General features: G+C 71.5%; 53 protein-coding genes (1 of these 53 cut by a window edge). 32 read left to right on the forward strand and 21 right to left on the reverse strand.

Annotated features, from left to right (window positions below):
• The first annotated feature begins 245 nt into the window (after window positions 1–245).
• From J5Y09_RS24465 to J5Y09_RS20180, 3 genes are read left to right on the forward strand one after another with little or no spacing between them, the layout of a single operon-like run.
• A complete protein-coding gene (locus tag J5Y09_RS24465; RefSeq protein ID WP_245217276.1) occupies window positions 246–425 on the forward strand; it encodes a hypothetical protein in 180 nt (59 codons plus the stop codon).
• The gene (gene cobB / locus J5Y09_RS20175) at window positions 425–1,129 is read left to right on the forward strand and encodes a Sir2 family NAD+-dependent deacetylase (RefSeq protein WP_245217277.1); all 705 of its coding nucleotides are present in this window, start codon (window positions 425–427) and stop codon (window positions 1,127–1,129) included. The genes J5Y09_RS24465 and cobB overlap by 1 nt, the downstream gene beginning before the upstream one ends.
• Window positions 1,130–1,143: 14 nt before the next feature.
• Window positions 1,144–1,893, forward strand: coding sequence for a trypsin-like serine peptidase (locus tag J5Y09_RS20180; protein WP_209353661.1), 750 nt, complete (start codon window positions 1,144–1,146; stop codon window positions 1,891–1,893).
• Here the strand turns inward: J5Y09_RS20180 and xdhB are convergent.
• From xdhB to mutM, 8 genes are all read right to left on the reverse strand, one after another.
• On the reverse strand, window positions 1,808–4,069 hold the full coding sequence (gene xdhB, locus J5Y09_RS20185; protein ID WP_209353662.1) for a xanthine dehydrogenase molybdopterin binding subunit: 2,262 nt from the start codon (window positions 4,067–4,069) through the stop codon (window positions 1,808–1,810). The genes J5Y09_RS20180 and xdhB overlap by 86 nt on opposite strands.
• Window positions 4,066–6,492: a DNA topoisomerase (ATP-hydrolyzing) subunit B gene (gene gyrB / locus J5Y09_RS20190; RefSeq protein WP_209353663.1), complete on the reverse strand. Its 2,427-nt coding sequence runs from the start codon at window positions 6,490–6,492 to the stop codon at window positions 4,066–4,068. Before gyrB ends, xdhB begins: the two co-directional genes overlap by 4 nt.
• A gap of 66 nt (window positions 6,493–6,558) precedes the next feature.
• Window positions 6,559–7,704, reverse strand: coding sequence for a DNA replication/repair protein RecF (gene recF / locus J5Y09_RS20195; protein ID WP_209353664.1), 1,146 nt, complete (start codon window positions 7,702–7,704; stop codon window positions 6,559–6,561).
• A gap of 541 nt (window positions 7,705–8,245) precedes the next feature.
• Window positions 8,246–9,376 (reverse strand): DNA polymerase III subunit beta, encoded by a 1,131-nt coding sequence (gene dnaN, locus J5Y09_RS20200; protein WP_209353665.1) that lies wholly within the window; start codon window positions 9,374–9,376, stop codon window positions 8,246–8,248.
• 576 nt (window positions 9,377–9,952) lie between these two features.
• Window positions 9,953–11,377: a chromosomal replication initiator protein DnaA gene (gene dnaA, locus J5Y09_RS20205; RefSeq protein WP_209353666.1), complete on the reverse strand. Its 1,425-nt coding sequence runs from the start codon at window positions 11,375–11,377 to the stop codon at window positions 9,953–9,955.
• Between the two features lie 262 nt (window positions 11,378–11,639).
• The gene (rpsT, locus tag J5Y09_RS20210; RefSeq protein ID WP_209353667.1) at window positions 11,640–11,915 is read right to left on the reverse strand and encodes a 30S ribosomal protein S20; all 276 of its coding nucleotides are present in this window, start codon (window positions 11,913–11,915) and stop codon (window positions 11,640–11,642) included.
• 150 nt (window positions 11,916–12,065) lie between these two features.
• On the reverse strand, window positions 12,066–12,842 hold the full coding sequence (locus tag J5Y09_RS20215; protein ID WP_209353668.1) for an enoyl-CoA hydratase: 777 nt from the start codon (window positions 12,840–12,842) through the stop codon (window positions 12,066–12,068).
• Between the two features lie 55 nt (window positions 12,843–12,897).
• Window positions 12,898–13,794 (reverse strand): bifunctional DNA-formamidopyrimidine glycosylase/DNA-(apurinic or apyrimidinic site) lyase, encoded by an 897-nt coding sequence (mutM, locus tag J5Y09_RS20220; RefSeq protein WP_209353669.1) that lies wholly within the window; start codon window positions 13,792–13,794, stop codon window positions 12,898–12,900.
• Window positions 13,795–13,837: 43 nt separating this feature from the next.
• On the opposite strand from mutM, the gene J5Y09_RS20225 reads away from it, so the two are divergent.
• On the forward strand, window positions 13,838–14,587 hold the full coding sequence (locus J5Y09_RS20225; protein WP_209353670.1) for a class I SAM-dependent methyltransferase: 750 nt from the start codon (window positions 13,838–13,840) through the stop codon (window positions 14,585–14,587).
• A 6-nt stretch (window positions 14,588–14,593) separates the two neighbouring features.
• Here J5Y09_RS20225 and J5Y09_RS20230 read toward each other — a convergent pair whose 3' ends face one another.
• On the reverse strand, window positions 14,594–16,459 hold the full coding sequence (locus J5Y09_RS20230) for an endo alpha-1,4 polygalactosaminidase (RefSeq protein ID WP_209353671.1): 1,866 nt from the start codon (window positions 16,457–16,459) through the stop codon (window positions 14,594–14,596).
• A gap of 336 nt (window positions 16,460–16,795) precedes the next feature.
• Here J5Y09_RS20230 and coaBC point away from each other — a divergent pair, with 336 nt between their 5' ends.
• The 4 genes from coaBC to J5Y09_RS20250 all read left to right on the forward strand — a co-directional run bounded on the left by coaBC (window position 16,796) and on the right by J5Y09_RS20250 (window position 21,490).
• Window positions 16,796–17,980 carry a bifunctional phosphopantothenoylcysteine decarboxylase/phosphopantothenate--cysteine ligase CoaBC gene (gene coaBC, locus J5Y09_RS20235; protein ID WP_209353672.1) on the forward strand — a complete coding sequence of 395 codons (1,185 nt, stop codon included), beginning with the start codon at window positions 16,796–16,798 and terminating at the stop codon, window positions 17,978–17,980.
• The gene (gene dut, locus J5Y09_RS20240) at window positions 17,977–18,426 is read left to right on the forward strand and encodes a dUTP diphosphatase (protein WP_209353673.1); all 450 of its coding nucleotides are present in this window, start codon (window positions 17,977–17,979) and stop codon (window positions 18,424–18,426) included. Before coaBC ends, dut begins: the two co-directional genes overlap by 4 nt.
• Before the next feature lie 40 nt (window positions 18,427–18,466).
• Entirely contained in the window at window positions 18,467–19,810 is a 1,344-nt protein-coding gene (locus tag J5Y09_RS20245; protein ID WP_209353674.1) for a tetratricopeptide repeat protein, read from the forward strand.
• A 432-nt stretch (window positions 19,811–20,242) separates the two neighbouring features.
• Window positions 20,243–21,490, forward strand: coding sequence for a DUF2254 domain-containing protein (locus tag J5Y09_RS20250; RefSeq protein ID WP_209353675.1), 1,248 nt, complete (start codon window positions 20,243–20,245; stop codon window positions 21,488–21,490).
• A 175-nt stretch (window positions 21,491–21,665) separates the two neighbouring features.
• On the opposite strand, the gene J5Y09_RS20255 is transcribed toward J5Y09_RS20250, so the two are convergent.
• Window positions 21,666–21,893 carry a hypothetical protein gene (locus tag J5Y09_RS20255; protein ID WP_209353676.1) on the reverse strand — a complete coding sequence of 76 codons (228 nt, stop codon included), beginning with the start codon at window positions 21,891–21,893 and terminating at the stop codon, window positions 21,666–21,668.
• A 145-nt stretch (window positions 21,894–22,038) separates the two neighbouring features.
• Here J5Y09_RS20255 and J5Y09_RS20260 point away from each other — a divergent pair, with 145 nt between their 5' ends.
• From J5Y09_RS20260 to J5Y09_RS20300, 9 genes are all read left to right on the forward strand, one after another.
• On the forward strand, window positions 22,039–22,338 hold the full coding sequence (locus J5Y09_RS20260; protein ID WP_209353677.1) for a hypothetical protein: 300 nt from the start codon (window positions 22,039–22,041) through the stop codon (window positions 22,336–22,338).
• A gap of 76 nt (window positions 22,339–22,414) precedes the next feature.
• Window positions 22,415–24,085 carry a DUF3300 domain-containing protein gene (locus tag J5Y09_RS20265; protein ID WP_209353678.1) on the forward strand — a complete coding sequence of 557 codons (1,671 nt, stop codon included), beginning with the start codon at window positions 22,415–22,417 and terminating at the stop codon, window positions 24,083–24,085.
• Between the two features lie 5 nt (window positions 24,086–24,090).
• Window positions 24,091–25,068 (forward strand): DUF2950 domain-containing protein, encoded by a 978-nt coding sequence (locus tag J5Y09_RS20270; protein WP_245217278.1) that lies wholly within the window; start codon window positions 24,091–24,093, stop codon window positions 25,066–25,068.
• A gap of 394 nt (window positions 25,069–25,462) precedes the next feature.
• A complete protein-coding gene (purH, locus tag J5Y09_RS20275; protein WP_209353679.1) occupies window positions 25,463–27,040 on the forward strand; it encodes a bifunctional phosphoribosylaminoimidazolecarboxamide formyltransferase/IMP cyclohydrolase in 1,578 nt (525 codons plus the stop codon).
• A gap of 99 nt (window positions 27,041–27,139) precedes the next feature.
• Entirely contained in the window at window positions 27,140–27,748 is a 609-nt protein-coding gene (locus tag J5Y09_RS20280) for a carbonic anhydrase (protein ID WP_209353680.1), read from the forward strand.
• Between the two features lie 51 nt (window positions 27,749–27,799).
• Window positions 27,800–29,251, forward strand: a complete 1,452-nt coding sequence (locus J5Y09_RS20285) for a DNA recombination protein RmuC (protein WP_245217279.1) — start codon at window positions 27,800–27,802, stop codon at window positions 29,249–29,251.
• Window positions 29,248–30,498, forward strand: coding sequence for a NupC/NupG family nucleoside CNT transporter (locus J5Y09_RS20290; RefSeq protein ID WP_209353681.1), 1,251 nt, complete (start codon window positions 29,248–29,250; stop codon window positions 30,496–30,498). The genes J5Y09_RS20285 and J5Y09_RS20290 overlap by 4 nt, the downstream gene beginning before the upstream one ends.
• Window positions 30,499–30,534: 36 nt before the next feature.
• The gene (locus J5Y09_RS20295; RefSeq protein WP_209353682.1) at window positions 30,535–31,866 is read left to right on the forward strand and encodes an aspartate aminotransferase family protein; all 1,332 of its coding nucleotides are present in this window, start codon (window positions 30,535–30,537) and stop codon (window positions 31,864–31,866) included.
• Window positions 31,867–31,969: 103 nt separating this feature from the next.
• Entirely contained in the window at window positions 31,970–33,142 is a 1,173-nt protein-coding gene (locus J5Y09_RS20300; RefSeq protein ID WP_209353683.1) for a M20 aminoacylase family protein, read from the forward strand.
• Window positions 33,143–33,277: 135 nt separating this feature from the next.
• Here the strand turns inward: J5Y09_RS20300 and J5Y09_RS20305 are convergent, their stop codons facing one another.
• Both J5Y09_RS20305 and J5Y09_RS20310 read right to left on the reverse strand, forming a co-directional pair.
• Window positions 33,278–34,447 (reverse strand): Hint domain-containing protein, encoded by a 1,170-nt coding sequence (locus tag J5Y09_RS20305; protein ID WP_209353684.1) that lies wholly within the window; start codon window positions 34,445–34,447, stop codon window positions 33,278–33,280.
• Window positions 34,448–34,941: 494 nt separating this feature from the next.
• Complete coding sequence (locus J5Y09_RS20310; protein ID WP_209353685.1) at window positions 34,942–36,183, reverse strand: MFS transporter; 1,242 nt, start codon at window positions 36,181–36,183, stop codon at window positions 34,942–34,944.
• A gap of 92 nt (window positions 36,184–36,275) precedes the next feature.
• Between J5Y09_RS20310 and J5Y09_RS20315 the strand changes: the two genes are divergently transcribed.
• From J5Y09_RS20315 to J5Y09_RS20325, 3 genes are all read left to right on the forward strand, one after another.
• Window positions 36,276–36,971, forward strand: a complete 696-nt coding sequence (locus J5Y09_RS20315) for an AzlC family ABC transporter permease (RefSeq protein WP_209353686.1) — start codon at window positions 36,276–36,278, stop codon at window positions 36,969–36,971.
• The gene (locus J5Y09_RS20320) at window positions 36,958–37,284 is read left to right on the forward strand and encodes an AzlD domain-containing protein (protein WP_209353687.1); all 327 of its coding nucleotides are present in this window, start codon (window positions 36,958–36,960) and stop codon (window positions 37,282–37,284) included. The genes J5Y09_RS20315 and J5Y09_RS20320 overlap by 14 nt, the downstream gene beginning before the upstream one ends.
• Before the next feature lie 91 nt (window positions 37,285–37,375).
• Entirely contained in the window at window positions 37,376–39,694 is a 2,319-nt protein-coding gene (locus J5Y09_RS20325; RefSeq protein WP_209353688.1) for a S8 family serine peptidase, read from the forward strand.
• An 8-nt stretch (window positions 39,695–39,702) separates the two neighbouring features.
• On the opposite strand, the gene J5Y09_RS20330 is transcribed toward J5Y09_RS20325, so the two are convergent.
• A complete protein-coding gene (locus J5Y09_RS20330; RefSeq protein WP_209353689.1) occupies window positions 39,703–40,314 on the reverse strand; it encodes a Maf family protein in 612 nt (203 codons plus the stop codon).
• Entirely contained in the window at window positions 40,311–41,213 is a 903-nt protein-coding gene (locus tag J5Y09_RS20335) for a pyruvate, water dikinase regulatory protein (protein WP_209353690.1), read from the reverse strand. Before J5Y09_RS20335 ends, J5Y09_RS20330 begins: the two co-directional genes overlap by 4 nt.
• A 297-nt stretch (window positions 41,214–41,510) precedes the next feature.
• Between J5Y09_RS20335 and hemE the strand changes: the two genes are divergently transcribed.
• From hemE to J5Y09_RS20350, 3 genes are read left to right on the forward strand one after another with little or no spacing between them, the layout of a single operon-like run.
• On the forward strand, window positions 41,511–42,569 hold the full coding sequence (gene hemE, locus J5Y09_RS20340) for a uroporphyrinogen decarboxylase (RefSeq protein ID WP_209353691.1): 1,059 nt from the start codon (window positions 41,511–41,513) through the stop codon (window positions 42,567–42,569).
• Window positions 42,569–43,267, forward strand: coding sequence for a DNA polymerase III subunit epsilon (dnaQ, locus tag J5Y09_RS20345; protein WP_408904074.1), 699 nt, complete (start codon window positions 42,569–42,571; stop codon window positions 43,265–43,267). Before hemE ends, dnaQ begins: the two co-directional genes overlap by 1 nt.
• Window positions 43,268–43,462: a hypothetical protein gene (locus tag J5Y09_RS20350; protein ID WP_209353692.1), complete on the forward strand. Its 195-nt coding sequence runs from the start codon at window positions 43,268–43,270 to the stop codon at window positions 43,460–43,462. It abuts the gene before it with no gap.
• A gap of 4 nt (window positions 43,463–43,466) precedes the next feature.
• Here the strand turns inward: J5Y09_RS20350 and coaE are convergent, their stop codons facing one another.
• From coaE to J5Y09_RS20370, 4 genes are read right to left on the reverse strand one after another with little or no spacing between them, the layout of a single operon-like run.
• Window positions 43,467–44,063 carry a dephospho-CoA kinase gene (gene coaE, locus J5Y09_RS20355; RefSeq protein WP_209353693.1) on the reverse strand — a complete coding sequence of 199 codons (597 nt, stop codon included), beginning with the start codon at window positions 44,061–44,063 and terminating at the stop codon, window positions 43,467–43,469.
• Window positions 44,060–44,914 (reverse strand): shikimate dehydrogenase, encoded by an 855-nt coding sequence (locus J5Y09_RS20360; protein ID WP_432761242.1) that lies wholly within the window; start codon window positions 44,912–44,914, stop codon window positions 44,060–44,062. Before J5Y09_RS20360 ends, coaE begins: the two co-directional genes overlap by 4 nt.
• A gap of 34 nt (window positions 44,915–44,948) precedes the next feature.
• A complete protein-coding gene (locus tag J5Y09_RS20365; RefSeq protein ID WP_209353694.1) occupies window positions 44,949–45,722 on the reverse strand; it encodes a GNAT family N-acetyltransferase in 774 nt (257 codons plus the stop codon).
• On the reverse strand, window positions 45,719–46,681 hold the full coding sequence (locus J5Y09_RS20370) for a Bug family tripartite tricarboxylate transporter substrate binding protein (protein WP_209353695.1): 963 nt from the start codon (window positions 46,679–46,681) through the stop codon (window positions 45,719–45,721). The genes J5Y09_RS20365 and J5Y09_RS20370 overlap by 4 nt, the downstream gene beginning before the upstream one ends.
• A gap of 118 nt (window positions 46,682–46,799) precedes the next feature.
• Here J5Y09_RS20370 and murJ point away from each other — a divergent pair, with 118 nt between their 5' ends.
• The gene (murJ, locus tag J5Y09_RS20375) at window positions 46,800–48,356 is read left to right on the forward strand and encodes a murein biosynthesis integral membrane protein MurJ (RefSeq protein ID WP_209353696.1); all 1,557 of its coding nucleotides are present in this window, start codon (window positions 46,800–46,802) and stop codon (window positions 48,354–48,356) included.
• A gap of 78 nt (window positions 48,357–48,434) precedes the next feature.
• Here the strand turns inward: murJ and trpS are convergent, their stop codons facing one another.
• Together trpS and J5Y09_RS20385 are read right to left on the reverse strand one after the other, a co-directional pair.
• A complete protein-coding gene (gene trpS / locus J5Y09_RS20380) occupies window positions 48,435–49,436 on the reverse strand; it encodes a tryptophan--tRNA ligase (RefSeq protein WP_209353697.1) in 1,002 nt (333 codons plus the stop codon).
• Between the two features lie 136 nt (window positions 49,437–49,572).
• Window positions 49,573–50,247 (reverse strand): YggS family pyridoxal phosphate-dependent enzyme, encoded by a 675-nt coding sequence (locus tag J5Y09_RS20385; RefSeq protein ID WP_209353698.1) that lies wholly within the window; start codon window positions 50,245–50,247, stop codon window positions 49,573–49,575.
• A gap of 88 nt (window positions 50,248–50,335) precedes the next feature.
• Here J5Y09_RS20385 and hisB point away from each other — a divergent pair, with 88 nt between their 5' ends.
• From hisB to hisA, 5 genes are all read left to right on the forward strand, one after another.
• Window positions 50,336–50,950 (forward strand): imidazoleglycerol-phosphate dehydratase HisB, encoded by a 615-nt coding sequence (gene hisB, locus J5Y09_RS20390; protein ID WP_209353699.1) that lies wholly within the window; start codon window positions 50,336–50,338, stop codon window positions 50,948–50,950.
• Window positions 50,951–50,952: 2 nt separating this feature from the next.
• On the forward strand, window positions 50,953–51,327 hold the full coding sequence (locus J5Y09_RS20395) for a DUF2628 domain-containing protein (RefSeq protein ID WP_209353700.1): 375 nt from the start codon (window positions 50,953–50,955) through the stop codon (window positions 51,325–51,327).
• A gap of 13 nt (window positions 51,328–51,340) precedes the next feature.
• Window positions 51,341–52,000, forward strand: coding sequence for an imidazole glycerol phosphate synthase subunit HisH (gene hisH / locus J5Y09_RS20400; RefSeq protein WP_209353701.1), 660 nt, complete (start codon window positions 51,341–51,343; stop codon window positions 51,998–52,000).
• The gene (locus J5Y09_RS20405) at window positions 51,997–52,584 is read left to right on the forward strand and encodes a GNAT family N-acetyltransferase (RefSeq protein ID WP_209353702.1); all 588 of its coding nucleotides are present in this window, start codon (window positions 51,997–51,999) and stop codon (window positions 52,582–52,584) included. The genes hisH and J5Y09_RS20405 overlap by 4 nt, the downstream gene beginning before the upstream one ends.
• Before the next feature lie 81 nt (window positions 52,585–52,665).
• Window positions 52,666–53,394, forward strand: a complete 729-nt coding sequence (hisA, locus tag J5Y09_RS20410) for a 1-(5-phosphoribosyl)-5-[(5-phosphoribosylamino)methylideneamino]imidazole-4-carboxamide isomerase (protein ID WP_209353703.1) — start codon at window positions 52,666–52,668, stop codon at window positions 53,392–53,394.
• A 36-nt stretch (window positions 53,395–53,430) separates the two neighbouring features.
• On the opposite strand, the gene J5Y09_RS20415 is transcribed toward hisA, so the two are convergent.
• Complete coding sequence (locus tag J5Y09_RS20415) at window positions 53,431–53,808, reverse strand: hypothetical protein (protein WP_209353704.1); 378 nt, start codon at window positions 53,806–53,808, stop codon at window positions 53,431–53,433.
• Between the two features lie 129 nt (window positions 53,809–53,937).
• On the opposite strand from J5Y09_RS20415, the gene hisF reads away from it, so the two are divergent.
• The 3 genes from hisF to J5Y09_RS20430 all read left to right on the forward strand — a co-directional run.
• Window positions 53,938–54,720 carry an imidazole glycerol phosphate synthase subunit HisF gene (gene hisF, locus J5Y09_RS20420; protein ID WP_209353705.1) on the forward strand — a complete coding sequence of 261 codons (783 nt, stop codon included), beginning with the start codon at window positions 53,938–53,940 and terminating at the stop codon, window positions 54,718–54,720.
• Window positions 54,720–55,292, forward strand: coding sequence for a phosphoribosyl-ATP diphosphatase (locus J5Y09_RS20425; protein WP_209353706.1), 573 nt, complete (start codon window positions 54,720–54,722; stop codon window positions 55,290–55,292). Before hisF ends, J5Y09_RS20425 begins: the two co-directional genes overlap by 1 nt.
• 109 nt (window positions 55,293–55,401) lie before the next feature.
• Window positions 55,402–55,450: the 5' portion of a histidine triad nucleotide-binding protein gene (locus J5Y09_RS20430; protein ID WP_209353707.1), read on the forward strand. 335 nt of this gene lie beyond the right edge of the window; 49 of the gene's 384 nt are visible here — the first part of the coding sequence; it begins with the start codon at window positions 55,402–55,404; its stop codon lies off the right edge, out of view.

The following is a 55,450-nucleotide window of genomic DNA, read 5'->3' on the forward strand; positions in this document are numbered from 1 at the left end:
GGGAGGCGGCCGGGCGCGGCTCGGCCGGCGGCGCCGCAGGCCGCGTCGCGGCGGCAGCGGCGGCGGGCCGTGGCTGCGGGCCGGGCGTCATCGGCGCGTTCAGCACGTACCAGAGGCCACCGGCGCCCAGCGCCACCAGGAACAGCATCGCGAGGAAGGTGCGCAGCATGGGCGGAGGATGCCAGCGCGCGGCGCGGCCGACGAGACTGTTCCCTTCGCCCCGCCCTTCGATCTAGCCTTCCCCGATGACCCGTCGCCTGACGCTGCCGATCCTGGGCCTGGCGCTTGCCGCCGGGCCAGCCCTGCCGCCCTTCGCGCCCCGTGCGGCGCAGGCGCAGACCGAGGCACCGGCGCCGGCGCCGACCTCCCCCGTGCCGCGCCCGCCGCGGTCCTGCACGCCGCCGCCGCCCGCGCCGACCTCCTGATGGCCCGCCGCATCGTCGTGCTGACCGGCGCGGGCATCTCCCGCGAATCCGGCCTTGCCACCTTTCGCGACGCGGACGGGATCTGGGCGCAGGTGCGCATTGAGGATGTCGCGACGCCGGACGCCTTCGCACGCGACCCGGCCCGCGTGCAGGGCTTCTACAATGCCCGCCGCGCGCAGCTGCGCGACCCCGCCATCGCCCCGAACGCGGCGCATCTCGCCCTCGCGCGGCTCGAACGCGAGCATCCGGGGGAGGTGCTGCTGGTGACGCAGAACGTGGACGACCTGCATGAGCGCGCGGGATCGACGCGCCTTATCCACATGCATGGCGAGCTGATGAAGGCGCGCTGCATGTCGTGCCATGGCGCGAGCCCCTGGCGCGCCGACATCGCGCCCGACAGCGCCTGCCCCGCCTGCGACGCGCGCGGCCGGCTGCGCCCGCATGTCGTCTGGTTCGGGGAGATGCCGCTGGCGATGGAGGAAATCGGCGCGGCGCTCGAGGCCTGCGACCTGTTCGTCTCGATCGGCACCTCGGGCAACGTCTATCCAGCCGCGGGCTTCGTGGCCGAGGTGCGCGGGCGGGCGCGCACGGTGGAGCTGAACCTCGAACCCTCGGAAGGCGCATCCCTGTTCGACGAGGCGATGCACGGGCCGGCGACGCAGGTCGTGCCCGCCTTCGTCGACGCGCTGCTGCGCGGCGCGTGATGGCACGAGCTTGCGTGCCGCTGCTCGCCGCGGCGCTGATCCTGCCGGGCCTTGCCGCGGCGACCGAGGTCCCCGGCCTCGGCCCTGTCGATCCGCGCCGGCCCGTCCCCTTCGCCGAGCCGCCCTGGAACGCCATCGCGCTGGTGGAAACGCGCCCGGGCGGGCGGTGCAGCGGCGTGGCGATCGGCCCGCGCGTGGTGCTGACGGCGGCGCATTGCCTCGTCACCTCTGATGGGCGCGGGATCGTGCCGCCGGGGGATGTCGCGGTGCGGCTCGGCGGCGCCGTCGCGCGCGGCACGGCGCTCGCCGTCGGGCCGGGCTTCGACCCGGCGCGGGAGGAACCCTGGCGGGCGGACTGGGCGCTCGTCACCCTCGCCGCGCCGATCGGCCAGGGCCGCACCCTGCCGCTGCTGCGGGAGGCACCGTCGAACGGCGCGCCGCTGTCCCTGCCCGCCTGGCAGCACGACCGGCCGGACGTGCTGCTGGCCGATCGCGGCTGCCGCGTGGTGATGGTGGGCACCTTCGGCGCGCAGGGGATCCTCGTCGGGCACAATTGCGCCGGCACGGTGGGCAGCAGCGGCGCGCCGCTCCTGCTGCCGGTCGCGGGCGGCTACGCCATCGCCGGCGTGCAGGTGAAGGCGGCCCTCGGCCAGCCGCTCGGCCTCGCCGTGCCGGGCTTCACGATCCCTTTGCCCGCAGCGCCAGAAGCACCCGCTCCGGCGTCGCGGGAAGGTCGAGCCGCGCCACCCCCGTCGCGTCGATAAGCGCGTTCCACACCGCCGTCGCGAGCATCAGCGGCGGTTCGCCCACCGCCTTTGAGCGGAAGATCGTCGCCTGGCGCGCGGGGGCGGCGGCGAGCAGCCGCACGCGGAAATCCGGCGGCGCGTCGCGCGATCCGGGGATCTTGTAGGTGGACGGGCCGAGCGTGCGCTGCCGGCCCTGCTCGTCCCAGAACAATTCCTCGCAGGTCAGCCAGCCCTGGCCCTGCACGAAGGCGCCTTCGATCTGGCCGCGGTCGATGGCGGGGTTCAGCGACCGCCCGCAATCCTGCACCAGGTCGGCGCGCAGGACGCGATGCTCGCCGGTCAGCGTGTCCACCACCACCTCGGCGAAGGAGGCGCCGTAGGAGAAGTAGAAGAAGGGCTCCCCCTTCATCGCCGCCGGGTCCCAGTGGATGTCGGGCGTGCGATAGAAGCCGGTCGCCGAGAGCGACACGCGCTCGATCCAGCATTTGTGCGCGAGGTCGGCGAAGGACATCGCGCGGTTGTCGCCGGGACGCGCGACGAGCACGCGTCCCTCGGCGAAAGCGATGTCCTCCGCCGGCACCCCCCACAGCGCCGCCGCGACCTCCGCCATGCGGCCACGGACGGCGAGCGCGGCATTGTGCGCCGCCCAGCCATTCAGGTCGCTGCCGGTGCTCGCCGCGGTGGGCGCGGTGTTGGGCACCTCCGCCGTGCTGGTGGCGGTGATGCGCACGCGGTCGAGCGGCACGCCGAAACTCTCGGCCACCACCTGCGCGACCTTCACGTTGAGGCCCTGGCCCATCTCCGTCCCGCCATGGTTCAGGCGGATCGAGCCATCCGTGTAGACATGCACCAGCGCGCCCGCCTGGTTCAGGTGGCGGATGCCGAAGGAGATGCCGAAGGCCAGCGCGAAGGAGCCGAGGCCGCGCCGCAGGAAGGGATGCGCGGCGTTGAAGGCGGCGATCTCCGCCCGCCGCGCCTCGAGCCCCGCATCCGCGCGGCATTCCGCCCAGGCGCGGCGGATCAGGTCCCCTTCCAGCGCCTGTCCATAGGGTGTCGCGGCATCGTTCGGCGCGCCGGCGAAGTTGCGCTCGCGCACCGCCTCCGGCGACAGGCCCGTGGCGCGCGCGACGCCGCGGATCACGTCCTCCATTAGCAGCACGCCCTGCGGGCCGCCGAAGCCGCGGAAGGCGGTGTGGGAGACGCTGTTGGTGCGCAGCGCGAGGCCCGTGAGCCTGACCGCCGGCACGTCGTAGCAGTTCAGCGCATGGGTCAGGCTGCGGAACACCACGCCGGGCGTGAGATCCAGGCTGTGCCCGCCATCCGCGGCGAGCGTCGCCTCCAGCGCCAGGATGCGCCCGGTGCCGTCGCAGCCCGCGCGCCAGCGATACAGGAAGGGGTGCCGCTTGCCCGTCGCCGCCATGTCCGCCTTGCGCGGCAGGCGCAGCTTCACCGGCCGCCCGGTGATGCGCGCGCCGAGTGCCGCGGCCGCCGCGACCCATGACGCGTTGCTCTCCTTCCCCCCGAAGGCCCCGCCCATGCGCCGGCAGGCGACGGGAATGCGGTTGTAGTCGAGGCCGAGCACCCGGCCGGCGATGTGCTGCACCTCGGTCGGATGCTGGGTGGAGGAGGTGATGGCGATCTCCCCATCCTCCCCCGGCACGGCCAGCGCGATCTGGGATTCGAGGTAGAAATGCTCCTGTCCGCCGGCGCGGAATTCGCCCGCCGCCGTCATCGGCGCGGCGAGGATGGCGGCCGCCGCATCGCCGCGCGCGATGGTCTGCGGCGGCATCAGGAAGGATCGGCGCTCGATCGCCTCATCGAGGTCGAGCAGCGGCGGCAGCGGCGCGATCTCGGCCCGCACGGCGGCGGCCGCGCGCAGCGCCGCGTCGCGCGTTTCGGCCAGCACCATGGCGATGGGCTGGCCGTGGTGGCGGATGGTGCCGGTGGCGAACAACGGCTCGTCGCCCTTGCCGGATGGCGAGATGTCGTTGGCGCCCGGGATATCGGCCGCGGTGAGCATCATCACGCCCGGCGGCGCCGCGACGGCACCGAGCGTGCCGTGCGCGACGGGGCTCAGGACCAGCGCGGCGTGCAGCAGGCCCGGCGGCTCGGGCAGGTCGTCGGCGAAGCGCGCCGCGCCGGTGCAATGCGCGAGCGCGCTGTCATGCGGCAGCGGCGCGCCGACCGCGCTCATACGTCGAGATTGGCGACCTTGAGCGCGTTGCCTACGATGAAGTCGCGGCGCGGCTCCACGAGGTCGCCCATCAGGGTCGAGAAGACCTGCTCGGCATCCTCCACATCCTCGACCCGCACGCGCAGCAGCGTGCGCACGGCCGGATCGAGCGTGGTCTTCCAGAGCTGGTCGGGGTTCATCTCGCCCAGGCCCTTGAAGCGCTGGATGGCGAGGCCCTTGCGGCCCTCGGCGATCAGGCGCTCGAAGGCGGCGAGCGGCCCATGCGCGGGATGTTCCTGCGCGCCCAGCAGCAGCACGGCGGCGCCGGCGGCAAAGTCGCGCGCGAAGCGCTCGCGCCGCTCGTCCAGCCAGCGCGCCTCGGCGCTGCGCAGCGCCGTCGCGTCGAGGGTGTGGCGCTCGGTCACGCCGCGCACGGTGCGGGCCAGCGTCAGGCCTGCCTCCCCGCTGGTCGCGACCCAGCCGCGCTCATTCGCCGGCGCCAGCGCATTCAGCCGGACGGCCAGCGCCTGGGCGGCGGCGGTCGCGCGGTCCTCCTCCATCGTCAGGGCGCCGGTCACGGCCGCCTGCTCGACGATGTCGGCCGGCACGACGCCCGACAGGCGGCGGATGCGGGACGAAGCCTGGCGCCATTGTTCTTCCTCGGCGCGCAGATCCGCCGCCGTCATCAGGCGGTCGTCGGCGTAGCGGACGGACGCGCCCGACGTCGCCTTCTCGAGCAGGAAGTCCTCGAGCGCGCGGTCGTCCTTCAGGTAGCGTTCCTCGTTGCCGCGCTTGGCGCGGTAGAGCGGCGGCTGTGCGATGTACAGGTGCCCGCGCGTGATCAGCTCGGGCATCTGGCGGAAGAAGAAGGTCAGCAGCAGCGTGCGGATATGGCTGCCGTCCACGTCGGCGTCGGTCATGATGACGATGCGGTGGTAGCGCAGCTTGCCGACGTCGAAGCCGCCCTCGCTCGGCTCGCCGCGGCCGATGCCGGTGCCCAGCGCGGTGATGAGCGTGCCGATTTCCGCACTGCCCAGCATGCGGTCGAAGCGCGCGCGCTCCACGTTCAGGATCTTGCCCTTGAGCGGCAGGATCGCCTGGAAGGCGCGGTCGCGCCCCTGCTTGGCGGAGCCGCCGGCGGAATCGCCCTCGACGATGAACAGTTCGGACTTCGCCGGGTCGCGTTCCTGGCAATCGGCCAGCTTGCCGGGCAGGGAGGAGACGTCGAGCACGCCCTTTCGCCGCGTGAGTTCCCGCGCCTTGCGCGCCGCCTCCCGCGCCGCCGCCGCGTCCATGATCTTGCCGACCACGTCCTTGGCTTCCTTCGGATGCGTCTCGAACCAATGGGTCAGCGCGTCGGCGACGGCGACATGGACGATCGGCTGCACCTCGGAGGAGACGAGCTTCTCCTTCGTCTGGCTGCTGAACTTCGGGTCCGGCACCTTCACCGACAGCACGGCGGTCAGGCCTTCGCGCATGTCCTCGCCGGCCAGCGCGATCTTTTCCTTCTTCGCGAGCCCCTCGGCCACCTTGCCCAGCACGCGCGTCAGCGCCTGGCGGAAGCCGGCCAGGTGCGTGCCGCCGTCGCGCTGCGGAATGTTGTTGGTGAAGCAGAGCATCGTCTCGTGGTAGGAATCGTTCCAGCGCACCGCGATCTCGACGCGGATGCCGTCCTGTTCCTTCGACATGACGCTGATCGGCTGGGCGAAGACCGGTGTCTTGCCCTTGTCCAGCCACTCGACGAAGGCCACGAGGCCGCCGTCGAACTTGAAGACGGTCTCCTGCACCTCGGCATGGCGCTCGTCGCGCAGCGTGATGCCCAGGCCGGAATTGAGGAAGGCGAGCTCGCGCAGCCGCCGCTCCAGCACCGCGAAGTCGAACTCGGTCTTGGTGAAGGTCAGGGCGGAGGGCTTGAAGGTCACCATCGTGCCGTTCGGATGGTCCGAGGGGCCGATGACCTCGCAGGGCACGACGGTGTCGCCGTGCTCGAAGCGCAGGCGGTGTTCCTTGCCGTCGCGCCAGATCCGCACTTCCATCCATTCGGACAGCGCGTTGACGACCGCGGCGCCGACGCCGTGCAGGCCGCCCGAGACCTTGTAGGAATTCTGGTTGAACTTGCCGCCGGCGTGCAGGCGGGTCAGCACCACCTCGGCCGCGCTGATGCCTTCCTCGGCGTGGATATCGGTCGGGATGCCACGGCCATCGTCGCGCACGGTGACGGAACCGTCGCCGTTCAGCGTGACGTGGCAGGACGTGGCGAAGCCGGCCTGCGCCTCGTCCACCGCGTTGTCGATGATCTCGAAGGCCATGTGGTGCAGGCCGGAGCCGTCATCGGTGTCGCCGATGTACATGCCCGGTCGCTTGCGGACGGCTTCGAGCCCCCGGAGGACGGTGATGGAGGCGCTGTCGTAGGCGTCGGAATCGGGACGCGCGGGCTCGCTCATGCGGCGCGCTCACTCCTGGCTGGAGAAGGGCTTGAAAGGTCCTTTGAACATAGGCCTTTTCCGGCCTCAAGGCGACCCGTCATCGCCTTCCGGCACGAGGTTTCCGCCCCCCGCCCGGAAGCGGTCCGCCAGGCCGCGCAGCGGGCGGAAAACCTCGGGGTCGGTGCCGGTCAGGAAGGACTGGGCGGGCAGGGTGGCCAGGGCCGCGAACAGCGCTTCCCGCCGGGCGGCATCCAGATGCGCGGCGACCTCGTCCAGCAGCAGCAGGGGGGCGAAGCCGCGGGCTTCCGCGATCAGCGCGGCATGGGCCAGCACGACCGAGATCAGCAGCGCCTTCTGTTCACCGGTCGAGCAGATTTCCGCCGGCTGGTCCTTGGGCAGGTGGACCAGCGCCATGTCGGCCCGGTGCGCCCCCCGCGCGGCCCCGCCCGCGGCCGCGTCGCGCCGGCGGTCGGCGGCCAGCGCCTCCCGCAGCGCGTCCTCGGCGGCCAGGGCGGGCTGCTCGGCCAGGGCGGCGGCGATCGGGCAGAGCAGGTCCATCCGGGCCGCGGGGAAGGCGCCTGTGGCCGTGCCGGCGGCCATGACCGCGTTCAGCCGCGCAGCCAGGGCCCGGCGCGTGGCGCTGGCGGCGACGGCATGGCGGGCCATCGCATCCTCCAGCCCCGCGAGCCAGCGCGGATCGGCGCGGCCTTCGGCCAGCAGGCGGTTGCGCTGGGACATGGCGTTGTCATGCGCCGCCACTTCCCGCGCATGGCCGGGTTCCAGCGCCCAGGCGAGGCGGTCGAGGAAGCGCCGCCGGCCGGACGCCGCTTCCTGGAACAGCCGGTCCATCTGCGGCGTGAGCCAGACCACGGCGACGCGGTCGGCGAGGTCGGCCTGCGCGCGCACCGGCTGCCCGTCCAGGCGGAAGACGCGGCGATCCGTGCCGCCATCCGGGTCGCTGCCGGTGCCGATGTCGAAATCGCCCTGTGGCGTCGCGAAGCGGCCGGCGACGGCCCAGGGGCGGGCGGCGCCGTCCGCACGGCGGCCGAGTTCGCCCATGCGTGCGCCACGCAGGCCGCGTCCGGGGCCGAGGAGGGAGATCGCTTCCAGCAGGTTCGTCTTGCCCGCGCCGTTCTCGCCGGCGATCGCGACGATGGGCGCGTGGAAGGGGACGTCGAGCGACGGCCAGGAGCGGAAGTCTGTGAGGCGGAGGCGGGTGAGGCGGAGCACGATTACTGACGTGTCACTTTCTGCAGTTGGTCATCCGAGCGCGCACGACGAATGGCCAATTCTGGCGTCGAAGAAGAGGGGCGGCCCGGTAAAGAGGCCGCCCCCCAAGGCTTGTTGTTAACTTTTTGTCGTGGGGTCGGCTTCACCCCAAACCACTATTGGCCATCCTGTGTAGCCGTAGTCGCGCGCATAGAACACGCGTCCGGCTTTGGTGGTTCGAGTGGCTCGAAAGATGAGCCGAAACCCCGGCAGCAGGTTTTGGCGAGGCGGTTTGCCCATGCCAAAAACTCCTCTGCACGCACCCTTAATCCAATGGCTTGCCGACGATCTCAGCGGTCGTTAGTGTTGCCGCTCGTGAATGACACCTGCGACAGCCACATCCGCCTGCCGGATGCTTGGCTCAGCGGATCTCCTGGGGCGGCTTTGCGAATTCCTCGCTGAGCCGCCCAAATTTTTTCTCCTTATGCCGTCAGAACCATCCTTGCGGTCAGACTGCGATTCCGATTCGAGATCAATAGGTTAGCACTAAAAGCGCCCTTTATCACACACGCATGGGCATCAGCACATACAGCGCTTCGGGCTTCGCCTTGTCGCGCACGATGGTGGGGGCGGCGCCGTCGGCGAACAGGAATTCCACCTCGTCGCCGATCAGGCTGGTGATGTCCGTCAGGTAGCGCGCCTGGAAGCCGATCTCGAGCGGCGTGCTCTCGTAGCGCACCGCGTCGGCCTCCAGCTCCTCCTGCGCCTGGCCCTGGTCGGGGCTGGCGGCGGACAGCAGCAGGTTGTTGCGGGAGATGCTGAGCTTCACCGGGCGCGAGCGCTCGCTGCTGATGGCGGCGACGCGCGCCACCGCCTGCTCGAAGGCGTCCTTCGGCACGGTCAGCGTCTTGTCGTTGCCGCGCGGGATCACGCGCTCATACTCGGGGAAGGTGCCGTCGATCAGCTTGCTGGTGAGCGAGACGGTGCCGAGCGCGAAGCGGATCTTGGTGTCGGACAGGCGCACCTCGATCTCGTCCTGCGTCTCCTCGGCCAGCTTGCGGACCTCGTTCACCGTCTTGCGCGGCACGATCACGCCGGGCATCCCCTTCGCACCTTCGGGCAGCGGTTCCTCGACGCGTGCGAGGCGATGGCCGTCGGTCGCGACCGCGCGCAACACGGGCGTGCCGTCGGCCTCCGCGGCATGAAGGTAGATGCCGTTGAGGTAGTAGCGCGTCTCCTCCGTGCTGATCGCGAAGCGCGTGCGGTCGATCAGGTCGCGCAGCACGCCGGCCTTGATCGAGAACTTCGTCGGCAGACGCCCCTCGGTCATCGAGGGGAAGTCATCGACAGGCAGCACGGTGAGCGTGGTGTTGAACTTGCCCGCGCGCAGCGTGAGCGGCCCGTCGCCGCCGCCATGGTCGAGCTCGACGCGCGCGCCCTCGGGCAGCTTGCGCACGATCTCGTACAGCGTGGCCGCGGGCGCCGTGGTGCGGCCGCCGCGCGTGACGGTGACGCCCGCCACTTCCTCGACCACCGCGATCTCCATGTCGGTCGCGGTCAGCGTCAGGCTGCCCTCGGTCTTCGCGTCGATCAGGACATTGGCGAGAATGGGGATCGTGTTCCGCCGCTCCACCACGCTCTGCACATGCGCGAGCGCCTTGATCAGCACCGCGCGGTCCACCGTGAACTTCATCGTCGCCCGACGCCCCGATGCTCTGGGCGGTCACCTCGCGGCCCGGGCTGGGCCGCGCGCGACCGCGCCTGTCCCCCTTTGCTCCCTCGCATGCCGGACCGGGGCCGAATCGGCCCGCGCGGCCCGGGCGAGGGGGGCGCACCATATCAGCGCGATTCCGGGCGGGGAAGCGGGGTGTGGCGCCGCGAAACCCGCGGATTTCCGCGGATCGAGGACGGGGCGGGCAGGCGGGCGGGGCCCGGACCGGCGCGAAGCGGGCCGCCGCCCGGACCCGGGAGGGCGCGGCGCGGCCACGCCCGACCCAGCCGCCAAGGCGAGCGCCGAGGCCCAAGGCGAGCAAGCCAAGCGGCCGAATGGCCGTACGGGCGATTGAGGTCCAGCAAAACAACGGATCGAGGCTCAACCTCGATCCGGGAGCGCACAGCGCGACCGCGCCCAACCCGCCTGCACCGCCCGGCGCCACAGCCCAGGGCGCGCAAGCCAAGCGGCCGAATGGCCGCGCCGGCGCTTGAGGCAAACAGAAACTCCGCGCCGGCGCCTGAGGTCAAACAAGACTCACCGGATGCCGGAAACCCTTCAGGTTTCCAGCATCCGCCGAAGCAGTTCGACATCTTCCGCGAAGGCCGCGTCGGCCTGCATGAGTTCGGAGATGCGCGAGACGGCGTGCATCACCGTCGTGTGGTCGCGATTGCCGAAGCGGCGGCCGATCTCGGGGAGCGAGCGCGAGGTCAGCTGCTTCGCGAGATACATCGCCACCTGGCGCGGCCGCGCCACGTTGCGCGCGCGCCGCGCGCTGCTCATGTCGGTCAGGCGGATGTTGTAGTGCTCGGCGACCTTGCGCTGGATCTCCTCGATCGTCACGCGGCGGTCATGCGCGCGGAGGATGTCGTGCAGAACCTCCTGCGCGCTGTCGAGCGTGACGGCGCGGCCGAACAGGTTGGCATGCGCGATCAGCCGGTTCAGCGCGCCTTCCAGCTCGCGGACGTTCGAGGTGATCTTGTGCGCGAGGAATTCCAGCACCGCCTTCGGCACCGCCACGCCCGCGGCCGTGGCCTTGGCCTGCAGGATGGACAGCCGCAGCTCGTAGGTGGTGGCGTGGATGTCGGCGACCATGCCGCAGCCCAGCCGCGTGCGCAGACGGTCCTCGAGCCCGTTGAGGTCGGAGGGCGACTTGTCGGCGCTGACGATGATCTGCTTGCCGGCGTCGATCAGCGCGTTGAAGGTGTGGAAGAACTCCTCCTGCGTGTTGTCCTTGCCGATCAGGAACTGCAGGTCGTCGACCATCAGCACGTCGACGGAGCGGAGGCTTTCCTTGAACTCCATCGTCGACTGGCTGCGCAGCGCGGCGATGAAGCGGTACATGAACTTCTCGGCGCTCATGTAGGCGACGTTGCGCGCCGGTTCCCCGTTGCGGATCGCCCAAGCGACGGCGTGCATCAGGTGGGTCTTGCCAAGGCCGACGCCGCCATACAGGAACAGCGGATTGAAGCCCGGGCTCGCCGGATGCTCGGCGACGCGCCGCGCGCAGGCATGGGCGAACTCGTTCGGCTTGCCGACGACGAAGGTGTCGAAGGTGAAGCGGGGATCGAGCGGCGCGGACCATTCCCCGCGGGACTCCCCGGCCGCGTTGCGCGGCGCGCGGCCGGACAGCGCCTCGGCCAGGCCGGACCGCTCGGGGGCGACCTCCACGTCCACGCCATCGGCCCCGCCGCGCGGCTGCGGGCCGACGCGCACATCGACCCGGCGCACCCCGGCATTCTCCTGCTGCCAGAGCAGGCTCAGCCGGTCGCCGTAATGGCTGCGGACCCAGTCGCGGAGGAAGCGGGTGGGCAGGTGGACGATGGCCTCGTCGCCCTCGACCGAAGCGAGGGTCATCTGGCGCAGCCAGGTGCGGTACTCGACCTCGCCGACCTCGTCGCGGAGGCGCCCACGGATGCGAGCCCAGGATTCCGCGAAGGATGCTGCAGAGCGCGCGGAACCGGACCCGGGCTGCTTCTCCATCACCATCCCCCTCAGTCGCCAATCCTGCCGGCGCGTCGCGCATCCCGCCAGCCCTGGAGCCGGCACCCGCAACACCCCGTTAGCCTACCCTGCATCTTGAACAGTAGCGCCCCAAGGCCCCGGTGCAATCGTCAAAAACCGGCTGCCTTGCGGCGTGAACAGATCAAGTCACGACAACAGCACAGGCGCGCGAACATCTTCGCGCCTGTGCATCAAATACTTCGTTGATTTCGAGAACGATGCCGCCGGGTGGCGGCGATATTCAGCCCTGGCTCGCGGCCAGCGCCTTCACTCGGGCAGAGAGGCGGGAAACGCGCCGCGCCACCGTGTTCGCGTGCATCACGCCCTTCGTCGCCGCGCGCTGCAGTTCCGGCTGCGCCGCGCGAAACGCGTCCTGCGCCGCCGCCTTGTCACCGGACGCGATCGCTTCCTCCAGCTTGCGCACGAAGGTGCGCACGCGGGACTTGCGAGCCTTGTTGCGCGCGGTGCGCTTCTCGGTCTGGCGGATGCGCTTCTGCGCGGACGCGGTGTTCGCCATGGGGCTTCCGGTTCAACTCGGTCGAGGTTTCGAAGATGCCGCGCCGGCGGGGGCCGCCACGGCGAAGGCGGGGTTTCTAATGCCGCGCGGCTCGCCACGTCAAGGCGGCGCGCGGCAGGAAATCCATGAACGCGGCTTAACGCCTGACGCTCAACGATTCCGGAAGGCCGGCTTGCGCTTCTCGGCGAAGGCCGACATGCCCTCCTTCTGGTCCTCGGTCGCGAAGAGGCTGAGGAAGAGCCGGCGTTCGGTGCGCACGCCCTCGGTCAGCGTGCCCTCGAAGGCCGCGTTCACCGCTTCCTTCGCCATGGCGACGGACGGGGCGGACAGGGCGCCGATCTTCTCGCCGATCTTCACCGCCTCATCCACCAGCGCGTCCGCGGGCACCACGCGGCAGACCAGGTTCGACCGCTCGGCCTCGGCCGCGTCCATCATCCGCCCGGTCAGGATCATCTCCATGGCCTTGGACTTGCCGACGGCGCGCGTCAGGCGCTGGGACCCGCCGGCGCCCGGGATGATGCCGAGGTTGATCTCCGGCTGGCCGAACTTCGCCGTCTCGGCGGCGATGATCAGGTCGCACATCATGGCCAGCTCGCAGCCGCCGCCGAGCGCGAAGCCCGCCACCGCGGCGATCACCGGCTTGCGGATCTCGAGCACCGTCTCCCAGCGCTCGCCGATGAAGTCGTTGAAATAGACCGCGGGGAAGGTGCGGTCCTTCATCTCCTTGATGTCGGCGCCGGCCGCGAAGGCCTTCTCGCTGCCGGTGACGACGACGGCGGCGATGGCGGGGTCGCGGTCGTAGCCGCGCAGCGCGTCGCCCAGCTCGCCCATCAGCTGGTCGCACAGCGCGTTGAGCGCCTGCGGCCGGTTGAGCCGGATGATCGCGACCTTCCCCCGGGTTTCCGTGAGGATCATCTCGTAGGCCATGCGACTTCGTCCTTGCCGTGTGATGCGCCACCCGTAGCGCAGGTGACCCGCCCCCTCAACGCTGGCGCCGCGGGCAGAAGAAGGTGGACCGGCCCGACTGCACGACGCGGGCGATCCCGCCGCATCGCGGCGCGCCTGGGCAGTCCGGGCAGGGCTCGCCTTCCCGGCCGTAGACCGCGAACTTCTCCTGGAAGCGCCCGACCTCCCCATCCGCGCGGACATAGTCGCGCAGGCTGGACCCGCCGGCGCCGATGCTCTCGGCCAGCACCGCCCTGATCGCGGGCACGAGCCGCGCCGCCCGCGCGCCGGGGACCGTGCTGGCGAGCCGGCGGGGGGAGATCCCGGCGCGGAACAGCGCCTCGCAGACATAGATGTTGCCGAGCCCCGCCACGACCTTCTGGTCGAGCAGCGCCGCCTTGATCGGCGTGCGCTTGCCCTCCAGCGCCGCCGACAGCACCGCGGGGGTGAAGGCGGCGTCGAGCGGCTCGGGCCCGAGATCGGCGAGGAAGCGGTGCCCGTCCTCCTCCGCCGTCGCCACCACGTCCACGCTGCCGAAGCGGCGCGGATCGACGAAGCCCACGCGCCAGCCATGGTCGGTGGCGAGGACGAGATGCTCATGCGCCTCCGGCGGCGCGTTGTGGCCCCGGGCGTCGGAGGCCGCCCCCTGCGGCCCCGTCCGGGGCACCGGCGCCTCCCCCACCCGTCGCGCGACCATGCGGCCGGACATGCCCAGGTGGATGAGCAGGCTCTCGCCCCCGTCCAGCCGCATCAGCATGTACTTCGCCCGGCGGCGGAAGGAGAGCACGCGCCGCCCCTCGATCCGCCGGGCCAGGCCCGCGGGGAAGGGGAAGCGCAGGTCGGGGCGGCGCACCTCGGCTTCCACGATGCGGTGGCCTTCCAGCACGGCCGCCAGGCCGCGCATCACCGTCTCCACCTCCGGCAGTTCGGGCATGGTCCCTCCCCTTTCCCGCGCGCCACGCTATGTTGGGCGCACGATGAGCGACAGCCCCCAGGACAGCGCCGATTTCGGCTTCCGCACCGTGCCCCGCGCCGAGAAGGCGTCCATGGTGCGGGACGTCTTCGAAAGCGTGGCCCCGCGCTACGACGTGATGAACGACCTGATGTCGCTCGGCATCCATCGCGTCTGGAAGCGGATCTTCGTCAACGCGATCGGCGCCTCGGCACGGGAGACGCTGCTCGACCTCGCCGGCGGGACGGGGGACATCTCCTTCCTCGCGAAGGAGCGCGGCGCGGGGCGCGTCATCCTGACCGACGTGAATCCCGCGATGCTGGAGGTCGGGCGCAAGCGGGCGCTCGACCGCGGGATCGTCGACGGGCTCGACTTCATGGTGGTGGATGCCGAGCACATCCCGCTGCCCGACCGCAGCGTGGAGAAGGTCTCGATCGCCTTCGGCCTGCGCAACTGCACCGACAAGGACGCGGTGCTGCGGGAGGCGCGGCGCGTGCTGCGCCCGGGCGGGCGCTTCCATTGCCTGGAATTCTCGCGGCTCGAAGTGTCGGCCCTGGTGCCGCTCTACGACGCCTGGTCGTTCAAGGCGCTGCCGGCGATCGGCGCGCGCGTGGCGCAGGACCGCGACAGCTACGAATACCTCGCCGAGAGCATCCGCATGTTCCCCGACCAGGAGACGCTGGCGGGGATGATGCGGCGCGCGGGGATGGAGCGGGTGTCCTACCGCAACCTCTCCGGCGGGATCGTGGCGATCCACACCGGATGGCGGCTGTAGCCTGGCCTACAGGATGAACCACCCCGCCGTCGGCGCGGTGGTCGAGACGATGGTGATGGCGAAATCCGCCGTCCTGTCGCCGTTCGTGTCGCCCGATGCCGTGTAGGTGTTCGTCCCGGACGAGACCACGCGCAGCTGGCCCGCCGCGCCGGTGAAGGCGCCGCCGCCGATATACGCAAAGGCCTGGTCCCCGGCGACGAGCTGGTTGGCGTCCAGCGCCGAAAGTCCGATCCGGTCGCCCTCGGCGAAGGCGAAGTCGGCGATGCGGTCCGGCGTCGCAACGGCGGTGTCGGTGCGGGTCGAGAACTGGAACATGTCCGCCCCCGCGCCGCCGGACAGCGTGTCCTGCCCCGCCTGGCCGTCCAGCGTGTCGTTGCCGCCCCGGCCTTCGAGCCGGTCGTTGCCCCCGGCGCCGAGCAGGCGGTTGGCGTTGCCGTTGCCGATGATGGTGTTGGCAAGACCGTTGCCAGTGCCGTTCAGCAGCGTCGCGCCCGTCAGGGTCAGGACTTCCACGTTCGCGCCGAGCGTGTAGGCAGTTCCCGTCGTGGCCTGCACCGTGTCCGTGCCCGCGTTCAGCTGCTCCCAGGTGAGGTCGCCGGCGGTCACGATGATCAGGTCGTCGCCGATGCCGCCGCTGAGACTATCGATCCCCGCGCCTCCGTCGATCGTGTCGTTGCCCGACCCCGCGCTCACCGTATCGGCGCCAGCGTTCCCAACGATCCGGTTTGCGATTGCGTTGCCATTCAGAGTGTGGGCGATCGTGTTGGTGGCGATCAGGACCTCGACCTCGGCGGAGAGCGTATAGGTCCCCGCGCTCGTCATCACCGTGTCCATGCCCTGGCCGGCCGCTTCCACCACGACATCGGTCGAGACATTCGTGATGTAGAAATCGTTCCCGAGGCCACCAACCAGGCGATCCGACCCATCCCCGCCGTTCAGCGTGTCGTTCCCCGCATTGCCGTTCAGCGTGTCGGCGCCGGCGGCACCGAAAAGGCTGTCCGCCTCGGTCCCGCCGAGCAGGTTGTCGTTCGCGCTGCCGCCCGCCAGCGTGACCGGCCCGCTCGGCTGGACAACCTGCCCCGGCAGCACGCCGGAATAGTTCACGCCCTTGAGGTCGAGGTTCGCCGTATAGACGCCGACACCAGCCGCGGCGGCCTTGGCCTGCGCGTCGGCGACCTTGGCCGCGTTCCCGGCGACGTATTCGATCGCCACGACATCCTTGCCGGCCGCGATCGCACGGTTGATGAGGTTCAGGCTCCAGTTCGTGACAGTGGACGATTCAAGAGAGCCATCGTCCTTGTAGAACAGGTTCTCCTTGTACATGCCGTCGATGGCGTTCAGGTACGCATCGTGGACGAGCAGCTTCTCGGCGTTGTTCACCCAGATCTCGAATTGCGGGTTCTTCGCCTTGGCATAGGCCGAGAGGTAGGTGACGAGGCTGACCATCGCCGCCTCGGCGTCGCCGCCAGGCACATTCGCCGTGGACCAGGCGCGCTCATAGACGTCGACCACGTCGAAATAGATGCCGTCGTAGCCGGCGGCGATCATGCGATCGATGTAGCCGGTCGCGACGGCGCGCCATTCCGGCGTCCAGTAGGCGACGGCGTAGTTGCCCTGCCAGCTTGGGTTTTCCGGCCCGATGATCGAGGGCGGGATGGTGTTGAAGTAATCGCGGTAGGTCTCGGCCTCGCCGATGCTGAAATAGCCGAGAAGCAGCCCGCCACCGGGTCCACCGCCCATTTGGGCAACTTCGGCATTGGTGAAGAACTGCGCGTTATCATTGTAGACGTCGATGACCTTTACGTCGAATGGCGCCGCAGCGACCGCGGTCGGCTCCACTCCCGTCAGGACATACATCCCTGTCTTCGGCATGGCTTAGCCCCCCTGTTCTCATGCACGTCCTGGTTTGGATAGCCATGTTTCCGGATATTGCAAACGCATGCTCCGAAGTTGTTCTTCCGTAATGGCCATGACTGACATCCGAATGACATGACTTTGCCGCGATCTCATTTTGGAGCGGCCGGGTTTGTCCAAAATTGAGAACATGCGCTCGCGTCGATGTTCACGACGCCGTGCGGGATCGCGTCGCGGGTCGCGTCCGCGGCCCCTCGGCCTCGGCCGCACACGAAAAAAAATCACGACGCCACATTTCCCGCGGCCCGGCCCGCCGGCCTTGCGCGGCGCGGAAAAACCGCCAAGCCTGCCGCGATGCTCGCCGGCCGCCGCCTCCTCATGATCGTCTCGGGGTCCGTCGCCGCCTACAAGGCGCTGGAACTCGCGCGCCTGGCGCGCAAGGACGGCGCCGAGGTCATGGCCATCCTGACCGCCGGCGGCGCCCGCTTCGTGACGAAGGAAGCGCTCGCCGCCATCACCGGTGCCCGGGTGCATGACGACCTCTGGGCCGCGGAGGCCGAGATCGGCCATATCCGGCTGGCCCGCTGGCCGGACCTCGTCGCGGTGGTCCCGGCCTCGGCCGACCTGATTGCGAAGATGGCGGCGGGGCTCACGGACGACCTCGCCACCTGCGTCCTGCTGGCCACGCGCGCGCCGGTGCTGGTCGCGCCGGCGATGAACCCGGCCATGTGGGCCCATCCGGCCACCGTCGCGAACATGGCGGCGCTCCGCGGCCGCGGCGTGCATGTCGCAGGCCCCGAGGACGGGCCGATGGCGGAGCCCGAAAGCGGCCCCGGCCGGCTGATGGAACCGCCCAGGCTGCTCGAGGCCATCGACGCCGCGCTCGGCGGGGGGCCGCTCGCGGGCAAGCACCTGCTCGTCACCAGCGGGCCGACGCATGAACCGATCGACCCGGTGCGCTACATCGCCAACCGCTCGTCCGGGAAGCAGGGCCATGCGATCGCCGCGGCGCTCGCCGCGCTCGGCGCGCGCGTCACGCTCGTATCCGGTCCGGTGGCGCAGCCCGATCCGCCAGGCGTGACGGTCGTGCGCGTCGAAACCGCGCGGGAGATGCTAGCCGCCTGCGAGACCGCGCTGCCCGCCGACGCCGTCATCTGCGCCGCCGCGGTCGCGGATTGGCGCACGGCGCGGGAGGCGACGCAGAAGATGAAGAAGGTGCCGGGGGCGGTGCCGCCGCCGCTCGAACTGGCGCTGAACCCGGATATCCTGGCGACGCTCGCCGCTGCCGGGCCGCGCCGCCCGCGCCTCGTCGTCGGCTTCGCGGCCGAGACGGAGAGCGTCGTGGACAACGCCATCGCCAAGCGCGCGAAGAAGGGCTGCGACTGGATCGTGGCGAACGATGTCTCGGGCGACGTGATGGGCGGCGCGGAGAACGCCGTCCACCTCGTCACCGAAGCGGGCGTGGAGGATTGGCCGCGCATGGCCAAGGAGGAGGTCGCGCGGCGCCTTGCCGCGCGCATCGCGGAGGCGTTGTCGTGACCACACCCATCATCGATGTCGTCCGCCTGCCGCATGCCGAAGGCCTGCCGCTTCCCGCCTATGCCACCGAGGGCGCGGCGGGGATGGACCTGCTCGCCGCCGTCATGTCCTCCGTCGTGATCCCGCCCGGTGGGCGGATGCTGGTGCCGACGGGGCTGCGCATCGCCATCCCGCCCGGCTACGAGGTGCAGGTGCGGCCCCGCTCGGGCCTGGCGCTGAAGAACGGCATCGTGCTGCCGAACAGCCCGGGCACGATCGACGAGGATTATCGCGGGGAGCTCGGCGTCATCGTGCTGAACGCCGGCGATGCGCCCTTCACGGTGGAGCGCGGCATGCGCATCGCCCAGGCGGTGATCGCCCCCGTGGTGCGCGCCGCCTGGCGCGAGGTGAGCGAACTGCCGGAGACCGCGCGCGGGACGGGCGGCTTCGGCTCCACCGGAACCTGAACGCGGCCCGCGGCGAAGACGGGCGAGGGAGGGACGAGACATGACCACCGACGCCCAGGGCAACACGATCACCGCCGCATCGGACGCCGCCGTCGCGGCCTACGACCACGTCATCGCCGGCTATCTGCGGTACCGCGCCGATGCCGGGCAGCGGCTGCAGGCGCTGATGGCGCTGGATGGCGGGATGCCGATGGCGCACCTGCTGCAGGGCGCCTTCGTCATGCTCGCCTACAATGCCGCGCTGGTGCCGCGCGCGCGCGATGCCGCCGCATCCGCCGCGCGGCTCGCCGGCACCGAGCGGGAACGCCTGCACGCGGCCGCCCTGCACCACTGGACCCAGGGCGAGATGGATGCGGCACTCGGCGCCTGGGAAGCGATCATGGCCGCGCATCCGCGCGACATCCTCGCCTTCCGCCTGCATCATTTCTGCGCCTTCTGGCTCGGCCGCGCGGGGCAGATGCTGCGCTCCGTCGATGCCGCCGCCCCGCACTGGTCTGCCGCCGTGCCCGGCTTCGGCAGCATCCTCGCCTGCCGCTGCTTCGCCAACGAGGAAGCCGGCAACTACACGGTCGCCGAGGAAGCGGGCCGCGCCGCGGTCGCGCTCGACCCCGCCGACCTCTGGGCCACGCATGGCGTCGCCCACATCATGGAAATGCAGGGTCGCCGCGCGGAGGGCATCGCCTGGCTCAAGGGGCTGGAGCCGCACTGGGATGGCGGGTCCAACCTGCTGCATCACCTGTGGTGGCACCGCGCCATGTACCACCTGGAACGCGGCGAGCACGACGCGGTCCTCGCGCTGTACGACCGCGGGTTCCGGAACCTGGACAGCCCGCTGACCCAGGCGATGCCGGACCTCTACATCGACGTGCAGAACGCGGCGTCCATGCTGTTCCGCCTCTCGCGCCACGGCGTCGATGTCGGCGATCGATGGGTCGAGCTCGCCGACAAGGCGGAGGCACGGATCGGCGATTGCCTGTCCACCTTCACCCTGCCGCACTGGATGATGGCGCTGGCCGCGACCGGCCGCTTCCAGGCCGCGGCACGGATGCTGGACGCGATGCGCGACGCGGCGCGCGGCTCGGGCACCATCGCGCCGATCCTTCGCGATGCGGCGATCCCGGTCTGCGAGGCAGTGCTGGCCCATGCGCGCGGCGACCACGCGGCGGCGGTCGCCGCGATGCGCCCCGCGCTCGGCGTGATGCACCGCATGGGCGGCAGCCACGCGCAGCAGGATGTGCTGGAGCAACTCTTCCTCGACGCCGCGATGAAGGCGGGGGCGGAGGAGGATGCGCGCATGCTGCTTGAACGCGTCGCGGGGCGCCATCCGGTGGCGCCGGAGCGGCGGGTGGGATACGCACAGGCGGCGCGCAGCGTCCGGCATTGAGAGGCGGGGGGGGGGGAGAGCGGAACTTCTCCCTCAAGGTCCCTATCGACGTCGCTTCGCGATGCGAACGGACGCCGGCGTCACCCTCAGCGGTCATCGGGACCAGGAAGAAAGCGAAAACAGCGAGGCTAGGGCACGGGACCGCTCATGCCGCACTCGCGTCGTGCCCTGCCAAGTGTGGTCCCGGCATTGGACAGTGCGTATCCGGGGTGAACTCTGGACCGCGCACCACGAGGCGCGACGCCAAGTGCGTCGCGCCGCCGCGCCGAGGGTGTAGTTTACCGCGACAACCGACCCGTCGCGATGGAGACGCGCCGGCTGGCCTGGATCAAGGCGCCGGCTCTCGACCCGCTGCACATTGCCATCGGCCAGATCGCTTCCCGCCCGGATGCGCGGGCGTCGGAGCAAGGCCACATCCGGAGGACGCGCCGCATGCCGGTCTGGCTCATTCCTATCGTCTACACCCTCGGCAGTCTGGTGGCGGCCCTGGCGCTGCCGCGGATCGAGCACGCACTCGACCTGCCGCTCGACCTCGGCATCTCCGCCGGCTCCGCGCTGGCCGTGCAGTCCGCCATCGCCTCGGGAATGATGGCGCTGACGGGCATCGTCTTCTCCGTCGCCTTCGTGATGCTGCAGTTCAGCGCGGTGACCTATTCGCCGCGCTTCGCCAGTCGATTCGCGCGCGATCCGGTCCTGTTCCACGCGCTCGGCATCTTCTTCGCCACCTTCAGCTACTCGCTCGCGGCCGCGGCCTGGGTGGACCGCGAAGGCTCGGGCCGGGTGCCGGCGATCTCCTCGGCCATCGCCGTCGCCATGCTGTTCGTCAGCATGGTAACGTTCGGCCTGCTGCTGCGCCGCCTGGGCGACCTGCAGATCACCAACACGCTGCGCTACATCGGGGACCAGGGGCGCGACGTCATCAAGCAGACCGCCCGGTCCTTGGCACCCTGGTCCGGCGCGCGCGGCGGCGACCGCGCGACACAGCCGGCGCCAGCGCCGGTCACGCAGGTGCTGCGCCATGCCGGATCGCCGCGCTACGTGCAGCGCTACGACATCCCGCGCCTCATCGGGCTGGCGCAGGGCGCCGGCGCGTGCATCGAGGTGGAATGCGCCGTCGGCGACATGATGATGGAAGGCAGCGTGATGCTGCGCGTCCGCGGCGGTGCGGGAACGATCCCGGAAGCCGCGCTCCGCGGCGCCGTCCGGCTCGGCGCGGACCGCACCTTCGAGCAGGATCCGAAATACCCCCTGCGCCTGCTGGTCGACATCGCGATCAAGGCGCTGTCGCCCGCGATCAACGACCCGACCACGGCGGTGCAGGCGCTCGACCAGATCGAGGACCTCCTGCGCCGCCTCGCGCGCCATGAGCTCGAGGACGGCCGCCTGGCCGATGCGTCGGGGACGGTGCGCCTGGTCTTCCCGACGCCGGAATGGGAGGACTACCTCGCCCTCGCCTTCGACGAGATCCGCGTGTTCGGCGCGACCTCCGTGCAGGTGATGCGGCGCTTGCGCTCGGCGCTCGTCGGTCTCGCGGAGCTTCTCGGCGAGCATGAGCGCGCCGCGAGCATCGAGCGCTACCTGCGGCACATGGACGCCGCCATCGAACACTCGCCCTTCGACGAGCAGGACCGGGCCGCCGCGCGGCAGGAGGATCCGCAGGGGCTCGGCCTGACGCGGTAGCGCCGCCGCGCGTCACGCCAGCCCGTGTCGCGGCCGGCCAGGCCGGCCTCGCGCAGCCCAGCCACCAGGGCCGCTGATCATCTCCGGATGAAGGTTGCGCGCCTTGACGTCGGCAACGACGCGGTCGCCATAGCCGGTGGCGATCCTGAAGATGGATCGCACCGCCGCCTCGGCCTCATCCCTTCGGCCCAGCCGCGCGGCGGCGGCGGTGCGCGACATGCTCGGGATTGGCCCTTCGCATCGCGACCAGGGCCTCCGCGGTGCGACCCGCCAGCATCTCCTCGACGACGTAGCGGAGGAAGCGGCGGTTCCGCTCGGAAGCGTGGACGTCGCCGGAGGCGAGCATCCGCCCCAGGTCTTCCCGGACGGCAATCGCATGCGGCTCCTGCGCGGCGGCGCTCATCCCGCGCCCCGCGCAGACAACCGGGACCGCCGGACCCTTGAGCAGGCGCGTTAACCGTGACGTACTTGCTCTCTTGCATCCCGCGCCGTCACACTCGCGAAATAGTGATGTCGCCGATATCTGAGGCGCCCGGAGTTGGAATGCGATGGTCGATCCATCCGCCCCTCATCCCGAGCTGGCAACGGTGCTGGCGCGCTTCCCTGCAGATGCGCGCCTGATCCGGCAGCTCTTCCTGGCGGACCGGGCGTTCCGCGGCGCCTGCGAGGACTATCGCCTCGCGCAGGATGGGCTGACCTCCTTCGAGCGACTCTCCATCGCCACGCCGCGCCACGAGGTCGAGGAGTACCGCCCCCTCGTGCGGGAGCTCGAGGCGGAGATCCTCGCCATGTTCGCGGCCGGCTGCGGCGCGTCGCACCTGGCGACGCTGCAACGACCCGGCGGATGACAGGCATTCCAGCATTTCGGGCGCGCCGCGCCGCCGCCGCCTCGCGCGGCAATGCCCCGACAGACCGGAGGATCTGATGCAACACCCTGCAGCCCTTGGCGAAGTCGCGCGCTGGGCGGGCTGGCGACGCGCGCTCGCGGTGGCCATCTGCGGCGGCATCGGCTGCACGACCGTGGCGGGCCTGGCGCTCCAGCGCGCCGCCGCGCAGGGCACGCCGCCGCCCGCCGCCGCCGCCCCGGCCGTAGTCGCCACCACGGCGGGGCAGGAGCGGCTGTCGCAGGCCCAGCTCGAGCAGCTTCTCGCGCCCATCGCGCTGCATCCGGACACGCTGCTGACGCAGATGCTGATGGCGGCGACCTATCCGCTCGAGATCGTGCAGGCGAAGCGCTGGCTCGGCCGCGACCAGAATGCGGCGCTGCGCGGGGCGGCGCTGGAGCAGGCGCTGCAATCCCAGCCCTGGGACGCCAGCGTGAAGTCCCTCGTGCCGTTCCCCGACGTCCTGACGCTGATGAACGACGAACTGGAATGGACGCAGCAGGTCGGCGACGCGGTGCTGGCGCAGCAGCAGGATGTGCTGAACGCGATCCAGGCGCTGCGCGGGCGCGCCCAGGCCAACGGCGCCCTGCAATCCGGCCCGCAGCAGATCGTGACGGTCACGCAGAACGTCGCCGCCCCGCCCGCGGCCGCATCGGCCACCGCGGTCCCGCCGCCGACGCAGATCATCACCATCGCGCCGGCGCAGCCCGAGACCGTCTACGTGCCGGCCTACAATCCGCAGGTGGTCTACGGCTCCTGGCCCTATCCGCAGTATCCGCCGCCCTACTACCCGCCGCCGGTCGGCTGGGGAGTCGGCAGCGCGCTGCTGACCGGCATGGCCTTCGCCGGCGGCGTCGCGATCGCGAACAACCTGTGGGGCTGGTCGAGCGCCAATTGGGGCGGCGGCGACATCAACATCAACGCCTCCCGCGTCAACAACATCAACCGCAACACCAATGTCACCGGCGGTTCGTGGCGGCACGACACGACGCATCGGCAAGGCGTCGCCTATCGCGGCGACGAGGTACGCAACCGCTACCAGGGCGACCGCCAGCAGCAAGCCGCGTCGCGCGAGCAGTTCCGCGGCCGGACCCAGCAGCCGGGGGGTGCGCTCGGCGGCGCGGACAGGCCCGGCGCCGGGCAGGGCGCGCGCCCCGGTGGCGACCGGCCCGGTGCAGGCCCGGGGGATCGACCCGGCGGGGATCGGCCCGGTGCCGGCCAGGGCACGCGCCCCGGCGGCGACCGGCCCGGCGCGGGCCCGGGCGATCGGCCCGGCGGCGATAGGCCCGGCGCAGGCCAGGATGCGCGGCCGGGTGGGGACCGGCCCGGCGCAGGCACGGCGGATCGGCCTGGCGGGGATCGCCCCGCCGCGGGGCAGCGGCCAGCCGGCGGTGAACGACCTGCGGCCGGCGGCGGACAGCGCCCGGGCGGCGCAGCCGCGCAGCGGCCGACGGCACAGCCCCGCCCATCCGGCGTGAGCCCGAGCGGCCGGCCCCAGGTGCAATCGCAGCCTGCCGGTGGACAGCGGGCCGGCGGCGGGGGCGGGGGACAGGGCTTCCAGGGCATGGGCCAAGGAGGCCAGGTGCAGGCGGCGTCGCAGCGCGGCGCGAGCAGCCGCCAGTCCGCCGGCACCCATGCGGCAAGCCGCCCCGGCGGCGGCGGTGGCGGGCGTGGCGGTGGCGGCGGCGGTGGTCGTGGAGGCAGGAGGTGAGCGCGATGCGAAGGACCATTCTCGCGGCGGGCCTCGTCCTCGCCGCCTGCCTCGGGCCCGCCATGGCGCAGACGCCGGCGACGCCCGCGGAATCTCCTGCCGAGGTGCCGCCACCCCGGCCCCGCCAGCCTATCCCGCCGCAGCGCTTCGCGACGCCCGAGGAGGGTTTCGCAGCCCTCGCGGATGCCGCGCGACGCCAGGACGTTCCGCGCCTGACGCGCGTGCTCGGAGAAGGCGCGCTGCCCCTGATCCGGACCGGGGACCGCGCCTCGGACGCCGCGGCGGTGGCGCGCTTCGCCGCCGCCTACGATGCGCGGCATGCGGTGCTCCGCCCGTCGCCGGACCGCGCCGTGGTCGAGGTTGGCGAGGATCGATACCCCTTCCCGATCCCGCTGATCCGTCGTGGCGATGGCTGGCGCTTCGATGCCGCCCAGGGCGCCGATGAGATCGTGACGCGGCGCATCGGCCGGAACGAGCTCGACACCATCCAGACGCTGCTCGCCATCGCCGACGCGCAGGACGACTACGCCCGCACCGCCGGACGGCAGGGCGCCTTCATGGCCTATGCGCGTCGGTTCTTCTCGACGCCCGGCCAGCGCGACGGCCTGTTCTGGGCGACCGCGGAGGACGAGCCGCCGAGCCCCCTCGGGCCCTTCGTCGCCGCCGCGAGCGCGGGCGGATACGCGCCGGCGCGGCCCGGCGACGCGCCGCGGCCGCTCAACGGCTACCTGTTCCGCATCCTCGAGGCGCAGGGCCCCTCGGCGCCGGGCGGCGCGATGGAGTTCGTGGTGAACGGGCGCATGATCGGCGGCTTCGGCGTCGTCGCCTGGCCGCTGCAATACGGCCGCTCCGGCATCAAGACCTTCATCGTCAGCCATCGTGGCGAGGTCTTCGAACGCGACCTCGGCCCCGATACCGCACGGATCGTGGCGCGCATCACCACCTACGACCCGGGGGAAGGCTGGACGCGGGTGCCGAACTGACGAGGCCGCGCGCGACCGGGCAGCGGGCGACGGCCTGATGCGGCGCGAGGCTATACTGCCGGGGGAACGGGAAACGTCCCGGCCGATACCGTCGTTCCGTACATGCTGTATGCGCACCATCACGTGCCGGGACTGGATACGCCGAAGCAGCGCGCGCTGATCGGCGTCACGCCGACAGATGGCCCAGGCGATCCGCCCGGCGTCGAACGTGCCGACGACGTCATCGCCATGCTCATGCCCGGCGGGGCAGATATCATGCGACGCGACATGGCCCTCATGTCATGCACAGGACGGCTGTTTCGCAGTTCGGCTCAGATGGAAGGACGGAGGAGATTCTCCCCCCGCCCCCGTCCTTCGGTTGCGCCCATCCCTGCCCAGGTCTAAGGCGCGCGCCATGACCGACCTCCTCCCCATCCGCCGCGCCCTTCTGTCCGTCTCCGACAAGACGGGCCTCGTCGAGTTCGGCCGCTTCCTCGCGGCCCGTGGCGTCGAGATCCTGTCCACCGGCGGCACCGCCCGCGCCCTGCGCGACGCCGGCGTGCCGGTGAAGGACGTGTCCGAGCACACCGGCTTCCCGGAAATCCTGGACGGGCGGGTCAAGACGCTGGTGCCGCAGGTGCATGGCGGGCTGCTCGGCCGTCGCGACCTGGCCGAGCACGTGGCGCAGATGGAGAAGCACGGGTTGGCCCCCATCGACCTCGTCGCGGTCAACCTCTACCCCTTCGAGGCGACGGTCGCGCAGGGAGCCTCCTTCGACGACTGCATCGAGAACATCGACATCGGCGGCCCCGCGATGATCCGCAGTGCGGCGAAGAACCACGCCGGCGTCGCCGTGCTGACCGAACCCGCACACCTGGATGAGGTGCGCGCCGAGATCGAGGCGAAGGGCGGCACCACGCTGGCCACGCGCCGGCGCCTCGCCGCCGCGGCCTATGCCCGCACCGCGGCCTATGACGCGGCCATCTCCGCCTGGTTCGCGCGGCAGCAGGGGCAGGACTTCCCGCAGCGCCTGGCGCTGCCCGGCCTGCTGCGCCAGGGGCTGCGCTATGGGGAGAATCCGCACCAGCAGGCGGCTTTCTACGTGGACGGCACCAACCGCCCCGGCATCGCGACGGCATCCCAGGTGCAGGGCAAGGAACTGTCCTACAACAACCTGAACGACACCGACGCGGCCTTCGAATGCGTCGCGGAATTCGACCGGCCGGCGATCGTCATCGTCAAGCACGCGAACCCCTGCGGCGTGGCGGTGGCGGCGGACCTCGCCGCCGCCTGGGACCGCGCGCTGCTGTGCGACCCGGTCTCGGCCTTCGGCGGCATCGTGGCCGCGAACCGTCCGCTCGATGCGGCGGCGGCCGAGAAGATCACGGCCATTTTCACGGAAGTGGTAATCGCGCCAGATGCCGACGACGCCGCCAAGGCGATCTTCGCGAGGAAGAAGAACCTGCGCCTGCTGCTCACCGGCGGCCTGCCGGACCCGGCCGCGCCGGGCATGGCGTTCAAGTCGGTCGCGGGCGGCTTCCTCGCCCAGTCGCGGGATGCGGGGCGGGTCAGCGAGGCGACGCTCAAGGTGGTGACGCAGCGCGCACCGTCGCGCAGCGAGATGGCCGACCTGCTGTTTGCCTTCCGCGTCTGCAAGCATGTGAAGTCGAACGCGATCGTCTACGCGAAGGACCTCGCGACGACGGGCATCGGCGCGGGGCAGATGAACCGCGCCGAGAGCAGCCGCATCGCTGCCTGGAAAGGCGAGGCCGCGGCCAAGGCGGCGGGGCTCGAGCGCCCGCTCGCCGAAGGCAGCGTCGTCGCCTCCGACGCCTTCTTCCCCTTCGCGGATGGGCTCGAGATCGCGGCCTCCGCCGGCGCCACCGCCGTGATCCAGCCGGGCGGGTCGATCCGCGACGCGGAGGTGATCGCGGCCGCCGACAAGGCTGGGCTCGCGATGGTGTTCACCGGGATGCGCCACTTCCGCCACTGAACCGGAGGGGCGCTGCCCCTCCAGGCCTCCCCGCCAAAGGCCGAAAGGCCTTTGGAAACCATCACGCGGCGCCCGGCACCAGGGATAAGGAACAGGCGCGTGGACGAACTCATCGCCGGCTACCGCCGCTTCCGGCAGGAGACCTGGCCGCAGCAGCGGGCGCTGTTCGAGGAACTGGCCGCGCAGGGCCAGCGCCCGCGCACCATGGTCATCGCCTGTTCCGACAGCCGCGTCGATCCGCAGATGATCTTCTCCGCGGCACCCGGCGAGCTCTTCGTGCTGCGCAACGTCGCGAACCTGGTGCCGCCCTACATGCCGGACGCGGCGTTCCACGGCACCAGCGCCGCGGTCGAATTCGCCGTGCGCGTGCTGCTGGTCGAGCGCATCGTCGTGGTGGGCCATGCGCTGTGCGGCGGCATCCGCGCATTGCTGGAAGGCACGCCGCCCGAGGCGCCGGACTTCGTCGCCGGCTGGATCAGCATCGCCGCCCGGGCGCGCGACGCCGCGCTGCGCTGCGACGATCCCGCAGCACGGCAGGAAGCGGCGGAGCATGAGGCGGTGCGCATCTCGCTCGCCAACCTCATGACCTTTCCCTGGGTGGCGGCGGCGGTCGCGGCCGGGCGGCTCGCCCTGCACGGGGCGCATTTCGGCGTCGCCACCGGGCGGCTCGTACTGTTGCCTGGCGCGGGGCCGGCCGCGGAGGCGTGACGCCGCCCGCCCGGCGGTGCGACACTCCCCGGCTCGATTCGGGGGGTCCGGATGCCAGGGGAAAGCCTCGCCATCCTCGGCGCGATCGGCGTCATCGGCGTGTTGCTGCTCGTGCTGCTGCTGCGCCGGCCGGCGGGCGATCCCGTGCTCGCGCAGCGGCTGACGGACCTGCAGGCCGCGCTCGACCGGCAGGGGGAACGCATCGCCGCCCTGCCCGCGGAATTCGAGCGCGGGCTTGCCCGCGAAGCGACCGCGATCGGGGAACGCGTGAATGCCGGCGCGATCGACCAGACGCGCGCGCTGGGGGAAGGGATGGGCCGCGTCGCGGACCGGCTGGCGGCGCAGGAAAAGGCGCTGCTCGATCGGCTGGCGGAGGATACCGCGCGCGTCGTGAAGGCGCTGACCGAACACAAGGACGACACCGCGCTGCTGCGCCGCGACGTGACGCAGGGCATCGCCGAGATCCGCCTCGCCTTCGCCGAGGGCCTGGCGAAGCTGCGCGAGACGCTGGTAGAGGAGAACGCCCGCGTGCGCGACCAGCTCGACGTCAAGCTGAAGGAACTGCGCGAGGGCAATGAGGCGAAGCTCGGCGAGATCCAGAAGACCGTCGACGAACAGCTGAAATCGGCCGTCGAGAAGCAGATGACCGAAAGCTTCGCCCGCGTCATCGACCAGTTCACCGCGGTGCAGAAGGCGATGGGGGAGGTGCAGGCCGTCACGACCCAGATCGTCGACATCAAGCGCCTGTTCTCCAACGTGAAGACGCGCGGCGGCTGGGGCGAAGCGCAGCTGCGCGGCCTGATCGACGACATCCTGCCCCCCGGCAGCTACGAGACGAACAAGCGCCTGTCGGAGGACACGGCCGAGGCGGTGGAATTCGCCATCCGCATGCCGACCGAGCAGGGGCGGGAGGTCTTCCTGCCCGTCGACGCCAAGTTCCCGACCGAGGATTGGGACCGGCTGGTCATCGCCGCCGAGGCGGGCGACGTGGAGGGTGAGCGCGCAGCGCGCCGCGCGCTGGAAGTGCGGGTGAAGGCGGAAGCGGCGAAGATCGCGTCGAAATACATCCGCCCGCCGCTGACGGTGGAATTCGCCGTCCTCTTCCTGCCCACCGAGGGGCTCTATGCCGAGATCGCGCGCATCCCCGGCGCGGTCGAGGAGATCGGCCGGATGCACCGGGTCATGGTGCTGGGCCCCTCGCTGCTGCCGGCGATGCTGCGCAGCATCCAGATGGGCCATGTGACGCTGGCGCTGGGGGAGAAGGCGGAGCTGGTCCGGGAATTGCTCGGCGCCACCAAGGCCGAGATCGGGAAGATGGACGAGGTGCTGGGCAAGCTGAAGCGGCAGGTGACGGTGGTGGGCAACACCATCGACGCCGCGCAGGTGCGCACCCGGGCCGTGGCCCGCAAACTGCGCGGCGTCGATGCCGTGGACGGGCCCCGCGCCGCCGCGCTGCTCGAGATCGAGGCCGAGGACCAGCCGGGCGAGGGCGACGAATCATGAGCATGCTGCAACTGCAATCGGCGGTCGGGCTGCTGCTGCTCTGCCTGCTCGCCTGGGCGCTCGGTGGCTTCCGGCGCGGCGTCACGGCGCGGGTCGTCGTGGCCGGGCTGCTGCTGCAACTGGCACTCGGCGCGGTGCTGCTGAACCTGCCGCCGGTGCGCGCCGCCTTCGGCGTGGCGGGGGATGCGGTGAACGCGCTTGCCACCGCGACCAAGGCGGGCACCTCGCTCGTCTTCGGCTATCTCGGCGGCGGGCCGCTGCCCTTCGCCGAACCCTTCCCCGGCGCCTCCTTCATCCTGTTCTTCCAGGCGCTGCCGCTGGTGCTGGTGGTCGGCGCGCTGTCGGCCGTGCTGTACCACTGGGGCGTGCTGCCCTTCGTGGTGAAGGGCATGGCGGGGGTTCTCCGGCGGCTCTTCGGCCTGGGCGGCGCGACCGGCTTCTCGGTCGCGGCGAATGTCTTCGTCGGCATGGTCGAGGCCCCGCTGATGATCCGCGCCTGGCTGGCGAAGCTGACGCGGGCGGAGATGTTCGTGGTGATGACGGCGGGGCTCGCCACCATTTCCGGCAACACGCTCGTCGTCTATGCGCTGATCATCTCCCCCGTCGTGCCCGACGCGGCGGGGCAGCTGATGGCCGCGAGCCTGATCGCCGCGCCGGCCTCGATCCTCGCCGCCGTGCTGATGATGCCCCCGGCGCCGGGCGAAGGTGTCACCGAAGGCGGGGAGGGCATCCCGGAGAAACTCTACGACAGCAGCATGGACGCACTGGTGCAGGGCACGCAGGACGGGCTGAACCTGCTGCTCGGCATCATGGCCTCGCTGATCGTCTTCGTGGCGATCGTCGCGCTGATCAACCTGGCGCTGGAACCGGTCACGGGCTTCACGCTGCAGGCGCTGATGGGCTGGGTGCTATGGCCCGTCGCCTGGGCGATGGGCGTGCCGGCGGCGGAAGCGGCGACGGTCGGCGCCTCCCTCGGCGTCAAGATGATCATCAATGAGTTCGTCTCCTACCTCGACCTCGCAAGGTCGGGCGGGGCTGGGCTGTCGGAACGCTCCCGGCTCATCCTCACCTACGCGCTCTGCGGCTTCACCAACCTGGGCTCGGTCGGGATCATGGTGGGGGGCATGACGGCGATGTGCCCGGACCGGCGGAAGGACATCGTGGCGCTCGGCCTGCCATCCCTGATTTCGGGCACCATCGCCTGCTGCATGACCGGCGCGGTGGTCGGGGTGCTGACTTCGCCCTGAAGGCGCGGCAACATCGCGGTTTCGAGGAGCGCCGCCATGACCCACATCGTCCACCGCAATTTGCGACAGGCACCGCCCGTGGCCGTCTCGGGTCACGGCATCTGGCTGCGCGACGCCTCGGGGCATGAGGTGATCGACGGGTCGGGCGGCGCGGCCGTCGCCTGCCTCGGCCATGGCCACCCGCATGTGGTCGCGGCGATGAAGGCGCAGATCGACCGGCTCTGCTACGCGCACACCGCCCTGTTCAGCGCCGAGCCCGCGGAACGGCTCGCCGACATGCTGGTGGGCCACGCGCCGGGCGGCCTCACCCACGCCTATTTCGTCTCGTCGGGCTCAGAGGGGATGGAGGCGGCGCTGAAAATCGCGCGGCAATGGGCGATCGAGAGCGGTCAGCCGCAGCGGGCCAAGTTCATCGCGCGGCGGCAGTCCTATCACGGCAACACGCTGGGCGCGCTCGCCGCCGGCGGCAACGCCATGCGCCGCGCGCCCTATGCGCCGATCCTGTCGGACGCCTTCAGCCATGTCTCGCCCTGCTTCGCCTATCGCGACCGGCGGGACGGGGAGAGCGACGCGGACTACGTCGCGCGGCTGGCGGAGGAGCTGGAGGCCGAGTTCCAGCGCCTCGGCCCGCAGAACGTCATCGCCTTCTGCGCCGAGACGGTGGTGGGTGCGACGCTCGGCTGTGCCACGGCGCTGCCCGGCTATTTCCCCGCCATGAAGGCGGTCTGCGAACGCCACGGCGCGCTGCTGATCCTGGACGAGGTCATGTCCGGCATGGGCCGCACCGGCACGCTGCATGCCTGGGAACAGGAAGGCATCACGCCGGACATCCAGGTGATCGCGAAGGGCCTGGGCGGCGGCTACCAGCCGATCGGCGGCATCCTGGTGCATGGAAGGGTGATCGAGGCGCTGACCAAGGGGTCCGGCACCTTCAAGCACGGCCACACCTACCAGGCGCATCCCGTGGCCTGCGCCGCGGCGGTGGCGGTGCAGGAGGCGATCCGCGACGAGAAGCTGCTCGAGAACGTCCGCGCCATGGGCGCGCGGCTGGAACAGGGGCTCATCGAGCGGCTCGGCAACCATGCCAAGGTCGGCGACATCCGCGGCCGCGGCCTGTTCTGGGCGGTGGAGCTGGTGCGCGACCACGCCTCCAAGGCCGTCTTCGACCCGGCGCTGGCGGTGAATGAGCGCGTGAAGCACGAAGCCTTCGCGCGCGGCCTCGCCTGCTACCCGATGGGCGGGACGATCGACGGCAAGCATGGCGACCATGTCATCCTCGCGCCCCCCTATGTCGTGACGGCCGGGCAGGTGGACATGATCGTCGAGCGCTTCGGCGACGCGGTGGACGCCGCCGTCGCCGGCCTGTGACGCACGTCACGCCATATCGGTTATCGACGCGGCACGGCTGGACCGCCCCGCCGCGCGCGGCCAGCCTGCCGCATCACGCTTCTTCCGCCAGGGAACCGCCATCTTGCCGATCCTGAACCGCATCGCCGACTTCCAGCCCGAGCTCGCCGCCACGCGGCGCGACATCCATGCCCATCCGGAGCTCGGCTTCCAGGAACACCGCACGTCCGACCTGGTGGCGCAGCAACTCGCCGCCTGGGGGATCGAGGTGCATCGCGGCATCGCCGGGACAGGGCTCGTCGGCGTGCTCCGCCACGGCAATTCCGGGCGGTCCATCGGCTTCCGCGCCGACATGGACTGCCTGCCGATGCAGGAGACGAGCGACGTCCCGCACCGGTCCACCAATCCGGGAAAGATGCATGCCTGCGGGCATGACGGGCACACCACGATGCTGCTCGGCGCCGCGCGCTACCTCGCCGAGACGCGGAACTTCGACGGCACCGTCCACTTCATCTTCCAGCCGGCCGAGGAAGGTGGCGGCGGCGGCCGCGTGATGGTGGAGGAAGGGTTGTTCGACCGCTTTCCCTGCGATGCCGTCTACGCCCTGCACAACGACCCGGAACTGCCGCTGGGTGAGGCGCGGGTCGTCCCCGGCCCGGTTCTGGCGGCGGCCGACCGCGTGACCATCACGGTGCATGGCAAGGGCGGCCATGCCTCCCGCCCGCATACCTGCATCGACCCGGTGCTGGTCGGCGCGCAGATCGTGGTGGCGGCGCAGTCCATCGTCTCGCGGTCGATGGATCCGCTCGATGCCGCCGTGCTCAGCCTCTGCCAGTTCCATGCCGGCTCGGCCGGGAACGTGATCCCGGAGATCGCGGAGCTGAACGGCACGGTCCGCACCTTCAAGCCGGAGGTGCAGGACATGGTCGAGGCGCGGCTCGGCGCCATCGTGCGCGCCATCGCGGAGGCCCATGGCGCGCGGGCGGAACTCTCCTTCCAGCGCGGCTATCCGCCGACGGTGAACCACGAGGAGCAGGCGGTGCGCGCCGCGGCCGCGGCGGACCAGGTGCTGGGGGCGGCGAAGGTGCATCGCAACGCGCCGCCGCGCATGGGGGCCGAGGACTTCTCCTACATGCTGCAGAAGCGGCCGGGCTGCTTCATCGGCATCGGGCAGGGCGATGGCGGGCGGCACTCCGTCTCGCTGCACAATCCGCGCTTCGACTTCAACGACGACCTGATTCCGCTGGGGTCGTCGCTGTTCGCGCGTCTGGCGGAGCGGGAGATGCCGCGGGGCTGATCCCGCGCCGACAAGGATTCGACCTTTGTCGCCAGGGCGTCGGGCCTTGGCTACGCGCGTGGCGGTTGGCGAAAAATGCGAAGGGCCGGGCAGGGATTCCCCCGCCCGGCCCCTGTCATGTCGGGCCGCCGGCGTTCAGCCGATGGCGCGGGCGCGGCGCTCGAGTTCCGCCGCGCGGGCCATCAGGCGGCCGCGGACGATTTCGAGCAGCGTGCCGGAGCGCAGCAGCGGATAGCAGGCTTCCGCGTCGTAGCGGCCATTGCCGCGATGGCTCTCGAAATCCTTGAACAGCTTGGCGATGGCGCCGTTGTCGAAGTTCTGGCGGCTTCCGTCGTCGAAGTAGGATTCCGTCGGCGCGCCTTCCGAGACGATGACGGCATGCGCAGGCAATTCGACGTGCCAGTAGGTGACCTGCGGGCACCAGGCTTCCTGGATGATGCTGCTGCCGTTGACCAGGTGCTTTGCCGGGATCAGGCGGCCATCGATGTAGAAGGCGTGCTCGGGCGAGACGCGCAGGTCGCGATGGGGCACGCCCTCGGCGATCGCGCCTTCCTTGACCAGGATCGGCGCGACGGCGTCGCGGTTCGGATGCGCGGCGACGTTCACGCGGGTATGGCCGATCCAGATGATGGGCTGGACCTTCGCACCGGCGCGCGGCGTGAGCACGAGGTCGCCGACGCGGAGGTCCTCTACCGCGACTTCGCCGCGCGTGGTGGCGATGCGGGTGCCGGTGGCGAAGCAGGGCGGGGCCTGGCTGGTGAAGACGACGTTCTCGAACTTCTGGAAATTGACCACCGTGTCTGTCGCATCGGTGAAGACGCCATTGTTGTTGGCGTCGTAGCGGACGAAGCCGCCATCTCCCGGACCCGCCGAGGCGTTGTTCAGCGTGACCTGGAAGCGCGCCGCGTTCATCCCCGGGCCACCGTAGTAGAGGGTGTCGTTGCCCTCATTGGCCTGGAAGTTGTGCTCGACGCCGCCCTGGCCCGTGCCGTCCCAGTAGAACCGATCGTCGCCGGCGCCGGTCGTGACGTCGACCTTCCCGCCGGCATTTTGGACGTTGATGATGTCGTTGCCGCCCTCGGTCACGACCTTGTCGAGCGTGCCGATGGTGTTGCCACCGACAGTGATGGTGTCGTTGCCGGTGCCCTTGTCGACGACCTCGTCAGCGCCCGCGCCGCCGTCGATCCTGTCATTGCCGCCCAGATCCTCGATGACGTCGTTGCCGCCGAGGCCGTTGATCGTGTTGTCGCCGGTTCCGCCGCTGAGATTGTTGTTGTTGCCGTTGCCGTTGATCACGCCACTCATCGCTCAATCCTCCTTCCTCGAAGTGCTGTCCAAACGCCAAGCGCGCGCGCCGCATCCCGCGGTCGCGCGCTGCATCTCGATCCTTTGGAATCGCGCCGAACCCGGCGCGCCGTAACCTCGGCCCCGGCCGCCCTTGGCGGTGGGTCGCTTCGCCCCGGCGCGGCGCGCCGGCGGTCGTGCCGTGCGGCCTCTCGCACGGCGCGCGCGGCAGCCCGGCAACGCCACGGCGGCGCCCTCGGCCAAGTCGGCAGTGACAGCGTCTCGCGGCGGCGCTTCGGGCACAGCCGCCGCTTCACCCAGGCACAGCATCGCCTCGCCGCCCGCGGGGCCAGCCGTCATCGCCGGGCGAATGCGCCCTTCGATGCTGCCCCGCAGATGTGACGCGATGACGATCACCCGCCTCGGCCCGTCCCAAAAGTTCCACTAACGAATCATTTGTTAGCAGGAACGATGGGCGCGCCGTGAGTCACATGATCGTGGGGGACGCCCCGGCGCTATTCGGCGGGCTGCGCCCGTTCGGCGGAAAACTCCGGCGCGCGGGCCCAGAGCTCGGGCTTCAGCTCCTCCTCCCTGTCCGGGAAGGCGAGCGCGCAGACCAGCGTCACCCCCGCCACCGCCGCCAGCACCAGCATCGCGACAGCGAGCGAGCCCGTTGCCTCATGCAGGAAGCCCACCAGCGGCGAGGCGATGGCCGCCCCCAGGAAGCCGATGGTGAAGCGGATGGAATAGAGCTTCGCCCGCAGTTCCGGCGCGACGTAGCGCGCCGTCATCGTCTCGTTCACCGTCACCTGGCCGAAGACGCAGGCCGCCACCAGCCCCGCCACCGGCAGCACCGCCCAGCCATCGAGGAAGGACAGCGCCACCAGCCCCGGCACCACCGCGATGCCCAGCGGCAGGAACACCCGCTTCAGCGTGCGGGAATCGATCATCCGCCCGACCGTGTACTGCGTGGCACCCCCGCAGATGGTGGCGAGGAAGGCGAGCAGCCCCACCACCGGCAGCAGGTCCGGGCTGCCCGCGAGCCGTTCCTCCATCAGCTTGGGGATCAGCAGCGTATAGGCGTTGAACACCAGCCCCGAGACGGCGGCGATCGACAGCAGGATCAGCACCGCGCGGCGGACGATGGCGCGCGGGATGGGCGGGAAGGCCCGGGCGCCGCCGCCCGCCTTGACCGCGTCGAATTCCGGTTCGCGCATGTACAGCAGCCCGACCGCGAAGCAGGCGACGCCGGGGATGATGAAGGACCAGCGCCAGCCGAGTGCTGCGGCGACGAAGGCGGTCACGATCGGCGCCGTCGCGACGCCGAGGTTCCCGAACACGCCGTTGATCCCCATGGCGCGGCCGACGCGGTCGCCCGCGGCCTCGACCAGCACCGCCGTGCCGATCGGGTGGTAGATCGCCGCGAAGCAGCCCATCAGCCCGAGCGCGACGCCGATCGAAACCGGGCTGTCCATCATCCCCGCGACGGCCATGAAGAAGCCGGTGCCGAGGAAGAAGGCCGTCATCAGCACCCGTCGCCCGAAGCGCCCGGCAAGCCAGCCCATCGGCAGCGCGCCGAGGCCATAGGTGACGAACATCGCCGTCCCCAGCGCCAGGATCGGGCCGTAGTCCCCGCCGAACCGCTCCCGTTCCTGCGTCACCATCGCCAGCACGGCGGTGGCGAGGATCAGCAGGCAGTAATGGGTGAAGGTGTGGGCGGCATTGATGAACACCACCTGGCGCAGGGCCCGGTCCATGGCGCTTCCTCTCGCTGGTCCGAGCATAGCCACGGCACGCGCCTCGTGACACGCCTCTCCACGATGCGCCCGGCGCATGCCACCCTCCCGGCGTGTTTCCTGCCTTCCTCCCCGGCCTGCGAGAGGCGCTCGCCGCCCCGGGCGTCGCCATGGCGGCCACCTTCCTCGCCTTCGGCGCGGCGGTGCGGGAAGCGGGGCTGTCGGCCGGCTGGGCGCTGCTCGCCTGCTGGGGCATCTACGGGATGCCGGGGCAGTTGGTACTCGTGCAGGCGGCGGCCACGGGCTGGGCGGGCGGCATCGGCGCGGCCGTGATGGGCGCCATCGCGGTGAATGCCCGCTTCCTGCCGATGGCGGTCTCGCTCGCGCCCGTGCTCGCCCACGGCCCGCGCGGACGGCTGCTGCCCGCCGTGCCCTTCATCGCGGTCACGCCGTGGGCCGCCGCGATGCGCGCGCTGCCGGGGGTGGAACGCGCCGACCGGCTGTCCTGGTTCCTCGGCTTCGGGCTGACATCCTGGATCGTCGCCGGCTGCGCGGCGCTGGCCGGCTTCTTCCTGGCCGGCGCGCTGGGGCAGGAGGCGCGGGCGGCGCTGCTCTTCGTCAATCCGCTCTACTACGCGCTGCTGCTGGCGGCGGATCTCGACCGGCCGGCGCCGCGCCGGGCGGTGCTGTGCGGCGCGGCGGCGGCCTCGCTGGCGCTGATCCTGCCGGCCTCGATGGCGCTGCTCGCCGCCGGCATCGTCGGCGGCACCGCGGCCTTCCTGCTCGGGCGGCGCCGTGCCGCCGGCTGACCTTGCCCTGCTGCTGACGGCGCTCGCCTGCCTGGCGCTGCGGCTGGCCGGCGTATGGCTTGCGGGCGGGTTGTCGGTAGACCATCCGGCGATCGCCTGGGCGACGGCGGTGGCGCAGGCGACGCTCGCCGCCTTCGTGGCGCTGGCCATCGTGGCCCCGGCGGGGGCGCTGGCGGAGGTGCCGCTCGCCGCGCGGCTGGCCGGGCTCGCCGTGGGCGTGGCGACCTGCCTCGCCAGCCGGCGACGGCTGCTGCCCTCGCTCCTCGCGGGCCTCGCGGCGATGCTGCTGGTGCGTGCAGTGCTTCAGGGATGATGAGCGGCGCTTAACGTCCCTTAACCATTGGCTGGCTACACCGATGGCGGATGCGCGGACCCGCCGCGCCGAACGCCACCGGAGTTCCGCCATGTCGCCGCGGCCGCAGCAGCTTCTCTCCCCGCTCCCGGACCCGCTGGCGAACCCCCTGGCCGATCCCTTCCTTCCGCCCGGCGCGGCGGAAGCGCCGGCGGAACCGCCGGCCGAGATCCTCGTCACCTTCGCCCCGGAGGCCGGCCCGGCCGAGATCGCGGCGGCGCTCGATGCCATCGGCGCCACCGATGCCACCCCGGTCTTTGTGCCGGAGCCCGGCGCGGCGGATGGGCTGGTGCTGCGCGTCACGCCGGCCGAAGGCATGTCGGCGGCGGATTTGGCCGGCCGGCCCGGCGTCGCGGCGGCGGAGCCCGACGCGATGCTGACCATCGCCGCCACCAGCAATGACCCGACCTATGTGAATGGCGGCCTGTGGGGCATGTATGGCGACACCACCCCGGTGCGGAACGCCTTCGGCAGCCAGGCGGGCGAGGCCTGGGCCGCCGGCGCGACCGGCTCGATGAAGCAGGTGGTCGGCATCGTCGACACCGGCATCGACTACCGCCATGCCGATCTCTACCTGAATGTCTGGCTGAACCAGAAGGAGATCTCCTCGGCGCTCAAGGCCGCGCTGGCGGATGTCGACGCCGACGGGCTCATCACCTTCCGCGATCTCAACAACGGGGCGAACGCCGCGCATGTCCGCGACGGCAACGGCAATGGCCGGATCGATGCCGGCGACCTGCTGACCGACACGCGCTGGGAGAACGGCATCGACGAGGACGGCAACGGCTATCGCGACGACCTCGTCGGCTGGGACTTCGTCAACAACGACAACGACCCGCTCGACGACAACGGCCACGGCACGCATGTGGCCGGCACGATCGGCGCGATCGGCGGCAATGGCGCGGGCGTGGCCGGCGTCGCCTGGAACGTGCAGATGGCCGGGCTGAAATTCCTCGCGGCGAACGGGTCGGGCATGACCTCCTCTGCCGTCATGGCGCTCGACTACTTCACCGGCATGGCGCGCACGGCATCCTCGGGCGAGAACTTCCTCGCCACCAACAATTCCTGGGGCGGCGGCGGCTATTCCCAGGCGCTGTCGGACGCGGTCGCGCGCGGGGCGCGGGCGGACGTGCTGTTCGTCGCCGCGGCCGGCAATGGCGGCGGGGACGGCATCGGCGACAACAACGATTCCGTCGCCAACTGGCCGTCCAACCTCAGCACGAGCGCGAGCGCCGGCTATGAGGCGGTGATCGGCGTCGCCGCGCTGAATTCCAGCGGCGGGCTCGCCTCCTTCTCCAACTACGGCGCGACGACCGTGGACATCGCCGCACCTGGCGTGGGCATCACCTCGACGCTGCTCGCCGGCACCTATGGCACCTACAACGGCACCTCGATGGCGACGCCGCACGTGACCGGCGCGCTGGTGCTGGAAGCCGCGCTCAACCCCGGCGCGACGGGCGCGCAGCTGCGCGCCGCGCTGCTCGAGACTGCGGCGGCGACGTCGTCCGTCGCCGGCAAGGTCGCGACCGGCGGGCGGCTCGATATCGGGGCCTTGATCTCGCGCGACATCCCCGGTGGCAGCGAGCCGCCGGTCACGACGCCGGTCGCCGACGAAACGGCCGCCATCACCGGGCTGCGCGACAATGTCGGGCGCTGGAAGGGCACGATCACGAGTGGCGGCACGACGGACGATGCCACCCCGACGCTGACAGGCACGCTGTCCGGCGCGCTGGAAGCGGGCGAGCGGCTGGCCGTCTACCGCGACGGGATCAGCGTCGGCACGGCGTCCTGGACCACGGGCAGCGGCGGCACGCGCTGGACCTTCACCGAGGCGAATGCGGTCGCCGACGGCACGCATGGCTGGACGGTGCGGGTCGAGGATGTCTCCGGTGCCGTGGGCAGTGCCTCCGCCGCCTTCACCGCGACGATCTCCTCCGGACCGAACAAGATCACGGGCACGGCGCGCAGCGACGTGCTGCGCGGCACCTCCGATGCCGATGTGCTGACGGGCATTCCCGGCGCCGATGGCACGCTCGGTAGGGGCACGGTCGACCGCATGTCCGGCGGCGCCGGCAGCGACATCTTTGTCCTGGGTGATGCCCGCGGGGTCTTCTACGACGACGGCAACGCCGGTTCCGGCGGGCGGGGCGACTATGCCGTGATTTCGGATTTCGCCCGTGGCACGGACCGGCTGCAGCTTTCGGACGATCCGATGATCTACATCGCGGCGCGCACCCAGGCGGGCAACGACCGCGGCCTCGGCATCTTCGTCGACGGCAACATGAATGGCTGGCTCGATGCCTCGGACGAGCTCATCGCGATCCTGTCGGGCGTCACGCGCCTGTCCGGCAGCGACCTGATCTGGGCCTGACCCAGGGGTCAGCCCATCAGGACGCGGTGCTGGCGGAGGAAGTCGAGCAAGGGGAGCAGCGGGAGGCCGAGGATCGCCGCATGTTCCCCCTGCACGCGGCTGAACAGCTGCACGCCCGGGCCCTCGAGCCGATAGGCACCGACCGATTGCGTCACCTGCTCGCCCTCGAGGGCGAGATAGGCGTCGAGGAATGCATCGGAGAACGCGCGCATCGCCAGCCGCGGGGTCGCGACATGCTGCCAGACCCGCCCGCCATGGCGATGGCAGACGATGGCAGTCACAAGGTCATGGGACTTGCCCCGCAGGCGGCGCAGATGGTCTCGAGCGGCCTCCGCATCCGCGGGCTTGTCGAACCAGGCGCCGTCGCAGACCAGGAGCTGGTCGCAGCCGATCACCAGGGCATCCGGCGCGCGGCGGGCGATGCGCTCGGCCTTGGCATCGGCCAGTATCAGCGCGGCATCGGCTGGCGGAATGCCCTCGGCCTGGGCGGATTCCTTGATCGTCGCCTCGTCCACCGCCGCGGCCTGGGCGGTGAAGCGCAGCCCGGCGCCCTCAAGCACAGCGCGGCGCGCGCCGGATGCCGAGGCGAGGATCAGCGGGGGGTCTTCCGCCTGGATCATGGCGTGGCGGGCCGCTGGCTGAGCACCGCGGCGGCGGGATCCTCCGGCTCATGCGGCTGCGCGCCGTCCTTCCGGCGGGCATGCCAGGCCTCCATGAGTTGCAGCACAGTGGCCGCCGTCTCCTCGATGCTGCGCCGCGTCACGTCGATCACCGGCCAGCCGCGGGCAGTGCAGAGCCGGCGCGCGGTGACGATCTCGGCCTTCACCGCCTCGGGGTCGATGTAGTCGGTCGCGTCCTGCCGCACGCCGGCGGCGCCGATGATCTTCAGCCGGTGGCGGCGGATGTCGATCAGCGCATTCACCTCGATATGCAGCCCGACCACCGGGCAGGGTGGGTTTTCCAGCGCGTCCGGCAGCGCCGCGCCGGGCACGAGCGGCACGTTCGCCGCCTTGATGCCCCTGTTCGCGAGGTAGAAGCAGGTCGGCGTCTTGCTGCTGCGGGACACGCCCACCAGCACCACGTCGGCATCGCGGATGCCGAGCGTGCCCTGCCCGTCGTCATGGGACAGCACGTAGTGCATGGCGTCGATGCGGCGGAAATAGTCGGCATCCATCACATGCTGGGCCGCCCGCTTTTCCTTCGCCCGCGCGCCGATCGCGCCCTGAAGGAGGTCCATCACGGGATCGAGCGGGGAGAAGCAGGGCAGGCCGAGCCGCCCGCAGGTCTCCTCCAGCGCCAGCCGCAGGCTGGAATCGACCAGGGTGTAAAGCACCGGCCCCGGCTCGTGCTCGATCCCCTCCAGCACCCTGTCGAGCTGGAGGCGGGACCGCACCAGCGACCAGCGATGGTGGATCACATGGTGGTTCTCGAAGCGCGCGAGCGTCGCCCGCGCGATCGAGTTGAGCGTCTCGCCTGTCGAGTCCGAGACCAGGTGCAGGTTGATCTGCCGTGCATGCATGGGTGGAGAATAGCGTGGATTGCTGTGGATGACGGGGACGGTTTCACCCCCTGGTAGCCCCATCGGTGGATGGGAGGGAACAGCCGGCGCGTCGCTGGACCAAGGGACGGATCGGGCGACCCCATGTGCCGATCCGGGGTGAATGGCTTCGGGGCCAGGAATTCCGTCGGTCCTGGCCTGATCCCGCCTGTGGGCAGGCCTGTGGAGCGAACCGGGACAGGCTGCGTCCTCCTTATCCACAGGCCCAACACCTATCCCAGCCTTCCTTAAAACCCTTTTCTTTGCGAAGGGTTGGGCATGGAAGCCGATCGCACGACACCCCAGGCCAAGCCCCTGCTGCGCGCCCTCGCCGGCGAAGCCGTCTGGCCGCCCCCTGCCTGGCTGATGCGCCAGGCCGGGCGCTACCTGCCCGAATACCGCGAGGTCCGGGCCCAGGCCGGCGACTTCGTCAGCCTCTGCACCAACCCGCAGCTCGCGGCCGAGGTCACGCTCCAGCCGATCCGGCGCTACGGGATGGAAGCCTCGATCCTGTTCTCCGACATCCTGATGGTGCCTTGGGCGCTCGGCCAGCCGCTCCGCTTCGCCGAGGGCGAAGGCCCGCTGCTCGAGCCGCTGCGCGACGCCGACGCGATCGCAGCGCTCGATCCTTCCGTGGTGGTGGCGCGCTCGGCCCCGATCATGGAGACCGTCGCGCGGGTGCGCGAAGGCCTGGCGGCCGAGGCGCCGCGCACCACGCTGATCGGCTTCGCCGGCGGCTGCTTCACCGTCGCCTGCTACATGCTCGAGGGGAAGGGATCGAAGGAATTCCCCGCCGCGCGCGGCCTTGCCTACGCCGACCCGGCGCTGTTCGGGCGGCTGATCCGCACGTTGCAGGAAGCGACGGCGGAATACCTCGTTGCTCAGGTGGAAGCAGGCGCCGAGAGCCTGATGATCTTCGATTCCTGGGCCGGCATGCTCTCCCCCGGCCAGTTCCGCCGCTGGGTGATCGAGCCGACGGCGTCGATCCTGCGCACGCTGCGGCGGCGGTGCCCGGGCATCCCGGTGATCGGCTTCCCGCGGCTCGCCGGGCCGCTGCTGGCCGACTACGCGGCGCGGGCCGGCGTCGACGCTGTGGCGATGGACACCTCGATGGATCCGCGCTGGGCCGCGCAGGCCGTGCCGGAGACGATGGCCCTGCAGGGCAACCTCGATCCGCTGGCGCTGGTCGCCGGTGGCGCGGCGCTGGAAGCCGAGACACGGTCGATCCTCGCGGCGATGCGCGGGCGTCCGTACATCTTCAACCTCGGCCACGGCATTGTGCCGCAGACGCCGCCGGAGCACGTGACGAGCCTGATGCGGCTGCTGCGGTCCGCCTGATGCGGCAGGTGGTGCTGGACACGGAGACGACGGGCCTCGACCCGCTGCAGGGCGACCGCGTGATCGAGGTCGCCGCGGTCGAGCTGGTCAACCTTCTCCCCACCGGCGCCAGCTTCCACCGGCTGGTGAACCCGAAGCGCGACATCCCGGCGGAAGCCACGCGCGTCCATGGCTTCACCAATGCCGACCTCGAAGGCAAGCCGGGCTTCGAGGAGGTCGCCGAGGACCTGCTCGCCTTCCTCGGCGACTCCCCGATCATCGCCCACAACGCGCCCTTCGACTTCGGCTTCCTGGATGCGGAGCTGCTGCGCTGCGGGCGGAAGCCGCTCGATCGATCGCGCATGGTCGACAGCCTGGACATGGCGAAGCAGCGCTATCCGGGCATGCCGAACAGCCTGGATGCGCTGTGCCGGCGGCTCGGCATCGACAACTCGATGCGCACCTCCCACAACGCGGTGCTCGACTGCAAGCTGCTGGCCGAGGTCTATCTCGAGCTGATGGGCGGCAAGCAGCCGGGCTTCGAACTCGCGGCCGCGCTCGCCGGCAACGGGCCCGTGCTGGTGGATGGGGAGGCCGTGTCCTGGACCGCGCGCCCGATCGCCGTCCCGGATGACCGGGCCGCGGCGCATCAGGGCTTCGTCGCGTCCAAGCTGAAGGAAGCGATCTGGCTGAAGCCCCCCTTTGCGCCGGAGGCGTGAATGCGGGTCTTCCTCGGCCTGCTGCTCGGCTTCGTGCTCGGCTGGATCGCGACCTCGGCCGCGGCACTGACCTATGGCGAACTGGCGGGGGTCAGCCGGCGGGAAGGCGCCTTCGCCATGGGCGCCATCTTCCTGATGGGCCCGCTGGGCGGCGTCGCGGGCGCGATCCTCGGGGCCTGGCTGGCGCGCCGCTGAAGCTCTAGGCCGGCGCGTCGCGCAGGCGCCGCACCAACCGCCGGATCGCGGCCTGGGCGAAGAAGCGGCTGAGGCCGGTCGGAATCACCGCATCGGCATGGCGGCGCTTCTCGGCATCGGGCATCTGCCGCGCGCGGATCGCGGCAAGCCGCTCCTCGGTCATGCCGCGGCGGCGCAACACCCGGGCCCGCTGCACGGCGTCCGGCGCGGAGACGATCACGACGCGGTCGACGCGCTTCTGGCCGCCCGTCTCCAGCAGCAGCGGCACGTCGAGCACCACCATGCGGCGCGCCGCGCGCCGGGCGGTCGCGAGGAAGCGTCGTTCCTCGTCCCGCACCAGCGGATGGACGATGCGTTCCAGCCGCGTCAGCGCATCCGGCTGTCCGAGCACCGCGGCACGCAGCGCTTCCCGATCCACCTGGCCATCGCGCACGCTGCCGGGGAAGGCCGCGCCGATCGGCGCGACGGCGCGGCCGCGCCGCCCTTGCAGCCTGTGCACCGCCGCATCCGCGTCGAAGACCGGCACGCCGAGCCGCCGGAAGGTGGCCGAGGCGGTGGACTTGCCCATCCCGATCCCGCCGGTGAGGCCGATGACGATCATCGCGGCGGGATGTCCGCGGCAACCACCTCCCGCAGCGCCGCGTCCACGACGGGTGCGACGCCGAACCAGGCCTCGAAGCCGGGCCGCGCCTGGTGCAGCAGCATGCCGAGCCCATCGACGGCGACCAGGCCACGCGCCCGCGCGGCCGCCAGCAGGGGCGTCTCCAGCGGCACATAGACGATGTCGACGACCACCGAGGCGGGCGAGAGAGGCGCGAGGTCGATGGCAAGCGGCGGTTGTCCCTGCATGCCGAGGGAAGTGGTGTTCACCAGCAGCGCAGCGTCGGAGAGCGGCGGCGCGTCGGCCACCGCGATCGGGCCACCGAGGTCGCGCGCCAAGGCTTCCGCTCGCGCCACGCTGCGGTTCACCAGCGTGACGCGCGGGCATCCGCCATCGAGCAGCGCGGCGGCAACGGCCCGGGCCGCGCCGCCGGCGCCCAGCAGCACGGCTGGGCCCCGCGCGGGCGACCAGCCGGGCGCGCCGGCCTTGACCGATTCCACGAAGCCGAACCCATCCGTGTTCGACCCGGTGATGCGCCCATCCTCGAAGACCAGCGTGTTCACCGCCCCGGCCCGCCGCGCCGTGGCGTCGACCGTATCGCATACGGCAAAGGCGGCTTCCTTGTGCGGGATCGTGACATTGGCGCCGCGGAAGCCGAGATCGACCAGCGACCGCACCGCCGTCGCGAAACGGTCCGGATGCACCGGCAGCGGCACATAGGCGCCGTCGATGCCATGGCGTTGGAGCCATGTGCCGTGCAGGCGCGGGGATCGGGAATGCGAAACGGGCCAGCCGAGAACCCCGGCGAGGCGCGCGTGACCGGTGAGCAGGCGCATGTCGGGAGCAAGCATCGCCGGCGGCCCGCTGGCAAGGGCGGGCATGGCCTCAGCCGAAGCGCAACGCGGGCAGCGCGTCCGCCGCGCGGACGAAGTAGCGGTAGCGATAGGCCTCCACGAGGCCGAGGCCGCGATTGAGCGCCAGGGAGGGCGCGTTGGTCGTCGCCACCTGGCAGAACAGCCATGTCGCGCCCTGCCGCGCCGCCCAGTCGGCCGCGGCGCGGACGGTCCGGGCGGCGAGGCCCTTGCGGCGATGCTCCGGCCGCACGGCGAGGTCGAAATAGGCGGCGAGCGGGCCGGATGCGACGACCGAGGCGACCGACGCCGCCGCGCCATCCTCCCGCACCGTGATCCAGGCGCCGGGCACGGTCAGCAGCGGCGGCGTGCCTTCCTTCTCCCGCCGCCGGGCGGGCGTCTGGTGCTCGGCCGTCGCGGTCACCGCCATCCAGTCGGCGTCGGGCGCCGCCAGGGCCTCGGCCGCAGCGTCTGGCCTTGCGATCGCGGCGACCGGGGCGAGCAGGATCGCCGTCTCGTCCTTTTCCACATAGCCGCGCCCGGCGAGCAGCGCGGCCAGCCCCGGCGGGTCGAGCGGCGTGGAGCGGAAGCGCGGGGGCATGCCGAGCGCCGCGTAGCGCGCCTCGATCCGCGCGATCCGCGTCTCGAGATCAGGATGGGGAGAGGGGTCGAGCGAGGAGGCGGCATTGGCGCGCCCCGTGCCGCCGGCGAAGGCGCGGACCACGAAGGGCCCGTCGAAGCCGGTGCGGGGGGCGGGCACGCAGGTCAGCGTCGCGCGTTCCAGCGCCGCCACGTCGGGCGGAGTCACGGCTGCAGGCCGAGCCGGCCGATCAGCATCTCCTCCATCCGCGCCGTCTCGGCGAGGAAGGCGGTATAGGCACCGCCGTCGCGGTAATCCTCGGTCATGTCGTGCCGTTCCAGCATGGCGCGCACCTCGGTCGTGCGCAGCGCGGCCAGGAAGGCATCGTGCAGCGCCGTCGCGGCCTCCGCGGGAAGGCCCGGCGGGGCGACGATGCCGAAGGGCGCGGTGACGGTCAGGCGATAGCCGAGTTCCCGCAGCGTCGGCGCGTCGGGCCAGCGGGGCAGGCGCTGCGCGCTCCAGACATGCATCCAGGCAGCCTCGCCATCCTGCACCAGCGCGCCGATGCGGACCGGGCCGGCCATGATGTCCACGTCGCCGGCCACCACGGCGCGCGCGCCGTGCATCGTGCCGCGGAAGGGGACATGCACCGCCTGGATGCGTTCGCGCAGCAGCAGCCGCGCCATGGTCAGGTGCGGCGTCGAGTTCACGCCCGGCGTGCCGTAGGACAGCGTGCCCGGCTTCTCGCGCGCTTCCCGCAGGAAGCCGGCCCAGCCATCGGGGAAGCGGTCAGCCTTGGCGATGGCGCCATAGGCGCTGCCGGCGAGGCCGAGGATGGGCGTCGCGTCCCGCTCCGCCTCGAAGGGCAGGCCTTCCAGAAGCGCGGTGCGGATCGCCGAGTACGGCAATTGCGCGACGAGCCGCCCGTCCGAGGGCGCGGAAGCCAGCGCGGCGATGGCGCGGACCCCGCCGCGCCCAGGCTTGTTCTGCACGCGGATCGGCTGGCCGAGCCGCGCCCCGGCGGCCTCGGCGATCGCCCGCATGACATCGTCGTTCGACCCGCCCTCGGCGAAGGGAACGATGAGCGCAACCGGGCCGCCCGGCGTCCAGGCGGCGCCGGTCGGGCGGGCGATGGCGGGCAGGGTGATGGCGCCGAGGACGAAGCTTCGGCGCGCGATCCCTGGCATGCGGACGGCGTCTCCCCGGTCGGGACAAGACGCGCAATTTGCCTCGTCCGGGCCTGACGCGCCAGGGGGGGCCATGGCGTGCCTTGCTTCCGCCGGGAAGCGCGGGCAGAGGGCGCGGATGCTCCGTTCCGTGATGACCGTCGGCGCCTGGACCATGGCGAGCCGCATCCTCGGCTTTGCGCGCGACATCATGATCGCCGCGCGGCTCGGCGCCGGGCCGGTGGCAGATGCCTTCTTCGTCGCGCTCAAGCTGCCGAACCTGTTCCGCCGGCTGTTCGGGGAGGGCGCCTTCAACGCCGCCTTCGTGCCCGCCTTTGCCGGCGCGCTGGTGAAGGAAGGCCAGGATGCGGCGCGCGACCTGGCAGAGCGGATGAGTGCGCTGCTCGCGCTGTGGCTCGGACTGCTGACGGTGCTCGGCCTGGTCTTCATGCCGCAGGTGCTGGCGCTGCTCGCACCCGGCTTCCGGGCGGAACCCGAGAAATTCGCGCTGGCGGTGGAGCTGACGCGCATCACCTTCGGCTACCTGCCGCTGATCTGCCTCGTCGCGCTGATCTCGGGCGTGCTGAACGCGCTGGACCGCTTCGCGGCTGCGGCGGCGGCGCCGGTCTTCTTCAACCTGTTCCTGATGGCGGCGCTGGTGGGCCTTGCCCCGCATGTCGCGACGCCGGGGCATGCGCTGGCCTGGGGCGTGCTCGCATCGGGCTTCGTGCAACTGGCGATGGTTTGGTTCGCGGCGCGGCAGGCGGGCATGGCGCTGCGGCTGCTGCGCCCGCCGGCGCTGACGCCCCCGGTGCGGGAGGTGCTGCGGAAGATGGCGCCCGGCGTGCTTGGGGCGGGCGTCACGCAGATCAACCTGGCGGTCGATGTGGTGATCGCGTCGATGCTGCCCTCGGGGGCGGTCTCCTACCTCTATTACGCCGACCGTGTGGTGCAGCTGCCCCTCGGCGTGGTCGGCGCGGCGCTGGGGACGGCGCTCTTGCCGCTGCTGGCGCGGCAGTTGCGCGGCGGGCAGAGCCTCTCGGCGCATCGGAGCCTCAACCGGGGCGTCGAACTGGCGCTGCTGCTGGCGCTTCCGGCAGCGGCGGGCCTCGCAGCGGCGGCGATGCCGATCATGGCCGCGCTGTTCCAGCGCGGCGCCTTCGGGGAAGCCGCGGCGGCGGCGAGCGCGGCGGCGGTGATGGCCTATGCCCTCGGGCTGCCGGCCTTCGTGCTGGTGAAGGTCTTCGCGCCCGGCTTCTTCGCCCGTGGCGACACGGCGACGCCGGTGAAGATCGGGCTGTTCGTTGTGGCCCTGAACCTCGCGCTGAACCTGCTGTTCATGGGGCCGCTCGGCCATGTCGGTGTGGCGCTGGCGACGGCGCTGGCGGCCTGGGTGAACGCTGGGCTGCTCGCCTGGCTGCTGGTGCGGCGCGGCGCCTATGTGGTGGACCGCCGGGCGCGGCGGCGGGTGCCGCGCATGCTGGCCGCCGCGACGGTGATGGGCATCGTCGTGGCGCTGCTCGCCTGGGCCCTGCCCGTCGGCGCGACGTCCCTGGCGCGGGCCGCGGTGGCGGCGACGGTGATCGGCGCGGGGGGCGTGGTCTTCACCGCGGCGGGGATCGCGCTCGGGGCCTTCGATCCTCGGGAAGTGTGGGGGATGTTGCGGCGGAAGCGGGCGAAGGGCGGGGCGGGGTGAACCGCCCCCTCGCGCCCTTCCCGGTCCGCCTTCAGGCGGGCTGACGCCCCCCTCGGGGGGCGCAGCGAACGCCGTCGGTTACCGCGCCGGCAGGAAACCCACGATCTCCCGCGCGCGCTTCATGATCGGCTCCGCGATCTCCCGCGCCCGGTCCGCGCCCAGGTGCAGCGCGGCGTCCAGCGCGAAGGGGTCGTCCAGCAGCCGCTTCATCTCGGCCGCGATCGGCTGCAGATGCGCCACCAGCGCGTCGGTCAGCGTGGACTTGAACGGGCCGAAGCCCTGCCCGCCATGCTCGCGCAGCACGTTCTCGGGCAACGTGCCGGTGATGGCGGCCAGGATGCCCACCAGGTTGCGCGCCTCCGGCCGCCCTTCCAGGCCCGCCATGTGGTCCGGCAGCGGCTCCGGGTCCGTCTTGGCGCGGCGGATCTTCAGCGCGATCGTGTCGGCATCGTCGGTCAGGTTGATGCGCGACTGGTCGGACGGGTCCGACTTCGACATCTTCTTCGTGCCGTCGCGCAGCGACATCACGCGGGCGGCGACCCCCTGGATCAGCGGCTCGATCGTCGGGAAGAACTCCACGCCGTAGTCGTGGTTGAACTTCTGCGCGATGTCGTTGGCGAGCTCGAGATGCTGCTTCTGGTCGTCGCCGACCGGCACCTTCGTCGCGTGATAGGCCAGGATATCGGCCGCCATCAGGTTCGGATACACGTAGAGCCCGGCGGAAGCGGCCTCCCGGTCCTTGCCGGCCTTGTCCTTGAACTGCGTCATGCGGTTCAGCCAGCCGAGCCGCGCGATGCAGTTGAAGATCCAGCCGAGCTCGGCATGCGCGCCGACATGGCTCTGCACGAACAGGGTGCAGCGCTTCGGGTCGAGCCCGCAGGCGATCAGCGCCGCGGCCATCTCCCGCGTCTGGCGCGTGAGTTCCTTCGGGTCCTGCCAGACCGTGATGGCGTGCAGATCGACGACGCAGTAGATCGCCTCCGCCTGGTCCTGCAGCGGCACCCAGTTGCGGATGGCGCCGAGGTAGTTGCCGAGGGTGGGCACGCCGGAGGGCTGGATGCCTGAAAAGACGCGGCTCATCGCGAGGGGACCGTCTGCCTGGATGGGGCCGGCGTGATCCCGCGCCGGGGCGGGGGCGTCAAGCCCGGGAGGGGGCGGCAGGGATCGCGCGGCGGGTTCGAGGACCTCTCACCTGGCGCGGGGCCGCGGCCGCCGTTCAGGCCGGCGTCTCCCGATGCCCGAAGATCGCGGTCCCCACGCGCACATGCGTAGCGCCTTCCGCGATCGCGGCCTCGAAATCCCCGCTCATGCCCATCGACAGCACCGCCAGGCCGTGACGCCCCGCCAGCTCCCGCAGATACGCGAAATGCGGGCGCGGGTCGGCATCGACCGGCGGGATGCACATCAGCCCGGTCACCGGCAGGCCGTGTTCCTCCCGCGCGGCGCGGATGAAGGCATCCGCCTCCGCGCGCGGCACGCCGGATTTCTGCGTCTCGTCGCCGGTGTTCACCTGCACCAGGCAATCCGGCCGGCGGCCTTCCTTGGCCATGGCCTCGGCGATGGCGGTGGCGAGCTTCGGACGGTCGATCGTCTCGATCACGTCGGCCACGCGCACGGCGTCGCGCGCCTTGTTGGTCTGCAGCCCGCCGATGATGTGCAGCCGAAGCGCCGGATGCGCCGCGCGCAGTCCGGGGAATTTTGACTGCGCCTCCTGCACCCGGTTCTCCCCGAACACGGTCTGGCCAGCGGCCAGGGCCGCGACCACGGCGTCCTGCGGATGCGTCTTGGACACGGCGACGAGCGTCACGCTGCCCGGCGGGCGGCCGGCGCGGGCGGTCGCGTCCTCGATGCGGGCGCGGATGGCGGCGAGGCGGGTGGCGATGTCGGTCATGCGGTGAAATTAGCACCGCGCGCGCCGCCGGGCAGGCCACGCCCGCCATTTGTTGCGGAGCCCCGCCGCGCGGCGTAGGAAGCGCGACATGGAAGGCCTGTCCGCCCCGCCCCGCCGCGCCGAGATCGTCCGCGAAACGGCCGAGACATCGATCCGCGTCGCCATCGACCTCGACGGCGCCGGCCGTGCCGAGATCGCGACCGGCATCGGCTTCCTCGACCACATGCTGACCGCGCTCGCCCGCCATTCGCTGATCGACATGACCGTCGCGGCCAAGGGCGACCTGCACATCGATTTCCACCACACCGCCGAGGATGTGGGCATCGTGCTCGGCCAGGCGATCCGCAAGGCGCTGGCCGACAAGCGCGGCATACGCCGCTATGGCGCCGCCCTGCTGCCGATGGACGAGGCGCTGGCCGAATGCGCCATCGACATCTCCGGCCGCCCCTTCCTCGCCTGGTCCGTCCCCTTCGCCCGCGACAAGGTGGGGGAGATGGACACCGAGCTGTTCGAGGAATTCTTCCGCGCCCTTGCCTTCAACGCGGGCATCACCCTGCACATGACCTTGAAGGCGGGCACCAACGCGCACCATGTCGCAGAGGCCTGCTTCAAGGCCGCGGCGCGCGCCCTGCGGCAGGCCGTCGAACCCGACGCGCGGGCCGGCGGCGCCATCCCCTCGACCAAGGGCGTTCTGGAGGGCTGAGGATGCGCGTCTGGACCGTGCATGCGCGACCTCCCTCCCAGCGAAGGGGGGGCGAGACCCTCCTGGTGCGCGACGGCTTCGCCTGGGGCGCGCTGCTGGCGCCGACCATCTGGTTCCTGTCGAACCGCCTGATCGCCCTCGCCGCCATCCATGCCGCGGCCTGCATCGCGCTGGCGGCGACGCTGCCGGGGCCGGTGGCCGGCCCGCTGCTTCTCGGCCTGAACCTGTTCATTGGTTTCGAGGCACGAAACCTGCAAGCCTGGTGGCTCGGCCTGCGCGGCTGGCGCACCGAAGGCGTCGTCATGGGACGGGACGAGGAAGCGGCCTTCCTCCACCTCGCCTCCTGGCGGCCGGACCTCGCGCGGGTCGCGCGATGACGGGGGGCAGTCCATGACGCAGCGCGTCGCGGTGATCGACCCGGGCTCGGGCAACCTGGCCTCGGTGCTCCGCGCCTTCGAGAAGGCGGCAGAAGACAACGAGATCGACGTGCAGGTGAAGGTCGTCACCTCCGCGGCCGACCTGCGCATGGCGGACCGCATCGTTCTGCCCGGCCAGGGCGCCTTCGCTGCCTGCCGGCGCGGGCTCGATGCGCTGCCTGGCGTGGTCGACGCGCTGGAGGACCGCGTGCGCGGCCACGGCGTTCCCTTCCTGGGCATCTGCGTCGGCATGCAGCTGATGGCCACACGCGGGCTCGAGCATGGGGAGACGCCCGGCCTCGGCTGGATCCCCGGCACGGTCGCGCCGATGGACCCGAAGGGCCCGGACGGGCTGCCGCTGCCCCTGCCGCAGATGGGCTGGAACGAGCTGTCCTTCGAGGAAGGCTTCCACCCGGTGCTCGACCTGGTCCGCCCCGGCGACCAGGTCTACTTCGTCCATTCCTTCGCCTTCGAGGCCGAGGACCCCGAGGACGTGATCGCCACCACCGACTATGGCGGGCCGGTCGCCGCCATCATCGCGCGCGGCAACCTCGCCGGCCTGCAATTCCATGTCGAGAAAAGCGGGCCCATCGGGCTGCGCATGCTCGCGAACTTCCTGAGGTGGGAACCGTGAATTCCGTCGCGCTGCAGTCGGGCCATACGCTCGAGGTCGAACGCGCCGAGCGTCTCTCGGATGCCGACCTGGCCGAACTGGCGGAGGCGACCGACGCCGCCATCATCGAGGGCGGCGGCTTCGGCTGGGTGGAACCCCAGGGGCGCGCCGCGCTGGAACGGCATTTCCGCGGCGTGCTGCTGGTGCCGGAACGGGAGTTGTTCGTGGCACGGCTCGACGGGCATGCGGTGGGATCCGCCCTGCTGGTCCGCCCGCCCCGCAACAACGAAGCGCAGGCCTTCGCCGCGACCCTGACGCACGCCTACATCGCGCCCTATGCCCGCGGCTTCGGCCTCGCCCGGCGGCTCGTGGGCAAGGTGGAGGAACGCGCGGCCGCGCTCGGCCACCGCGTCCTGAACCTCGACGTGCGGGAGACGCAGGCGACCGCCATCGCGCTGTTCGAAAGCCTCGGCTACGTGCATTGGGGGACCCATCCCTACTATGCGCGGGTCAAGGGGCAGACAGTGGCGGGGCGGTTCTACTTCAAGACCCTGGAGCCGGGGCGAGGCAGGGCGACCGGGGATCTCATCGACGGGGCGGTCTAGTAAGGCGCCGCGGGGGAGGGGAACCTCCCCCGCACCCCCTCCCTTCCTTTTCTTTCCGCCCTTGCAGACGGACATCGACGGATGACGCTCACGCTCTATCCCGCCATCGACCTCAAGGGGGGGAAGGTGGTCAGGCTGAAGCGCGGGGAGATGGACCAGGCCACGATCTACGCCGAGGATCCGGGGGCGCAGGCGGCGGCCTTCGTCGCGCAAGGGTTCGGCTGGATCCATGTCGTCGACCTCGACGGGGCCTTCGCGGGCAAGCCGGCCAATGCGGATGCGGTGCGCGGCATCCTGGCGGCGGCGCCGGGCACGCGTGTGCAGCTCGGCGGCGGCATCCGCACCATGGCGGTGGCGGAAGCCTGGCTCGCTGCCGGCGTCGCGCGGATCATCCTCGGCAGCGCGGCGGTGAAGGACCCTGACTTCGCGCGGGCCGCCTGCCGCGCCTTCCCCGGCCGCGTGGCCCTCGGCATCGACGCGCGCGACGGCATGGTCGCGACCGAAGGCTGGGCCGAGACCTCCGACGTGACCGCGACCGACCTCGCCCGGCACTTCGAGGACAGCGGCGCGGCGGCGGTGATCTACACCGACATCGCCCGCGACGGGATGCTGGGCGGGGTGAATGTGGAGGCGACGGCAGCGCTCGCCCGCGCTGTCGCGCTGCCGGTCATCGCCAGCGGCGGCGTCGCGGGGGTGGGCGACCTCCTCGCGCTGCGCGCGGCGCAGGCGGGGATCGAAGGGGCGATCATCGGCCGCGCGCTCTATGACGGGCGGATCGAGCCGAAGGCGGCGCTGGCGGCGGCGGCCTAGGGCGCGGCAGGCGGCGCCGGCCCCCGTATCCGCGGGCTATTCGCCGCCCCCGCCCCCGCCGCCGTCGGACCCGCCGCTGTCCGACGACCCGCCACTGTCGGAGGATGCGGAGGACCCGCTCTCCTTCGTATCGAAGTTGCCGCCGTTTTCGCCGCGCTTCTCCTCGAAGGCCACGGCGGCCACGCCGGCGCTGGTGGCACGGTCCCGGTCGCGGTCGCGCTGCCAGTCGCGGTCGTCGTCCCGGCTGTCCTCCCGGTCCTCGGCGTCCTTGTCCTTGCGGGACATGCCCCGCTTCTCGAGCGCCCGGTCGAAGGCGGCGCGCTTGCGCGGCCCCCACCAGAAGCGGGGCGTTCCCCGCTCGAGCTCGTCCCAGGAGAATTCGTAGCCATCCTCGAGCACGCCGGTCCCGCGCATCTGTCCCGCCCTCCGCTCAGCATCGCTTCACTTGACCTGGGGCATCATTCCGCCGCACTCGAAAGCGCGCCATCACGCAGCGCACAATGCGTTCCACTTCCCGGACAAGATGAAGGGTCATCCGTCACCGTGCTCGCGCTTCGCGTCATCCCCTGCCTCGACGTCAAGGACGGCCGCGTCGTGAAGGGCGTGAACTTCGTGGAACTCCGCGACGCCGGCGACCCGGTGGAGCAGGCCCGCGCCTACGACGCCGAGGGCGCGGACGAGGTCACCTTCCTCGACATCACCGCCTCCCACGAGAACCGGGACACCATCCTCGACGTCGTCTCCCGCACGGCGGCCGAGGTCTTCATCCCGCTGACGGTCGGTGGCGGCGTACGCAGCGTGGAGGATGCCCGGCGCCTGCTGCTGGCGGGCGCCGACAAGGTCTCGATCAATTCCGCGGCCGTCACCGACCCCGACCTGGTGCGCCGCTGCGCCGAGGCCTTCGGCAGCCAGGCGATCGTCGTGGCCATCGATGCGCGGAAGAAGGATGCGGGCGAGGGCTGGGAAGTCTTCACCCATGGCGGCCGCCGCGGCGCGGGCATCGATGCGGTGGACTGGGCGCGGCGCGTGGCCGGGCTCGGCGCGGGGGAGATCCTGCTGACCTCGATGGACCGGGACGGCACGAAGCAGGGCTTCGACCTGCCCCTGACGCGCGCCGTGCGCGCCGCGGTGCGACTGCCGATCGTCGCCTCGGGCGGCGTCGGCCAGCCGGAGCATTTCGTCGACGGGGCACGGGCGGGCGCGACCGGACTGCTCGCCGCCTCCGTCTTCCACTACGGGGAATTCCGGATCGCCGACGCCAAGGCCGCGCTTGCGGCCGCTGGCCTGCCGGTGCGCCGTGCCCCACGCTTTGGGAGCCCCAGCTGATGGGCAAGGCCGCGAAGAAGAAGACGCCGGCGGGCAAGGCCCCGAAGGCCGCGCCGAAGGCGAAGCGCAAGGCGAAGCCGGCCGTGGCCGCGGCCGCCGCGAAGGGCAAGGCCAAGGTCAAGGCCAAGGTGAAGGCCAAGGTTCCGAAGCCGCTGCGCAAGGCGGAAAAGCGGGTGCTCACGCCCCTCGCCGCCGCCATCGCGGTGCCGGGGGCGGAGGCCGCCATCCTCGACCGGCTGTGGCATGTGGTGGAGGAACGCCGCCAGGCCGGCGACACCATGACGTCCCATTCCGCCCGGCTGCTCGCCCGCGGCACCGCCAAGGTGGCGCAGAAGCTGGGGGAGGAAGCGGTGGAATGCGTCATCGAGGCCGCCACCGGCAACCGCGCCGCGACGGTCCTCGAAAGCGCCGACCTGCTCTATCACCTGATGGTCGTCTGGGTGGATGCCGGCATCCGGCCTGAGGAAGTCTGGGGCGAGCTCGCCCGCCGCCAGGGCATCTCCGGCATCGCGGAGAAGGCGGCGCGCCCGCGCGGCATCCTCCGCGCCGCGGGGACCAGCAAGCTGCCCTGACCGCGGGCGCTGGCGCGCCGCCCCGCGCATCCTTGCGCCCCACCCCGCACGTTCTTGCGCCCCTCCCCGCGCCTTGGGGAGGATGGCGCGCCCAGCGAGGAGCCCCGCCATGTCCGTGACCGGCCTGCCGCCCTATGACGACGCCAACATCTTCGCCC

The sequence above is a fragment of the Roseomonas nitratireducens genome (genome assembly GCF_017813355.1).
Classification (GTDB): Bacteria; Pseudomonadota; Alphaproteobacteria; order Acetobacterales; family Acetobacteraceae; genus Neoroseomonas; species Neoroseomonas nitratireducens.

Coding starts and splice junctions, on each gene's coding strand:
- J5Y09_RS20215 (WP_209353668.1), bottom strand. CDS start 12,842: ATGGCCTACGAGATGATCCTCACGGAAACCCGGGGGAAGGTCGCGATC.
- J5Y09_RS20255 (WP_209353676.1), bottom strand. CDS start 21,893: ATGAGCGCCGCCGCGCAGGAGCCGCATGCGATTGCCGTCCGGGAAGAC.
- dnaN (WP_209353665.1), bottom strand. CDS start 9,376: ATGAAGTTCACGGTGGACCGCGCGGTGCTGATCAAGGCGCTCGCGCAT.
- dnaA (WP_209353666.1), bottom strand. CDS start 11,377: ATGGAGAAGCAGCCCGGGTCCGGTTCCGCGCGCTCTGCAGCATCCTTC.
- J5Y09_RS20370 (WP_209353695.1), bottom strand. CDS start 46,681: ATGCCAGGGATCGCGCGCCGAAGCTTCGTCCTCGGCGCCATCACCCTG.
- J5Y09_RS20335 (WP_209353690.1), bottom strand. CDS start 41,213: ATGCATGCACGGCAGATCAACCTGCACCTGGTCTCGGACTCGACAGGC.
- J5Y09_RS20285 (WP_245217279.1), top strand. CDS start 27,800: ATGCCAGGGGAAAGCCTCGCCATCCTCGGCGCGATCGGCGTCATCGGC.
- J5Y09_RS20360 (WP_432761242.1), bottom strand. CDS start 44,914: ATGCTTGCTCCCGACATGCGCCTGCTCACCGGTCACGCGCGCCTCGCC.
- xdhB (WP_209353662.1), bottom strand. CDS start 4,069: ATGAGCGCGGTCGGCGCGCCGCTGCCGCATGACAGCGCGCTCGCGCAT.
- J5Y09_RS20290 (WP_209353681.1), top strand. CDS start 29,248: ATGAGCATGCTGCAACTGCAATCGGCGGTCGGGCTGCTGCTGCTCTGC.
- rpsT (WP_209353667.1), bottom strand. CDS start 11,915: ATGGCGAACACCGCGTCCGCGCAGAAGCGCATCCGCCAGACCGAGAAG.
- J5Y09_RS24465 (WP_245217276.1), top strand. CDS start 246: ATGACCCGTCGCCTGACGCTGCCGATCCTGGGCCTGGCGCTTGCCGCC.
- hisA (WP_209353703.1), top strand. CDS start 52,666: ATGACGCTCACGCTCTATCCCGCCATCGACCTCAAGGGGGGGAAGGTG.
- coaBC (WP_209353672.1), top strand. CDS start 16,796: ATGCTCGCCGGCCGCCGCCTCCTCATGATCGTCTCGGGGTCCGTCGCC.
- J5Y09_RS20225 (WP_209353670.1), top strand. CDS start 13,838: ATGAGCGACAGCCCCCAGGACAGCGCCGATTTCGGCTTCCGCACCGTG.
- dnaQ (WP_408904074.1), top strand. CDS start 42,569: ATGCGGCAGGTGGTGCTGGACACGGAGACGACGGGCCTCGACCCGCTG.
- purH (WP_209353679.1), top strand. CDS start 25,463: ATGACCGACCTCCTCCCCATCCGCCGCGCCCTTCTGTCCGTCTCCGAC.
- J5Y09_RS20385 (WP_209353698.1), bottom strand. CDS start 50,247: ATGACCGACATCGCCACCCGCCTCGCCGCCATCCGCGCCCGCATCGAG.
- cobB (WP_245217277.1), top strand. CDS start 425: ATGGCCCGCCGCATCGTCGTGCTGACCGGCGCGGGCATCTCCCGCGAA.
- J5Y09_RS20425 (WP_209353706.1), top strand. CDS start 54,720: ATGGGCAAGGCCGCGAAGAAGAAGACGCCGGCGGGCAAGGCCCCGAAG.
- J5Y09_RS20270 (WP_245217278.1), top strand. CDS start 24,091: ATGCGAAGGACCATTCTCGCGGCGGGCCTCGTCCTCGCCGCCTGCCTC.
- mutM (WP_209353669.1), bottom strand. CDS start 13,794: ATGCCCGAACTGCCGGAGGTGGAGACGGTGATGCGCGGCCTGGCGGCC.
- J5Y09_RS20295 (WP_209353682.1), top strand. CDS start 30,535: ATGACCCACATCGTCCACCGCAATTTGCGACAGGCACCGCCCGTGGCC.
- J5Y09_RS20415 (WP_209353704.1), bottom strand. CDS start 53,808: ATGCGCGGGACCGGCGTGCTCGAGGATGGCTACGAATTCTCCTGGGAC.
- hemE (WP_209353691.1), top strand. CDS start 41,511: ATGGAAGCCGATCGCACGACACCCCAGGCCAAGCCCCTGCTGCGCGCC.
- J5Y09_RS20305 (WP_209353684.1), bottom strand. CDS start 34,447: ATGAGTGGCGTGATCAACGGCAACGGCAACAACAACAATCTCAGCGGC.
- J5Y09_RS20325 (WP_209353688.1), top strand. CDS start 37,376: ATGTCGCCGCGGCCGCAGCAGCTTCTCTCCCCGCTCCCGGACCCGCTG.
- hisB (WP_209353699.1), top strand. CDS start 50,336: ATGGAAGGCCTGTCCGCCCCGCCCCGCCGCGCCGAGATCGTCCGCGAA.
- J5Y09_RS20265 (WP_209353678.1), top strand. CDS start 22,415: ATGCAACACCCTGCAGCCCTTGGCGAAGTCGCGCGCTGGGCGGGCTGG.
- trpS (WP_209353697.1), bottom strand. CDS start 49,436: ATGAGCCGCGTCTTTTCAGGCATCCAGCCCTCCGGCGTGCCCACCCTC.
- J5Y09_RS20310 (WP_209353685.1), bottom strand. CDS start 36,183: ATGGACCGGGCCCTGCGCCAGGTGGTGTTCATCAATGCCGCCCACACC.
- coaE (WP_209353693.1), bottom strand. CDS start 44,063: ATGATCGTCATCGGCCTCACCGGCGGGATCGGGATGGGCAAGTCCACC.
- J5Y09_RS20330 (WP_209353689.1), bottom strand. CDS start 40,314: ATGATCCAGGCGGAAGACCCCCCGCTGATCCTCGCCTCGGCATCCGGC.
- J5Y09_RS20250 (WP_209353675.1), top strand. CDS start 20,243: ATGCCGGTCTGGCTCATTCCTATCGTCTACACCCTCGGCAGTCTGGTG.
- J5Y09_RS20350 (WP_209353692.1), top strand. CDS start 43,268: ATGCGGGTCTTCCTCGGCCTGCTGCTCGGCTTCGTGCTCGGCTGGATC.
- hisH (WP_209353701.1), top strand. CDS start 51,341: ATGACGCAGCGCGTCGCGGTGATCGACCCGGGCTCGGGCAACCTGGCC.
- J5Y09_RS20245 (WP_209353674.1), top strand. CDS start 18,467: ATGACCACCGACGCCCAGGGCAACACGATCACCGCCGCATCGGACGCC.
- J5Y09_RS20395 (WP_209353700.1), top strand. CDS start 50,953: ATGCGCGTCTGGACCGTGCATGCGCGACCTCCCTCCCAGCGAAGGGGG.
- murJ (WP_209353696.1), top strand. CDS start 46,800: ATGCTCCGTTCCGTGATGACCGTCGGCGCCTGGACCATGGCGAGCCGC.
- J5Y09_RS20260 (WP_209353677.1), top strand. CDS start 22,039: ATGGTCGATCCATCCGCCCCTCATCCCGAGCTGGCAACGGTGCTGGCG.
- J5Y09_RS20230 (WP_209353671.1), bottom strand. CDS start 16,459: ATGCCGAAGACAGGGATGTATGTCCTGACGGGAGTGGAGCCGACCGCG.
- gyrB (WP_209353663.1), bottom strand. CDS start 6,492: ATGAGCGAGCCCGCGCGTCCCGATTCCGACGCCTACGACAGCGCCTCC.